The 54,518-nt window shown below is 63.2% G+C and carries 58 protein-coding genes and 1 tRNA gene (2 of these 59 running past the window's edge); 28 read left to right on the forward strand and 31 right to left on the reverse strand.

All coding sequences use genetic code 11. The features are described 5' to 3' along the window. Window positions 1–443: the 5' portion of a ceramidase domain-containing protein gene (locus tag AC0L3D_RS13090; RefSeq protein WP_473644588.1), read on the reverse strand. The gene continues 253 nt to the left of window position 1, outside the view; only the first 443 of its 696 coding nucleotides appear in the window; its start codon is at window positions 441–443; its stop codon lies beyond the left edge, outside the window. A 179-nt stretch (window positions 444–622) separates the two neighbouring features. Here AC0L3D_RS13090 and AC0L3D_RS13095 point away from each other — a divergent pair, with 179 nt between their 5' ends. Further along, on the forward strand, window positions 623–1,417 hold the full coding sequence (locus tag AC0L3D_RS13095; protein WP_091592176.1) for a DUF1223 domain-containing protein: 795 nt from the start codon (window positions 623–625) through the stop codon (window positions 1,415–1,417). Window positions 1,418–2,007: 590 nt separating this feature from the next. Further along, entirely contained in the window at window positions 2,008–2,394 is a 387-nt protein-coding gene (locus tag AC0L3D_RS13100; protein ID WP_023803338.1) for a DUF2794 domain-containing protein, read from the forward strand. Here AC0L3D_RS13100 and AC0L3D_RS13105 read toward each other — a convergent pair whose 3' ends face one another. The 4 genes from AC0L3D_RS13105 to AC0L3D_RS13120 form a co-directional block, all read right to left on the reverse strand. Next, a complete protein-coding gene (locus tag AC0L3D_RS13105; protein WP_473644590.1) occupies window positions 2,395–2,967 on the reverse strand; it encodes a GNAT family N-acetyltransferase in 573 nt (190 codons plus the stop codon). It abuts the gene before it with no gap. Between the two features lie 117 nt (window positions 2,968–3,084). Next, window positions 3,085–3,864, reverse strand: a complete 780-nt coding sequence (locus AC0L3D_RS13110) for a Bax inhibitor-1/YccA family protein (protein WP_128187253.1) — start codon at window positions 3,862–3,864, stop codon at window positions 3,085–3,087. A gap of 241 nt (window positions 3,865–4,105) precedes the next feature. Then, on the reverse strand, window positions 4,106–6,655 hold the full coding sequence (locus AC0L3D_RS13115; RefSeq protein WP_473644592.1) for an ABC transporter permease: 2,550 nt from the start codon (window positions 6,653–6,655) through the stop codon (window positions 4,106–4,108). Then, complete coding sequence (locus AC0L3D_RS13120) at window positions 6,655–7,365, reverse strand: ABC transporter ATP-binding protein (protein ID WP_473644594.1); 711 nt, start codon at window positions 7,363–7,365, stop codon at window positions 6,655–6,657. The genes AC0L3D_RS13115 and AC0L3D_RS13120 overlap by 1 nt, the downstream gene beginning before the upstream one ends. An 85-nt stretch (window positions 7,366–7,450) precedes the next feature. On the opposite strand from AC0L3D_RS13120, the gene AC0L3D_RS13125 reads away from it, so the two are divergent. Together AC0L3D_RS13125 and thpR are read left to right on the forward strand one after the other, a co-directional pair. Next, window positions 7,451–8,095, forward strand: coding sequence for an arylesterase (locus tag AC0L3D_RS13125; protein WP_473644596.1), 645 nt, complete (start codon window positions 7,451–7,453; stop codon window positions 8,093–8,095). A gap of 139 nt (window positions 8,096–8,234) precedes the next feature. Then, window positions 8,235–8,831 carry an RNA 2',3'-cyclic phosphodiesterase gene (gene thpR, locus AC0L3D_RS13130; RefSeq protein ID WP_473644598.1) on the forward strand — a complete coding sequence of 199 codons (597 nt, stop codon included), beginning with the start codon at window positions 8,235–8,237 and terminating at the stop codon, window positions 8,829–8,831. Here thpR and AC0L3D_RS13135 read toward each other — a convergent pair. Beyond that, window positions 8,735–9,253 (reverse strand): low molecular weight protein-tyrosine-phosphatase, encoded by a 519-nt coding sequence (locus tag AC0L3D_RS13135; RefSeq protein ID WP_473644600.1) that lies wholly within the window; start codon window positions 9,251–9,253, stop codon window positions 8,735–8,737. The two genes, thpR and AC0L3D_RS13135, sit on opposite strands and share 97 nt — an antisense overlap. Window positions 9,254–9,305: 52 nt before the next feature. Here AC0L3D_RS13135 and AC0L3D_RS13140 point away from each other — a divergent pair, with 52 nt between their 5' ends. From AC0L3D_RS13140 to AC0L3D_RS13160, 5 genes are all read left to right on the forward strand, one after another. Then, window positions 9,306–9,626, forward strand: a complete 321-nt coding sequence (locus tag AC0L3D_RS13140) for a 4a-hydroxytetrahydrobiopterin dehydratase (RefSeq protein WP_027153690.1) — start codon at window positions 9,306–9,308, stop codon at window positions 9,624–9,626. Between the two features lie 116 nt (window positions 9,627–9,742). Continuing rightward, window positions 9,743–10,105, forward strand: a complete 363-nt coding sequence (locus AC0L3D_RS13145; protein ID WP_023803329.1) for a YkvA family protein — start codon at window positions 9,743–9,745, stop codon at window positions 10,103–10,105. A gap of 234 nt (window positions 10,106–10,339) precedes the next feature. Then, window positions 10,340–10,843, forward strand: coding sequence for an invasion associated locus B family protein (locus tag AC0L3D_RS13150; RefSeq protein ID WP_091592451.1), 504 nt, complete (start codon window positions 10,340–10,342; stop codon window positions 10,841–10,843). A gap of 179 nt (window positions 10,844–11,022) precedes the next feature. Further along, window positions 11,023–12,258 carry a dual-specificity RNA methyltransferase RlmN gene (gene rlmN, locus AC0L3D_RS13155; RefSeq protein WP_473644602.1) on the forward strand — a complete coding sequence of 412 codons (1,236 nt, stop codon included), beginning with the start codon at window positions 11,023–11,025 and terminating at the stop codon, window positions 12,256–12,258. After that, entirely contained in the window at window positions 12,255–12,734 is a 480-nt protein-coding gene (locus tag AC0L3D_RS13160; protein WP_473644604.1) for a hypothetical protein, read from the forward strand. The genes rlmN and AC0L3D_RS13160 overlap by 4 nt, the downstream gene beginning before the upstream one ends. On the opposite strand, the gene AC0L3D_RS13165 is transcribed toward AC0L3D_RS13160, so the two are convergent. Further along, on the reverse strand, window positions 12,706–13,347 hold the full coding sequence (locus tag AC0L3D_RS13165; protein ID WP_287173053.1) for a LysE family translocator: 642 nt from the start codon (window positions 13,345–13,347) through the stop codon (window positions 12,706–12,708). The two genes, AC0L3D_RS13160 and AC0L3D_RS13165, sit on opposite strands and share 29 nt — an antisense overlap. Before the next feature lie 182 nt (window positions 13,348–13,529). On the opposite strand from AC0L3D_RS13165, the gene AC0L3D_RS13170 reads away from it, so the two are divergent. The 4 genes from AC0L3D_RS13170 to leuB all read left to right on the forward strand — a co-directional run bounded on the left by AC0L3D_RS13170 (window position 13,530) and on the right by leuB (window position 17,075). Beyond that, window positions 13,530–14,753 carry an argininosuccinate synthase gene (locus tag AC0L3D_RS13170; protein ID WP_287307724.1) on the forward strand — a complete coding sequence of 408 codons (1,224 nt, stop codon included), beginning with the start codon at window positions 13,530–13,532 and terminating at the stop codon, window positions 14,751–14,753. 151 nt (window positions 14,754–14,904) lie between these two features. Then, entirely contained in the window at window positions 14,905–15,213 is a 309-nt protein-coding gene (locus AC0L3D_RS13175) for a hypothetical protein (protein WP_473609742.1), read from the forward strand. 150 nt (window positions 15,214–15,363) lie between these two features. Further along, entirely contained in the window at window positions 15,364–15,741 is a 378-nt protein-coding gene (locus AC0L3D_RS13180; RefSeq protein ID WP_287173054.1) for a RidA family protein, read from the forward strand. 230 nt (window positions 15,742–15,971) lie between these two features. After that, window positions 15,972–17,075, forward strand: a complete 1,104-nt coding sequence (gene leuB / locus AC0L3D_RS13185; RefSeq protein ID WP_473629472.1) for a 3-isopropylmalate dehydrogenase — start codon at window positions 15,972–15,974, stop codon at window positions 17,073–17,075. A 60-nt stretch (window positions 17,076–17,135) separates the two neighbouring features. Here leuB and AC0L3D_RS13190 read toward each other — a convergent pair whose 3' ends face one another. Together AC0L3D_RS13190 and AC0L3D_RS13195 are read right to left on the reverse strand one after the other, a co-directional pair. Continuing rightward, window positions 17,136–17,810, reverse strand: a complete 675-nt coding sequence (locus tag AC0L3D_RS13190; RefSeq protein WP_287173057.1) for a DUF805 domain-containing protein — start codon at window positions 17,808–17,810, stop codon at window positions 17,136–17,138. A gap of 377 nt (window positions 17,811–18,187) precedes the next feature. Then, window positions 18,188–20,044, reverse strand: coding sequence for a DEAD/DEAH box helicase (locus AC0L3D_RS13195; protein ID WP_473644605.1), 1,857 nt, complete (start codon window positions 20,042–20,044; stop codon window positions 18,188–18,190). Window positions 20,045–20,243: 199 nt separating this feature from the next. Here AC0L3D_RS13195 and AC0L3D_RS13200 point away from each other — a divergent pair, with 199 nt between their 5' ends. From AC0L3D_RS13200 to AC0L3D_RS13220, 5 genes are all read left to right on the forward strand, one after another. Then, on the forward strand, window positions 20,244–20,393 hold the full coding sequence (locus AC0L3D_RS13200; RefSeq protein ID WP_236378928.1) for a hypothetical protein: 150 nt from the start codon (window positions 20,244–20,246) through the stop codon (window positions 20,391–20,393). Between the two features lie 106 nt (window positions 20,394–20,499). Further along, window positions 20,500–21,534, forward strand: coding sequence for an aspartate-semialdehyde dehydrogenase (locus AC0L3D_RS13205; protein WP_473644607.1), 1,035 nt, complete (start codon window positions 20,500–20,502; stop codon window positions 21,532–21,534). 401 nt (window positions 21,535–21,935) lie between these two features. After that, complete coding sequence (locus AC0L3D_RS13210) at window positions 21,936–22,841, forward strand: bestrophin family protein (RefSeq protein ID WP_473644609.1); 906 nt, start codon at window positions 21,936–21,938, stop codon at window positions 22,839–22,841. Between the two features lie 124 nt (window positions 22,842–22,965). After that, the gene (locus tag AC0L3D_RS13215; protein ID WP_091592141.1) at window positions 22,966–23,376 is read left to right on the forward strand and encodes a DoxX family protein; all 411 of its coding nucleotides are present in this window, start codon (window positions 22,966–22,968) and stop codon (window positions 23,374–23,376) included. A 145-nt stretch (window positions 23,377–23,521) separates the two neighbouring features. Then, complete coding sequence (locus AC0L3D_RS13220; RefSeq protein WP_287173062.1) at window positions 23,522–23,785, forward strand: YMGG-like glycine zipper-containing protein; 264 nt, start codon at window positions 23,522–23,524, stop codon at window positions 23,783–23,785. A 76-nt stretch (window positions 23,786–23,861) separates the two neighbouring features. Here AC0L3D_RS13220 and rpsP read toward each other — a convergent pair whose 3' ends face one another. The 7 genes from rpsP to AC0L3D_RS13255 form a co-directional block, all read right to left on the reverse strand. Further along, on the reverse strand, window positions 23,862–24,263 hold the full coding sequence (gene rpsP, locus AC0L3D_RS13225; protein WP_027153676.1) for a 30S ribosomal protein S16: 402 nt from the start codon (window positions 24,261–24,263) through the stop codon (window positions 23,862–23,864). A gap of 43 nt (window positions 24,264–24,306) precedes the next feature. Further along, complete coding sequence (locus AC0L3D_RS13230; RefSeq protein WP_023803766.1) at window positions 24,307–24,633, reverse strand: chorismate mutase; 327 nt, start codon at window positions 24,631–24,633, stop codon at window positions 24,307–24,309. A 7-nt stretch (window positions 24,634–24,640) separates the two neighbouring features. Then, on the reverse strand, window positions 24,641–26,269 hold the full coding sequence (gene ffh / locus AC0L3D_RS13235; RefSeq protein WP_287173065.1) for a signal recognition particle protein: 1,629 nt from the start codon (window positions 26,267–26,269) through the stop codon (window positions 24,641–24,643). 324 nt (window positions 26,270–26,593) lie between these two features. Next, entirely contained in the window at window positions 26,594–27,556 is a 963-nt protein-coding gene (locus AC0L3D_RS13240) for a lysostaphin resistance A-like protein (protein ID WP_473644611.1), read from the reverse strand. Between the two features lie 251 nt (window positions 27,557–27,807). After that, the gene (locus AC0L3D_RS13245) at window positions 27,808–28,407 is read right to left on the reverse strand and encodes a DUF1236 domain-containing protein (RefSeq protein ID WP_023803769.1); all 600 of its coding nucleotides are present in this window, start codon (window positions 28,405–28,407) and stop codon (window positions 27,808–27,810) included. A 63-nt stretch (window positions 28,408–28,470) separates the two neighbouring features. After that, on the reverse strand, window positions 28,471–29,565 hold the full coding sequence (locus AC0L3D_RS13250) for a zinc-binding metallopeptidase family protein (RefSeq protein WP_023803770.1): 1,095 nt from the start codon (window positions 29,563–29,565) through the stop codon (window positions 28,471–28,473). Between the two features lie 100 nt (window positions 29,566–29,665). Beyond that, on the reverse strand, window positions 29,666–30,913 hold the full coding sequence (locus tag AC0L3D_RS13255) for a flavin monoamine oxidase family protein (protein WP_473644613.1): 1,248 nt from the start codon (window positions 30,911–30,913) through the stop codon (window positions 29,666–29,668). Between the two features lie 266 nt (window positions 30,914–31,179). Here AC0L3D_RS13255 and AC0L3D_RS13260 point away from each other — a divergent pair, with 266 nt between their 5' ends. Next, the gene (locus AC0L3D_RS13260) at window positions 31,180–31,974 is read left to right on the forward strand and encodes a lytic murein transglycosylase (RefSeq protein ID WP_023803772.1); all 795 of its coding nucleotides are present in this window, start codon (window positions 31,180–31,182) and stop codon (window positions 31,972–31,974) included. Between the two features lie 116 nt (window positions 31,975–32,090). Here AC0L3D_RS13260 and AC0L3D_RS13265 read toward each other — a convergent pair whose 3' ends face one another. After that, window positions 32,091–33,020 carry a hypothetical protein gene (locus tag AC0L3D_RS13265; protein ID WP_473629914.1) on the reverse strand — a complete coding sequence of 310 codons (930 nt, stop codon included), beginning with the start codon at window positions 33,018–33,020 and terminating at the stop codon, window positions 32,091–32,093. 61 nt (window positions 33,021–33,081) lie between these two features. Next, entirely contained in the window at window positions 33,082–33,687 is a 606-nt protein-coding gene (leuD, locus tag AC0L3D_RS13270) for a 3-isopropylmalate dehydratase small subunit (RefSeq protein WP_473644615.1), read from the reverse strand. 152 nt (window positions 33,688–33,839) lie between these two features. On the opposite strand from leuD, the gene AC0L3D_RS13275 reads away from it, so the two are divergent. Then, window positions 33,840–34,265 carry a GNAT family N-acetyltransferase gene (locus AC0L3D_RS13275; RefSeq protein ID WP_419695245.1) on the forward strand — a complete coding sequence of 142 codons (426 nt, stop codon included), beginning with the start codon at window positions 33,840–33,842 and terminating at the stop codon, window positions 34,263–34,265. Between the two features lie 65 nt (window positions 34,266–34,330). Here AC0L3D_RS13275 and AC0L3D_RS13280 read toward each other — a convergent pair whose 3' ends face one another. The 4 genes from AC0L3D_RS13280 to AC0L3D_RS13295 all read right to left on the reverse strand — a co-directional run bounded on the left by AC0L3D_RS13280 (window position 34,331) and on the right by AC0L3D_RS13295 (window position 39,375). Further along, window positions 34,331–35,497 carry an NAD(P)/FAD-dependent oxidoreductase gene (locus AC0L3D_RS13280; RefSeq protein ID WP_473629915.1) on the reverse strand — a complete coding sequence of 389 codons (1,167 nt, stop codon included), beginning with the start codon at window positions 35,495–35,497 and terminating at the stop codon, window positions 34,331–34,333. A gap of 66 nt (window positions 35,498–35,563) precedes the next feature. Beyond that, complete coding sequence (locus AC0L3D_RS13285; RefSeq protein WP_473629935.1) at window positions 35,564–37,060, reverse strand: ATP-binding protein; 1,497 nt, start codon at window positions 37,058–37,060, stop codon at window positions 35,564–35,566. Window positions 37,061–37,119: 59 nt separating this feature from the next. Beyond that, entirely contained in the window at window positions 37,120–37,815 is a 696-nt protein-coding gene (locus tag AC0L3D_RS13290; RefSeq protein WP_473629916.1) for a response regulator, read from the reverse strand. A 3-nt stretch (window positions 37,816–37,818) separates the two neighbouring features. Beyond that, window positions 37,819–39,375, reverse strand: coding sequence for a DUF4153 domain-containing protein (locus tag AC0L3D_RS13295; RefSeq protein WP_473629917.1), 1,557 nt, complete (start codon window positions 39,373–39,375; stop codon window positions 37,819–37,821). Between the two features lie 562 nt (window positions 39,376–39,937). Here AC0L3D_RS13295 and AC0L3D_RS13300 point away from each other — a divergent pair. Together AC0L3D_RS13300 and AC0L3D_RS13305 are read left to right on the forward strand one after the other, a co-directional pair. Further along, window positions 39,938–40,822 carry an HpcH/HpaI aldolase/citrate lyase family protein gene (locus AC0L3D_RS13300; RefSeq protein ID WP_473644617.1) on the forward strand — a complete coding sequence of 295 codons (885 nt, stop codon included), beginning with the start codon at window positions 39,938–39,940 and terminating at the stop codon, window positions 40,820–40,822. 25 nt (window positions 40,823–40,847) lie between these two features. Further along, window positions 40,848–41,054, forward strand: coding sequence for a DUF1737 domain-containing protein (locus AC0L3D_RS13305; protein WP_473629919.1), 207 nt, complete (start codon window positions 40,848–40,850; stop codon window positions 41,052–41,054). A gap of 186 nt (window positions 41,055–41,240) precedes the next feature. Here AC0L3D_RS13305 and AC0L3D_RS13310 read toward each other — a convergent pair whose 3' ends face one another. Next, entirely contained in the window at window positions 41,241–41,663 is a 423-nt protein-coding gene (locus tag AC0L3D_RS13310) for a metallopeptidase family protein (RefSeq protein WP_023802719.1), read from the reverse strand. 185 nt (window positions 41,664–41,848) lie between these two features. Between AC0L3D_RS13310 and AC0L3D_RS13315 the strand changes: the two genes are divergently transcribed. The 3 genes from AC0L3D_RS13315 to AC0L3D_RS13325 are packed head-to-tail and all read left to right on the forward strand — an operon-like array spanning window position 41,849 to window position 47,617. Then, complete coding sequence (locus tag AC0L3D_RS13315) at window positions 41,849–42,931, forward strand: ImuA family protein (RefSeq protein ID WP_473629920.1); 1,083 nt, start codon at window positions 41,849–41,851, stop codon at window positions 42,929–42,931. After that, the gene (locus AC0L3D_RS13320; protein ID WP_473629921.1) at window positions 42,873–44,342 is read left to right on the forward strand and encodes a DUF6504 family protein; all 1,470 of its coding nucleotides are present in this window, start codon (window positions 42,873–42,875) and stop codon (window positions 44,340–44,342) included. Before AC0L3D_RS13315 ends, AC0L3D_RS13320 begins: the two co-directional genes overlap by 59 nt. Beyond that, window positions 44,339–47,617: an error-prone DNA polymerase gene (locus AC0L3D_RS13325; protein WP_473629922.1), complete on the forward strand. Its 3,279-nt coding sequence runs from the start codon at window positions 44,339–44,341 to the stop codon at window positions 47,615–47,617. Before AC0L3D_RS13320 ends, AC0L3D_RS13325 begins: the two co-directional genes overlap by 4 nt. A gap of 37 nt (window positions 47,618–47,654) precedes the next feature. On the opposite strand, the gene AC0L3D_RS13330 is transcribed toward AC0L3D_RS13325, so the two are convergent. From AC0L3D_RS13330 to AC0L3D_RS13345, 4 genes are all read right to left on the reverse strand, one after another. Continuing rightward, window positions 47,655–47,894, reverse strand: a complete 240-nt coding sequence (locus AC0L3D_RS13330) for a Trm112 family protein (protein WP_023802715.1) — start codon at window positions 47,892–47,894, stop codon at window positions 47,655–47,657. A gap of 264 nt (window positions 47,895–48,158) precedes the next feature. Further along, window positions 48,159–48,830: an LON peptidase substrate-binding domain-containing protein gene (locus AC0L3D_RS13335; protein ID WP_023802714.1), complete on the reverse strand. Its 672-nt coding sequence runs from the start codon at window positions 48,828–48,830 to the stop codon at window positions 48,159–48,161. Window positions 48,831–48,996: 166 nt separating this feature from the next. Beyond that, entirely contained in the window at window positions 48,997–49,995 is a 999-nt protein-coding gene (gene trxA / locus AC0L3D_RS13340) for a thioredoxin (RefSeq protein WP_128170051.1), read from the reverse strand. A 92-nt stretch (window positions 49,996–50,087) separates the two neighbouring features. After that, window positions 50,088–50,585 (reverse strand): prolyl-tRNA synthetase associated domain-containing protein, encoded by a 498-nt coding sequence (locus AC0L3D_RS13345; protein WP_473629923.1) that lies wholly within the window; start codon window positions 50,583–50,585, stop codon window positions 50,088–50,090. Between the two features lie 248 nt (window positions 50,586–50,833). On the opposite strand from AC0L3D_RS13345, the gene AC0L3D_RS13350 reads away from it, so the two are divergent. Continuing rightward, window positions 50,834–50,908 (forward strand) — tRNA-Gly (locus AC0L3D_RS13350). A gap of 203 nt (window positions 50,909–51,111) precedes the next feature. Here the strand turns inward: AC0L3D_RS13350 and AC0L3D_RS13355 are convergent. From AC0L3D_RS13355 to AC0L3D_RS13370, 4 genes are all read right to left on the reverse strand, one after another. Further along, entirely contained in the window at window positions 51,112–51,723 is a 612-nt protein-coding gene (locus tag AC0L3D_RS13355) for a hypothetical protein (RefSeq protein ID WP_287068137.1), read from the reverse strand. A gap of 251 nt (window positions 51,724–51,974) precedes the next feature. Then, entirely contained in the window at window positions 51,975–52,739 is a 765-nt protein-coding gene (locus tag AC0L3D_RS13360) for an ATP-dependent nuclease (RefSeq protein ID WP_473536352.1), read from the reverse strand. Between the two features lie 11 nt (window positions 52,740–52,750). Next, window positions 52,751–53,206, reverse strand: a complete 456-nt coding sequence (locus tag AC0L3D_RS13365; protein WP_473629924.1) for a hypothetical protein — start codon at window positions 53,204–53,206, stop codon at window positions 52,751–52,753. A gap of 44 nt (window positions 53,207–53,250) precedes the next feature. After that, on the reverse strand, window positions 53,251–53,583 hold the full coding sequence (locus AC0L3D_RS13370) for an AAA family ATPase (protein ID WP_473522984.1): 333 nt from the start codon (window positions 53,581–53,583) through the stop codon (window positions 53,251–53,253). Window positions 53,584–53,703: 120 nt separating this feature from the next. Between AC0L3D_RS13370 and AC0L3D_RS13375 the strand changes: the two genes are divergently transcribed. Continuing rightward, window positions 53,704–54,123, forward strand: coding sequence for a phospholipase D family protein (locus tag AC0L3D_RS13375; RefSeq protein WP_473644619.1), 420 nt, complete (start codon window positions 53,704–53,706; stop codon window positions 54,121–54,123). Beyond that, window positions 54,117–54,518, forward strand: the 5' end (the start) of a protein-coding gene (locus AC0L3D_RS13380) for a phospholipase (RefSeq protein WP_287068142.1). Its footprint extends 579 nt past the window's final position; 402 of the gene's 981 nt are visible here — the first part of the coding sequence; the start codon lies at window positions 54,117–54,119; its stop codon lies beyond the right edge, outside the window. Before AC0L3D_RS13375 ends, AC0L3D_RS13380 begins: the two co-directional genes overlap by 7 nt.

The raw sequence follows: 54,518 nt of genomic DNA on the forward strand, positions 1-54,518 counted from the left end.
AGCGCCAGGAAGGGCGGCAGGTAGCCGGTCGTGCCGTTCGATGCCTGGCGCAGCCAGTCCGGCACGGCCCAGGTCAACAACCCGGTGACGGCATAGAAGGCGAAGAAGATGGCGATCGCCTTGCCCCATTTCATGCCGAGGAAACGGCGCAGGTTGAACAGCGTGTAGGCCAGCGTGAACCCGGCGATCGGCAGCACGTCGGCCCAGACCGTGGCATGGTTGGCAAAGGTGTGGAACAGCGCCGAGCCGATGCCGATCGCCACCACCCACCAGGCCAGCATTTCGGCGAAGATGCCTGTGCCACGCCGGCGCACCTCCCGGACACCCCACAGCCCGGCGACAAGAAAAGCCAGATTGGTCAGTGCGTTGATCGGTTCGGCCCAGAACTGTGGCCCGACCCGCTCGCAGTACAGGTCGACCGGAGTCAGGAGAGTTTGCCACATGCTGATTGTTGCCCGAATCGGTATCTACCCTGAAGTGTAGCCCGTCCTGGAGCGCCCTTGCAGTTGGCTGCAGCGGTAAAATTTTCACCGCAACGTGACTTCCCGTTGACTGCCGCTTCTGCCACATATTTCGCCAACCAGAACAAAGCCGGCCATCACCGGCGGGAGTCGAAACGGCTATGACACCTCGAAGACCATTGCGGCTTGCGGCGTTTGCGCTGGCCCTCTCGGTGCTTGCCGGAGCTGGACTTGCCGCCAATGCGCTTGCCGGCGAGGCCGATCGCTCCCAGACAGATAAATCCCTGGTCGGCCAGCCCTTGGGCGTGGTCGAGCTCTTCACCAGCCAGGGCTGCAGTTCCTGCCTGCCGGCCGATGCGTTTTTCGCCGAGCTTGCCGCCAAGGAGAACATCGTCGCGCTCGCCTATCACGTCGACTACTGGGATTATCTCGGTTGGAAGGACACGCTGAGCCGCAAGGAGAACACCGAGCGGCAGTATGAATATATGCGTGCCTTCGGCAGCCGCTCGGTCTATACGCCGCAGGCCGTCATCAATGGCCGCAGTCATGTCAACGGCGCCCGCCGCGAGGAAGTCGACGGCGCGCTCGCCCGCATGGAAACGTCCGGCGAAGGCATGCAGGTCCCCATCGACGTCAGCCGGACCAGCGACCGCGTCATCATCGACGCCGGCGATGCCGGGAGCGGCCCCAGCGATGCCCATGTCGTCATCGTCTATTTCGACCCGCCGCAGACGATCAAGATCGGCAAGGGCGAGAACACCGGCCGCAGCATGACCTATTGGAACGCCGTCTCCGGCATCCAGACCGCCGGCATGTGGCACGGCAAGGCGCAGCGCTACGAATTGCCGATGAGCGTGATTGCCAAGAAAGGCGGCTGCGCCGTGCTGCTGCAATCGGTGGGCAAGGACGGCATGCCGGGCCCCATCCTGGGCGCCGCCCTGATCCACAAGCCCTGAACGCCCTCTCCTTCTCCCCTTGTGGGGCCCGAAGGGCGGGCGAGGCCCACGACTCGCCCCAGGTGGTGGATCGGCGCGCAGCGTCGAAGGAATGAGGCAGCGGCGATTTCAAGCAAATTGCCAAGCTGCAACACCCCTCATCCGTCGCCTTCGGCGACACCTTCTCCCACAAGGGGAGAAGGGAAGGCCGCGCATTCACTCGGCCAATAAAATAAAAAACCGACGTCAGCTTGCTTCTGACGCCGGTCATTTAGGTTTTGGGATCGTCGCACTCGATTTCTCCAAGAGAGAAACCGAGGTTGGTTCGATCCGACGCAGACCCGTGGGCGGGGGGCTTGGGGTTTACGAGCCAGTGCCGGACCGAACCGTCTCAGGCAACACCCGTAAATTCGTCGGAGATTGGGGCAATAGCGCGGTAAAAATAAGGCAGGATTGTGGCGAAGCATCACCAATTTCAACGGGCGTTTTTATAAACGTGACTGGACACCGCGGAAACGTTGCGCCGCCAGCCTTTGCCCAGCCGGGCTTGCAATTCCATGGCGAAAGCGCCAACTTTGATTAGTGTAAGATTCATTCGAAGGGATCGAGGCATGACTGATCACGGCAGTGGGACGGAGGATGGGGACGCATCCGCAATACTGATCCCGCTGCATGAGGCAAGACGTGAACGCCTCGACCAGCCGGTGCGGTTCGACCGGCGTGAATTGGACCAGATCCTGAGGCTTTACGGGCGCATGGTCGCCGCCAATGAATGGCGCGACTACGCCATCGACCATCTTGCCGACCGCGCCGTCTTTTCCGTCTTCCGTCGCACCAGCGAGGTGCCGCTGTTCCAGATCGTCAAGGATCCGAAGCTGGCGCGCCGGCAAGGCGCTTTCGCCGTCATTGCCGCCGGCGGCCGCATCCTCAAGCGCGGCCAGGAACTTGGTCGCGTGCTTGGCGTGTTCGACCGCACGCTGAAACTGGTCGAGGCCTGACTACTGGTTTTGCTTCCGGAATCTCCGTTCCGGCAGTGAGTTGGGATCGGGCGGAACCTGAGACCCGCCATTGATCGGCAGTTGCATGAACACCGTGTCGAGCCAGCGTCCGAGCTTGTAGCCGGAGCCTTCCAGACGGCCCGAATGGCGAAAGCCGAGCTTTTCATGCAGCCGGACCGAGGCACTGTCCGGCCGACCGTCGCCGATCACTGCGATGATCTGGCGGAAGCCCGCCGCCTCGGCCGCCGCGATCAGCCCTTGCATCAGCTTCAGCCCGATGCCATGGCCCTTGGCCTCGGGCGCGACATAGACAGAATCTTCGACGATGAACCGGTACGCAGGCCGCGCCCGGAAGGGGCCGGCATAGGCATAGCCGAGCACGATGCCGTCTTTTTCCGCCACCAGATAGGGAAAGCCGCCCGCTATCAAACTGTCGAAGCGCTCGCCCATCTCGGCACGATCAGGCGGCTCCAGTTCGTAGCTCGCCGTGCCGTGGGTCACCGCATCGGCATAGATGTCGGTGATCCGGTCGAGATCGGCCGGTGTCGCGCCGCGTATCGTGATGCTGCTCATAATTTATGCAAGCCGTTCATCTGCCTTCTATCACAGCAAAGGCCGGCACAGAAAGAAAGGGCGGCCGTTGGGCCGCCCTTTCCAAATTCGCTGGTCCACAGACTCAAAGGGCCGTTGTTAACGGCGATCGCCCATGAACTGCAGCAGGAACATGAACAGGTTGATGAAGTCGAGATAGAGCCTCAGAGCGCCCATGATCGCCTTGCGGCCGGCGACATCAGTCTCGTCGCCCTCGAAATACATCTCCTTGATGTTCTGCGTGTCGTAGGCGGTCAGCCCTGCGAAGACCAGCACGCCGATCGCCGAAACGGCGAAGGAAAGCGCCGACGACTGCAGGAAGATGTTGATCACACTTGCGATGATCAGACCGACCACGCCCATGATCAGGAACGAACCGAGCCCGGAAAGATCGCGCTTGGTCGTGTAGCCGTAGAGCGACAATCCGCCAAAGGCGGCGGCGGTGGCGAAGAAGGTCTGCGAGATGCTGGCGGTGGTGTAGACCAGGAAGATCGACGACAGCGACAGGCCGACGAGGCCGGCATAGACCCAGAACGTCGTCTGCGCGGCCGAAACGCTCATCGACTGGACGCGAAACGACAGGAACAGCACCGCTGCCAGGGGGGCAAAGATCACCAGCCATTTCAGCGGCGAGCCGAAGATCGCGTAGCCGAAGGATGTCAGCATGTCGCCGTTCGGCAGCGTAGCGACCGCCGAAGCCGGATCGGTGGTGGTGGCCAGCATGATCGTTCCGACCGCGGCGAGGCCGGTGATGAGGAGGCCAAGCCCCATCAGATTGTAGACCTTGATCATATAAGCGCGCAGGCCCTGGTCGATAGCAGCATCGACGCCGACGCCGGGCACGGCACGCGTCTGATAATTGCGAACGGGTTCAGCCATGGAAATCCTCATATTGCTTCTGCCCCGTCCGGTGTCCGGTCGATCTGGACCGAGGCGCCGCTGGCGGGGCTCCAGCATGCCTGCCGCGAAATATGATGGTTATTGGCGTCAAGAACAAGACCGTAACCGGGCGTAATGCTTCGTGAAGTAGCAAAAATCCGGATTTATCGGCCGTCCGAAGCCCAACATTAACAAGATTTAACCAAATCCCGGTCGCGTTGAGCTTGCCGATCCTTGCAGATCAGAGATTGCGCAGCACCGGCGCCGCCTTGTGGCCCAGCACCCGCCAGGTGCCGGCGAGGCCGATGCCGACCGTGACCAGCAAGGCAAAGACGATGGTTGCCACCGCCACGTCGGGCATGAAATGCGACGGCAGTGTCATGACGCGCGCGACAACGAACCACGCCGCAATGCCGCCTGCCGCCAGCGCGAAGATCGCAGTGGCGAGGCCGATCAGCATGTATTCCAGCGAAAAGGCCGCGATCAGCGTCTTCCTGGTCGCGCCAAGCGTTTTCAGCACCACCGCATCGTGGATGCGGGCGCGGTTGCCGGCCGCCAACGCGCCGGCCAGCACCAGCACCGAGGCGATCAGCGCCACGCCGGCCGCGGCCCTGATCGCGGTGCCGAGTTGCGCCACCAGCCGGTTGACGATGTCGAGCGCGTCCTTGACCCTGACTGTCGTCACCGCGGGAAAGGCACGCGTGACGGCGTTGAGAAGACGGGCATCGTCGGCCGGCGACGCGCCCTTTTCGGTCAGCGTCGCCAGCCAGCTGTGCGGCGCGCCGGCAAATGTGCTGGGCGAGAACACCATGACGAAATTGATGCCCATCGTCTCCCACTCGACCTGGCGGAAATTGGCGATCTTCGCCGTCACGTTGCGGCCGAGCACGTTGACGGTGACGGTATCGCCGAGTTTCAGTCCGATCTCTTTGCCTTCCTCGGCCGAAAACGACACCAGCGGCTCGCCGGCATAATTGTCCGGCCACCATGTGCCTTCGGTCAGCGTCGCATTCGCAGGAATTCTGGCCTCGTAGGTCAGCCCGCGATCGCCGCGCAGCACCCAGGCCCCTTCCGCCGGGACCTTGACCTTGTCGACGTCGACGCCGTTCAGCGCCATCACCCGGCCGCGCAGCATCGGCACCTTGACCAGCGTGCCTTGCGGCGCCTCCGTGCCGACCAGCTCCGAGAACGCATCGACATCGCTGCTCTGGATATCGACGAAGAAGAAGTTCGGCGCCCGCTCCGGCAGGCTGCCGGAAATCTGCCGCCTGAGATTGCCGTCGATCAGCGCCAGCGTCACCAGAAGCGTCAGCCCCAGTCCCAGCGACAGCACCACCGACGGCGTCAAGGCGCCCGGCCGATGGATGTTGCCGATGGCGAGCCTGAGCACCGTCGAGCCAACGCGCGGGCTCCTTTTGGCGGCCCACTGCACCAGCGCGCCGACAAGGCGCAGCACCAAGAAAGCAAAAACGGTGGCGCCGACGAAGATCGAGGCGATGTAGCGGTCGCCGGAAAACAGAATGGCCAGCGCCGCCAGCAGCAGCGCGATGCCGAGCGCCGCCGCCGTGTAGAGCGGGCGCGGAAAACCGCGGCCCTCAAAACCCATTTCACGAAACAGCGCCGTCGCCGGCACGTCGCGCGCCCGGCCGAGCGGCAGCAAGGCGAAAGCCAGCGTCACCAGCAGCCCGAACAGCGCCGCCATGCCGAGCGCGCCGGGATAGAATCCGCCTTCCGCCGGCACCGGAATGATCGACTGGAGCGCCGCGCTCGCCGCGAACGGGATCAGCGCGCCAAGCACGACGCCGAGCGTGATGCCAAGCACGGCGATCATCAGGATCTGCACCAGGTAGACGGCAAAGACGAAACCGCCCGAAGCTCCCAGGCTCTTGAAGGTGGCAATGACGCCGCGCTTGCCGTCGAGATAGGCGCGCACCGCATTGGCCACGCCGACCCCGCCGACCACCAGCGCCGTCAGCCCGACCAGCGTCAGGAACTGCGAAAACCGTTCGATATTGGCGGACAACGCCGGTGCTGCATTGCTGCGCGTGCGGATCGACCAGCCGGACTCGGGAAACTCCTCCGCCGCCTGATCCTGAATGGCTTTTATGCGCGTCTCGCCGGTGCCGCCGGGCAGGCGGACCTTGTAGGCGTTCTCGACCAGGCTGCCGGGCTGGATCAAACCGGAAGCGGCAAGCCCGTCCGTCGAGATCATCAGCCGCGGCGCAAAGCCGAAGCCGTCGGATACCGCGTCCGGCTCGTTGACGAGCCGGGCGCGCAGTTCGAAGGTGGCGCTGCCCAGCTTCAGCCGGTCGCCGATCCGAAGGTTCAGCCGCTCGAACAAAAGGTCGGGTGCGGCGGCGCCGAAAACACCGGATTGTTCGCCGAACAATTCCTGCTTCGACAGCACCGGCTCGGTCTGCAGCACGCCATAGAGCGGATAAGCGCCGTCGACCGCCTTGGCTTCGACCAGCGCCTGGTCGGAGCCGTCCTCGAGCCGCGCCATCGAGCGCATGTTGGCGCTGTGCGAGACCGTGCCCAGCCCGTCAAGGAAGACCTGCTCGGCTTGCGTCGCGGCGCGCTGATTGAGCTGAAAACGAAGATCGCCGCCGAGCAGCGACTGGCCTTCGTTGGCGACACCGGCGGTAATCGCCCGGGCCACCGAATTGACACCGCCGATCGCCGCGACGCCAAGCGCAATGCAGGCAAGGAAGATCAGGAAGCCGGACAGCCCGCCGCGCATCTCGCGCAGCGAGAAGCGGAAGGCGAGCTTCAGCGTGCGCGACAGCGGCATCAGGCCGGCACCTTGCCAGACTTTGGAACCGGTTCTTGCGCATCCTCGATCCGGCCCGACCGCATCGACACCTGCCGGGAGCAGCGTGCGGCGAGCGCCGGATCGTGGGTGACCAGCACCAGCGTCATGCCGCGCTCGGCCGCTTTGGCGAACAGCAGATCGGCGACCTGCCGTCCCGTCGCCTGGTCCAGATTGCCGGTCGGCTCGTCGGCGATCAGGATGCGCGGCGAAGGCGCCAGTGCCCGGGCGATCGCCACACGCTGCTGTTCGCCGCCGGACAATTCGCCGGGATAGTGAGTGACGCGATCGCTCAAGCCCACCGCCTCGAGCTCCCGCGCCGCCACCCCGAACGGATCGGCATGGCCGGCTAGTTCCAGCGGCACTGCGACATTTTCGAGCGCTGTCATATTGGGAATGAGGTGGAAGGACTGGAAGACGATGCCAATGTTTCGCCCACGAAACGATGCGATCTGATCTTCGCTCTTGCCGTTCAGCAATTCGCCGGCGATTCGTACCGTACCCGAATCGACCCTTTCCAAACCGGCCAAAACCATCAGCAGCGTCGACTTTCCCGAGCCCGACGGCCCGACGATGCCGGTCGCCTCGCCATTTGCCACGTCGAGGCTGACGCCTTTCAGGACATGGACGGAAGACGCTCCTTCGCCGAGCGTCAGCGATACGTTTTTCAGCGCGATGACGGCTTCTGTCAAAATAAAATCGTCCTATATGGGAAAGGGAGGGCAGAATTCCGCCTACCGCCAGTATAATGTTCTCGGTCATATGGGGCCCTGCCGCATGGCTTTCAAACACCGACTTGCCGCAGCCTTCGTCCTTTTCCTCGGAATTTGCGGCGCCATTTCTTCGGCGCGCGCCGAGCCGTTCAAGATCGTCGGCTTCGGCGACAGCCTGATGGCAGGCTATGGCCTCGGACCGGACGAAGGCTTCACCCGGAAACTTGAGGCAGCACTCCGCGCCAAGGGCCACGATGTGACCGTCGCCAATGCCGGCGTATCCGGCGATACGTCGAGTGGCGGCCTGTCGCGGCTCGACTGGTCGGTGCCGGACGGCACGCAGCTTGTCATTCTCGAACTCGGTGCCAACGACATGCTGCGCGGCGTTTCTCCCGATATCACCAAAAAAAATCTCGACGCCATGCTGGCGAAGCTGAAGCAGCGCAACATCGCCGTGCTTCTGGCCGGCATGCGCGCCGCCCCCAATCTCGGCGCCGACTACCAGAACGGCTTTGACGCTATCTTCCCGAAACTGGCGGAAAAATACGGCGTCCCGCTCTATCGATTCTTTCTCGACGGCGTCGCCGGCGAACCAGCTATGCAACTTGAGGACGGCCTGCACCCGAATGCCAAGGGCATCGACCGCATGGTCGAGCGCATACTGCCGGATGTCGAGAAAGCCATTGCCGTGGTTAAGGGAAACTCTTGAAGGGACCGGATTTCGATGAGGCTACGCATTCCCCGCACGATTTGATTTTAGGCCAGGTGCAACCAACAAACCGCTTGCCCCGCTCGATTTTCGATGATTCGCTAGGGGCAAAGTTCGATTCGAGGACAGGAGGCTTGCCATGCCGCGTCTTTTCACCGCCCTCGAAATACCGCGTGGTGCCGCCCTTTCGCTGTCCCTGCTCCGGGGCGGCCTGCCCGGGGCCCGTTGGATCGACGTCGAGAACTACCATATGACGCTGCGCTTCATTGGCGATGTCGAGGGCCATGTCGCCGACGAGATCGCCAACGCGCTCGACCGTGTCCACCGCCCATCCTTCGCGCTGACACTGTCCGGCGTCGGCGCCTTCGGCCAGAAAAAACCGCACGCGGTGTGGGCCGGCGTCTCCTTCTCGCCCGATCTTGCGGCGCTGCAAGCCGAGATCGAGCGCATCTGCCAGCGCCTCGGCATCCCCGCCGACCCGCGCAAATTCATGCCGCATGTGACGCTGGCCAGGTTGCGCAATTCGAGCCCGCTCGACGTCGCCCAGTATCTCTCGGCGCGCGGCAATTTTTCGACGCTGCCCTTCCGTGTCGGCCGCTTCGTCCTGATGTCGTCGCGCGATTCGGTCGGCGGCGGACCCTACATCGTCGAGGAGGCCTGGCCGCTGTCGGGCGCCGACAGCCGTGCCTCGAGCCGCGTCGCCAGCGCCTCCGACGCTTCGCGGATCATGCGGTAGACCGAGGCAAACGCCTCCGGCCCCTGATGATAGGGGTCCGGCACGTCGACCACCTTTCCCTCGGCGAACTCGAGGAACAGATGGACACGGTCGCGCATGGCGGCAGGCACCAGCGCTTTAAGATCCCGGAGATTCGATCGGTCCATGGCGAGAATGAGGTCGAAACGCGAAAAATCGTCCGGCGCCAGCTTGCGCGCCGTTTGTCCGGAAATATCGACGCCGTGCCGCTTGGCGATCGAGATCGAGCGCGGGTCGGGTGCCGAACCGGCTTCCCAGTCGCTGGTCCCGGCCGAATCGAGCAGGATATCCCGGTCGAGGCCGCGCTCTGCCAGGACGGCGCGCAACACGCCCTCCGCCAGTGGCGAGCGGCAGATATTGCCGAGACAGACAAAGAGAATGGATTTTATCGGCTTGGCGCTCATCGATCCGGCACTATGCTGAAGACTGCAAATCCAGATAGCACGGGAAGCGACCATGGCGAGAGAGAAACTGGGCAGGGAGGCGGTCGCCGAGGCGCTGGCCGGGCTCGACGGCTGGTCGCTGGCCGAGGATGGCGGCTCGATCGCGCGCAGCTTCACCTTCAGCGATTTTTCCGAAGCCTTCGCCTTCATGACCCGCGTCGCCCTGGCGGCGGAGAAGATCGACCATCACCCCGACTGGTCGAACGTCTACAACACGGTGAACGTGACGCTGAACACCCATGATGCCGGCGGCCTGACCGCGCTCGACTTCGAACTGGCCAGGACGATGGACCGCTATTTCGGTCAGGTCGTTGGAGATCTGTCGACGCCGTAGCCCCGATTTTCAGGCCGGGGAGCGGCCGAGCTCTTGTAGTGGGCTGGAGCTTTCACCACATTTTCCGCTGGCAGGCGCGCGTGGAACGCCATGCGCAGCCTCGTTAGGAGAGACTGATGGCGCAAAAATCAGGTTTTGATTTCTTCGGCTTTGGCGGCAAGCCGGGCGACGAGAGCGAAGTGCGCGAGAAATTCTGGCGCACGGCCAAGCGGGCTGCCCGGCAGATCCCGTTCATGGAGGAACTGGTCGCCGCCTATTACTGCGCCATGGACAAGAACACGCCGCTGCGCGCCAAGGGCATCCTGGTGGCGGCGCTCGGCTATTTCGTGCTGCCGGCTGACGTCATCCCCGACTTCGTCCTCGGCCTGGGCTTTACCGACGACATCGCCGTGCTGACCGCCGCGATCACCACCGTCAAAGCCCACATCACATCAGCGCATCGGCTCGCCGCCAAACAGGCGATTGCCGACAACGGCTGAGCCGGCGATAAGGCAGAAAAGTCAAACTCTTGCCGCTTTCGTGGCATCCAAGTCGCGAAAGGGACGTTGCAACTGCCGCTTTCGAGCGACGGGCGCAAGGATGGCGGCGGTTTCCTGGGGTGGATGTCCTTTTCCTGAGGGAACTTCACCGTTTGGTAACCCAGATTAAATCAAAATGAAGCGACGGGCAGGACGCCGAGCCGGCCTGCCTCCGCACCATATATGGGAAAAGCGATGCGCGGATTGATTGCTACAATTTCGAGCCTGGCACTGGTGGCCATGACAGCGCCGGCTCTGGCGCAGTCGGCGACCAAGATCGGCCAGCACAATGCCTGGGGCACCTACAGTTACCAGGCGTCGGGCGGCAAGGTTTGCTATGTGTTGACCGTGCCGACCGACAAGCAGCCGCCGACGCTTGACCATGGCGACATGTTCTTCTTCGTCAGCCAGCGGCCTGGACAGCAAGTGTCCTACGAGCCGCAATTCATCGCCGGCTACAATTTCCAGGAAAACTCCAAGGCCACCGTCACCATCGACGGCAAGAGCTTTTCGATGTTCACCCGCGGCAAGTCGGCCTGGGTCGAAAACGCCGCCGAGGAGCCGGTGCTGATCGCCGCGATGAAAACCGGCAGCGACATGAAGGTGCAGGCGAAGTCCGGCCGCGGCAACACCACCACCTATGTCTTTTCGCTGAAAGGCATTTCGGCGGCGCTGTCGTCCATCGCCAGGTGCAAATAGCCAAAGCCGGGTTTGAATGAGCGGCCGGGCCGGGCCGGGCGCGGCTCTCCCTTCCCCTCTTGTGGGAAGAAGGTAAAGATCGCCCCTGCATGACTCCGCCGTCAAGCTGTGCTATGCGCCGCGCTTCATTTCGGGCACGATGCTGTAATCGGCCGTAAATCGCTTATATTGGCGCAACAATGACCCTTTCATTCGACCTTGCCACTGAGGGCGCCCGTGATGCGTTGCGCGCGCGCGCCACGCCGGCGGAAAAACCGTCGCTGATCGGCCTGACCCGGGCCGAGCTTGGCGCTGCGCTCGTTGCATCAGGCATCGTGCCGGAGCGCCAGGCCAGGATGCGCGCCCAGCAGCTCTGGCACTGGATGTATGTGCGCGGCGTCTCCGACTTTGCCGGTATGTTCAACATCTCCAAGGATCTGCGCGCCGAGCTCGACAAGCATTTTACCGTCGCCAGGCCCGAGATCGTCGAGGAGCAGATTTCCTCCGACGGCACGCGCAAATGGCTGTTTCGCTTTCCGCCGCGCGGCGCCGGCCGGCCGGTCGAGATCGAGACCGTCTACATTCCCGAAGAAGGCCGCGGCACGCTCTGCATCTCCTCACAGGTCGGTTGCACGCTGACCTGCTCCTTTTGCCACACCGGCACGCAGAAGCTGGTGCGCAACCTGACCGCGGAGGAAATCCTCGCCCAGCTTCTGACCGCCCGCGACCGGCTCGGCGATTTCCCCGACCGCGACACGCCCGATGGCGCCGTCGTTCCGGCCGAGGGCCGGAAAGTGTCCAACATCGTCATGATGGGCATGGGCGAGCCGCTCTACAATTTCGAGGCGGTGAAGAAGGCGCTGCTGATCGCGTCCGACGGCGACGGGCTTTCCCTGTCGAAGAGACGCATCACGCTGTCGACTTCCGGCGTCGTGCCGGAGATCTTCCGCACCGGCGAGGAGATCGGTGTCATGCTGGCGATCTCGCTGCACGCCACCAATGACGATCTGCGCGACCTTTTGGTGCCGATCAACAAGAAATATCCGCTGAAAGAGCTGATCGCCGCCTGCCGCGCCTATCCCGGCCTGTCGAACGCCCGCCGCATCACCTTCGAATATGTGATGCTGAAGGACGTCAACGATTCGATCGAGGACGCCAAGGGGCTGATCAAGCTGCTCAAGGGCATTCCGGCCAAGATCAATCTGATCCCGTTCAACCCGTGGCCGGGCACCAACTACCAGTGCTCGGACTGGGAGACGATCGAGAAATTCGCCGACTACATCAACAATGCCGGCTATGCCTCGCCGATCCGCACGCCGCGCGGCCGCGATATCCTAGCCGCCTGCGGCCAGCTCAAGTCGGAGTCCGAGCGCATGCGCAAGGTCGATCGGCTCGCGCTGGAAGCAATGATGATCGCGGGGCACGGCGAGGCGTGACCCGCCTTGTCGCCTACTTCATCCGCTTCGCCATCATCCTGATCGGTTATGGCGTTGCCGCGCTGGCGGCCAGCGCTTTCCTCAACGCCATGTTCCTGGCGTCGCTGGGCTATACGCCGGAGCATGTGCAGCCGGCGGCGACGGCCTCGCTGTTTTTTTCAATCCCCTTCGTTGCGCTGTTCGTCGCCTATTTCGCCTTTATGCCGGCAGCGGTGGCGATTCTCGTTTCGGAAATCCTCGGACGGCGCGACTGGCTGTTCTATGCGCTGGCGGGCGCGGTGGTCGCGGCGGTCTTCCTCGGCTTCGCCCACCAGACCGCCGACGCCAACTTCGAGATCACCGACCCGCGCGTCGTCGCTGCCGTGATCGGCAGCGGCATGGTCGGCGGCATTTTCTACTGGCTGAGCGCCGGGCGCTCGGCCGGAAGCTGGCGCCAAGCCGGAAGGTCTACTTCGCCTGGGCGGTCAGGATCTTGAGCGCAAAGGCCGAAAACACCCCGGCGAACAGATAGTCGACGGCGCGCGTCACCCGCGGGCTTGCTTTCATCGCGGCCGAGAATTTTTCTGCCGCAAAGACCATCGGCGCTGTTACCGGGATCGACAAAACGACGAACATCGCGCCGAGGAAGAACAGTTTTCCGGGCGCGTTCGGATCATGGGCCGAGACGAACTGCGGCAGGAAGGTCATGAAGAACAATATGATCTTCGGGTTGAGCAGATTGACGCCGAGCCCTGCCGCCCACGCACGGAACAGTGAAATCTCCGGCCCGCTCTTCTTCTCGGGTGAAAAGGCCGATCCCTTGGTGATCGCTTGCCAGGCCAGGAAGACGAGATAGGCAGCGCCGAGAATCTTCAGGACAAAAAAGGCCGCTGGCGAGGCGACGATCAACGCCGAGATGCCGACCACCACAAGCGTGGTGTGGATCAGCGTGCCGAACAGCGCGCCGGCCATCGAGGCAAAGCCGGTGGCGCGGCCATGGCTCAGCGTGCGCGACACGAACAGCGTCATGTCGGGGCCCGGCGTGATCGCCAGGATCACGGTGGCGATGGCGAACTGGATCAGCGTGGTGGTGTCGGGAATGAAGGACATCTGCGGGCCCCTGGATAAAGAAAGCGCAGCCTATAGCGCAAGCGTCTTCTCCGCACCAGCGACTGGCCGGCACAAGGGCTGATCCAGTATGCCAGCAGCGACCGAGGGACCGTTCGTCTCTTGCGCAGCCCGGAAAGGCCGTGATACCTCGCCCGCAAAGAACCCTGTCGCGGAACAGCCAAATGTCGAAAGCAAAAGCCGTCAAGAAGGTCGTGCTCGCCTATTCCGGCGGCCTCGACACCTCCATCATCCTGAAATGGCTGCAAACCGAGCTTGGCGCCGAGGTGGTCACCTTCACCGCCGATCTCGGCCAGGGCGGCGAGCTGGAGCCGGCGCGGCGCAAGGCCGAGATGATGGGCATCAAGGATATCCGCATCGTCGACGTGCGCGAGGAGTTCGTCTCCGACTTCGTCTTCCCGATGTTCCGCGCCAACGCCGTCTATGAAGGCACCTATTTGCTCGGCACCTCGATCGCCCGGCCGCTGATCTCCAAGCACCTGGTCGAGATCGCAAAAGAAACCGGCGCCGATGCGATTGCGCATGGCGCCACCGGCAAGGGCAACGATCAGGTCCGTTTCGAGCTTTCGGCCTATGCGCTCAATCCCGACATCAAGGTCATCGCGCCATGGCGCGACTGGTCGTTCAAGTCGCGCACCGACCTGATCAACTTCGCCGAGCAGCACCAGATCCCGGTGCCGAAGGACAAGAAGGGCGACGCGCCGTTTTCGGTCGACGCCAATCTTCTGCATTCGTCCTCCGAAGGCAAAGTGCTGGAAGACCCGTGGAGCGAGCCGCCGGAATTCGTCCACCAGCGCACCATCTCACCGATGGACGCGCCGGACAAGGTCACCGAGATCGAAATCGAATTCCTGAAGGGCGATCCGATCGCGCTCGACGGCAAAAAACTGTCGCCGGCGACGATGCTGGCGGCGCTCAACGATCTCGGCCGCGACAACGGCATCGGCCGGCTCGACCTGGTCGAGAACCGTTTCGTCGGCATGAAATCGCGCGGCGTCTACGAGACCCCCGGCGGCACCATCCTGATATCAGCCCACCGGGCGATCGAATCGATCACGCTCGATCGTGGCGCCGCCCACCTCAAGGACGAGTTCATGCCGCGCTACGCCGAGCTGATCTACAACGGCTTCTGGTTCGCGCCCGAGCGCCTGATGCTGCAGGCGATGATCGACAAGAGCCAGGAAGATGTCGAAGGCACGGTGCGGCTGAAACTCTACAAGGGCAACGTCATCGTCACCGGCCGCAAGTCGAAGAAGACGCTCTATTCCGACGCGCTGGTCACCTTCGAGGACGACCGCGGCGCCTACGACCAGAAGGACGCCGAAGGTTTTATCCGCCTCAACGCGCTGAGGCTGAGGACGCTGGCGGCGCGCAGTCGAAAGAGCTAATCAGAATAGGACATGTAGAACCCGGTGAAAGCCGGGTTCCTTATTTGTATCCCCTAATATACCGACATCAAAAGACTAGACCAGACGCTTTCTCGCTTGACCTCTCGGCGATCTTGTCCAACTGCTTTCGCAATGGGCAGGGGAATTTGCTATGAGATTGGGGTTTTTGATTTTGCCGGCGATGGTCGGCGCGCTGGCAGGTTGCCAGACTGGGCAGGACACCGCGAAGAAGAATCCCGAGGCTGGGTACAACCGCTGCATCGCCGCTGTCGCTGTATGGAGCATTACGCTCAAACATGAGACCTCCGCCTTCATGGGTGTGTCCCAGGAACGCATGCCAAGCCTCTTCTGTCAGCGCCTGCGCGATGCGGTGCTCAGTGGCCGAATTACCGCGTCCGACATCAACAGCCTCCAGCTCAATCAACCGACCGAGATTTGGAAGGTCATTAAGGGGAAGTGACGGGTCAGGCGCTGGCTACGCGCATTGCGCTCGATGTCTCTACCGTCGTTTCACATCAAAGGTTTTTTGCCCCGTCGATCCGCCCTGCCTGGCCTATGGCGGGAAGGCACTTCTTCGGCTCAACCTTCCTAAGGAAAATGCGAGGGAACCATGCGAAAACTGATCTCCACCGGCTCGCCCTTCGAGAAGGCCGCCGGTTATTCACGCGCCGTGGTACAGGGCGACTGGTGTTTCGTTTCCGGAACGACCGGCTACGACTATGCGACCATGACAATGCCGGAGACGGTCGAGGCGCAGACGCGCAATTGCCTGGCGACGATTGCCAAGGCGTTGCAGGACGGCGGTTTTGAGATTGCCGATGTGGTGCGGGCGCATTACTACATCACCGACGCGGCTTTCGTCGACATCGTCTTTCCGCTCCTGGGCGAGGTGTTTGGCGACATCAGGCCGGCGGCAACGATGATCGTCTGTCAGCTCAACAAGCCGGAAATGAAGATCGAGATCGAAGTGACGGCACTCAAGCGCTGAGTTCGACGGCGGTGCAGGAGCTTGCGCGACCTTGTCGAGGCGCGTTCATCGACAAACATGCTCTGAACCAAACGCTTGCGCGTGAGCCTCTTGGCGTTTAGCAAGGCCGCGGCTCACGACAGCGCCGCGCATCCTTTAGACGCGCAAAGGACGCTGTAGAATTTTGTTTCTGCGCATGATGCTTTGCGAAATCGATTCCGATTTCATGCGCCACAATTAGGACGGTCCGGATGGCTTCGAAAAATCTTCTTCTGCTCGCTGGCGACGGCATCGGCCCCGAGGCGATGGCCGAAGTGAAGAAGCTGATCGCCGCCATGAACGTCAAGCTCGACAGCGGTTTTGTCACCGATGAGGGGCTGGTCGGCGGCTGCGCCTATGACGCGCATGGCGCGGCGATTTCCGATGCCGACATGGCCAAGGCGATGGCCGCCGACGCGGTGCTGTTCGGCGCCGTCGGTGGGCCGAAATGGGATGCGGTGCCGTATGAGGTGCGCCCGGAAGCCGGACTGCTGCGGCTGCGCAAGGACATGGAGCTGTTCGCCAATCTCAGGCCGGCCATCTGCTATCCGGCGCTGGCGGCATCCTCCTCGCTCAAGCAGGAGGTGGTCGAAGGGCTCGACATTCTGATCGTTCGCGAGCTCACCGGCGGCGTCTATTTCGGCGAGCCGAAGCAGATCATCGATCTCGGCAACGGCCAGAAGCGCGGCATCGACACCCAGGTCTACGACACGTTCGAGATCGAGCGCATCTCGGGCGTTGCCTTCGAATTGGCGCGCACGCGCAAGAACCACGTCACCTCGATGGAAAAGCGCAATGTGATGAAATCCGGCGTGCTGTGGAACGAGGTCGTCACGCAGACGCACAAGGCCAGATATGGCGACGTCAAGCTCGACCACATGCTGGCCGATGCCGGCGGCATGCAGCTGGTGCGCTGGCCGAAACAATTCGACGTCATCGTCACCGACAATCTGTTCGGCGATATGCTGTCCGACATCGCCGCCATGCTCACCGGCTCGATCGGCATGCTGCCCTCGGCGTCGCTCGGCGCGCCGGATGCCAAGACTAAAAAGCGCAAGGCGCTCTACGAGCCGGTGCACGGTTCGGCGCCCGACATCGCGGGCAAGGGCATCGCCAACCCGATCGCCATGATCGCCTCCTTCGCCGTGTCCATGCGCTATTCCTTCGGCATGGTGGCTGAGGCCGATCGCCTGGAAAGCGCCATCGCCGCCGTGCTCGACCAGGGCTTGCGCACTAGGGATATTCTTTCCCCTGGCATGACCGAGGTCGGCACCGCTGAGATGGGCGACGCGATCATCGCCAGGTTCCTGGGCTAAGCCTGCTGGCGATCGACGTCCGCCTGGCTTCCAGCCCCTCAAAATCGCTGTGTCGACCAGCTAGGCCCTGACCCCCGCCGGCACCGGGCCCCACTGATTTTCACGGGCCTGCGTCGGGATCAGCGCGAAGACCAGGATGATCAGCCAGCCGATGGTCGGGATGAGCACCGCCAGAAAAAGCCAGCCGGTCAGGCCGATGTCGTGCAGGCGACGCACGTTCAGTCCGATCCAAGGCGGGATTGTCGCCAGCACAAACGCGCCGCAAAGACCGACCGTCACTGCCGGCAAATCGTCAAGATGGCCCATGACGTCGTCGATGAAGAGGCCGACGCCGACGACCAAGATCAGCGCGATCGTCCAGAACAGGCAATAGCCCCAATATTCCTTGCGGCGGGCACGGCCGGAGAAATTGAAGTAATTTTCAGTCAGGCCCCGCCGGAAGTAGCTCCAAAGGTCGGTGGCGGGAGCATTGTCAGCGAAACGGCCGAACTGTTGCGGCGCCCCGGGCGCATTGCCGGTTTGAGCGGTTGCGGCAGGCGGACTGGCAGCCTGGGCACGGATCGAAAAAACCTCGCGTGCCCGTCCGCCGGCCGGCTGGAACTCGATGGCTGTGCCCCTGCCTATCGTCGCCTCACGGCGCAGATCCTCGCGCGAAAACGTGTAGCGGTTGCCGTCGGCTCCGGTGATGAAGCCAAAACCCTGGTCCTCGTCATAGTGAAGCACTTCGCCGCGCATGTCCTGCCCCTCGTCCCGCTGGCCAGACTGTTCAAAGTTGCGGCAGACCGCAAGGGGTGCGTGCGCGGGAGCATCGCTCCAGACAAAAGATAGGGCGCCACTCGTGTTGGAGACGACCAATCGTCGAAGTCTGCGCCGCCCCTCATCGCCCTGCCGGGCACTCCCCGTATAGTGACGGGGAGAAGGACGCTGTCATCGCCGGTTTCGCCAATCGCGGGCATCGCGGAAAGAACGCCGAGGCTGCGGCCAGCGGGCTTCTCCCCGTTACGGGGAGAAGGTGCCGGCAGGCGGATGAGGGGCGGCGCAGACCTGAATCGATTGCCTTGGCGAGGGCCAGCCCTTGCAGGCCATGATAAGCCAACGATGCCAGCAAATCGCTAAGCCGGCCGCTTCTTCGCTTTCTTGCTCTTGGCGGGTCCGGCCTTGTCGAATTTCGGCTTGCCTGCCTTCCCGGCCCAGGGTTTTGCCTCGAATGCGGCGGGGCGCTGATCGGCTGACGGTGCGCGCTTCTCGAATTTGGGCGCGTTCTGGTCGAACGTCCGCTTGCCGCGGTGCGGCTTCTTGTCCGGCCGTGGCTCCTGATAGCCGGCCCGCGACAGGTCGGGCGTGCCGTCCAGCCGCTTCACCGCGATGTTGTTCTGCAGCTTGCGGTCCGGGCCGATCGCCTGGAGGAACCGATCGGCCCAATCCGCCGCGATCTGCACGAAAGTTTCCTCCGGCTGCATCTTGATGGCGCCGATCTCGCGCTTGGAGATGCCGCCGGTCCGGCACAGCATCGGGATCAGCCAGCGCGGCTCGGCATTCTGCCTGCGTCCCACCGACAGCGAGAACCAGACGCTGTCGCCGAAATCGTCGCGGCGGCTTGGCGCCTCGTCGCGACGGGCAAATCTGTCGCCAGAGGGCCTGTCGCCCGATGGCGTGAACGGAGCGACGTCTAGGAGATCCTCGGGCGCCGAGCGGCTGGAGCGGCACAGACGCACGAAGGCGGCGGCCACCTGATCGGGGCCGTGCTGCTCAAGAAGCGCATTGATGAAGCCGCGTTCATCATCCGTCACAGGCTCGCTGAAAACCGGGTCGGCGAGGATGCGCTCGTCGTCGCGGCGCAGGACGTCGTCGGCCGAAGGCGGGCTTGCCCAGGTCGCCGCAAGGCCAGCGCTTTGCAGCAGCCGTTCGGTGCGCCTGCGGGCATTGTTGGGCACGATCAGCGCGCTGACACCCTTGCGTCCCGCCCGTCCCGTCCGCCCGCTTCGGTGCAGAAGCGTCTCCGGATTGGTCGGCAGGTCGGCGTGGATCACCAGTTCGAGGTTGGGCAGGTCGATGCCGCGCGCCGCCACGTCGGTGGCGATGCAGACTTTGGCACGGCCGTCGCGCATCGCCTGCAGCGCGTGGCTGCGCTCGTTCTGGCTCAGCTCGCCCGAAAGCGCCACGACGGAAAAGTTTCGGTTGTTGAAGCGCGCGGTCAGGTGATTGACGGCAGCGCGCGTGTTGCAGAACACCAGTGCGTTCTTCGCCTCGTAATAGCGCAGCACGTTGATGATGGCATTTTCCCGGTCGGCCTGGGCTACGCTCAGCGCCCGGTATTCGATGTCGAGATGCTGCTTTTCCTCGCCGGCGGCCGAGATGCGCACCGCATCGCGCTGGTAGCCCTTGGCCAGCGTGGCGATGGAGCGCGGCACGGTGGCCGAAAACATCAAGGTGCGGCGCTCGGCCGGCGCGGCGTCGAGGATGAATTCCAGATCCTCGCGAAAGCCGAGATCGAGCATCTCGTCGGCCTCGTCGAGCACCACTGCCTTCAGCTCGGACATGTCGAGCGAATTGCGGGTGATGTGGTCGCGCAGCCGGCCGGGCGTGCCGACAACGATATGGGCGCCACGCTCCAGCGTGCGGCGCTCGGTGCGCATGTCCATGCCGCCGACGCAGGACGCTATCGCTGCGCCGGTCAGTTCGTAGAGCCATTCGAGCTCGCGCGTCACCTGCAAAGCGAGCTCCCGCGTCGGTGCCACGGCCAGCGCCAGCGGTGCGGCGGGATGGGAAAAGCGCTCGGCGCCGTCGAGAAGGGTCGGCGCCAGAGCCAGCCCGAAGGCGACGGTCTTGCCGGAGCCGGTCTGGGCGGAAACCAGCGCATCGGCCTGCCCGAGCTCGAGTACCGCCTTCTGCACCGGCGTCAGCTCGACATAGCCGCGTTTTTCCAGCGCCTTTGCCAGCGCGGGGACAAGTGCTTCGAAATTGGACATTTCACTCTTTCGGAATTCGGATTCTTTTATGCCCGGCAATGGGTCATCCGTCGGCGAGCGCCAGGAGCGCCACGAGCCAAACGATCCAATCGTTCGTACTTCGCGCCGCCGCCATTGTACAGGGCAAGCCGCCTGGCTGCGTCGCGATTGACTCTTTACGCAAACCGCGTAAAAGCCGGCACCGAATGGGGTAGTTTCGATGCGCGGCCTTTTGATGGCGCTTCTTGCCTTCGACTTCCCGGGCCGCAATGCGAACCATTGGGCCGGGCGTTTCGGCGCGTCTGCTCGTTCCAGCAAAACCACGTTCTTGGCCAAAAAAACCGGTAAAACGACCACTAAAACGGTCTGATTCCCTTGGCCTAACCACCCTCTCCCGGGTCCGGCCCGGGGGTTGAAACCCGCATCGGCCGGCGGGTTTTCTCCAAAAAACCGAGCGGAGAGGACAGGAGATTTCGATGAGTTTCAAGGTTGCAATCGTCGGCGCCACGGGCAATGTGGGTCGGGAAATGCTCAACATACTGGAAGAGCGCGGCTTTCCGGTGAGCGAGGTGGTGGCGCTGGCCTCGCGGCGCAGCCAGGGCACGGAAGTGTCGTTCGGCGATCGCACGCTGAAGGTCAGGGCGCTCGACCAATATGATTTTTCCGATACCGACATCTGCATCATGTCGGCCGGCGGCAACGTTTCGAAGGAATGGTCGCCGAAGATCGGCAAGCAGGGCTGCGTCGTCATCGATAATTCGTCGGCCTTCCGCTATGACCAGGACGTGCCGCTGATCGTGCCGGAAGTGAACCCGGACGCGATTTCGCTGTTCACGCGCAAGAACATCATCGCCAACCCGAACTGCTCGACGGCGCAGCTGGTCGTGGCGCTGAAGCCGCTGCATGACCTCGCCACCATCAAGCGTGTCGTGGTCGCCACCTATCAATCGGTATCCGGCGCCGGCAAGGAAGGCATGGACGAACTGTTCACGCAGACCCGCGCGGTGTTCGTCGCCGACCAGGTCGACGTCAAGAAGTTCACCAAGCGCATCGCCTTCAACGTCATCCCGCACATCGACGTCTTCTTCGACGACGGCTTCACCAAGGAAGAGTGGAAGATGGTCGCCGAGACCAAGAAGATGCTCGACCCCAAGATCAAGCTGACGGCGACCTGCGTGCGCGTGCCGGTGTTCATCGGCCATTCGGAAGCGGTCAATATCGAGTTCGAAAAGCCGATCACCGCCGAGGAAGCACGTGAGATCCTGCGCGAAGCGCCGGGCTGCCAGGTTCTCGACAAGCGCGAGGACGGCGGCTACATCACGCCGCTGGACTCGGCCGGCGAGGACGCGACCTTCATCTCGCGCATCCGCGAGGATTCGACCGTCGACAACGGCCTGTCGATGTGGATCGTCTCCGACAATCTTCGCAAGGGCGCGGCACTCAACGCAGTGCAGATCGCCGAATTGCTGATCGAGCGCGGGCTGATCCAACCGAAGAAGAAGGCGGCGTAGTTTTCGCTCACGGGCCGTATCGCCGCTGCCGCGGCGGGCCCCCCGCGGGGGCGCCGGACGACCGGCGGCCCGCAGTCGCGGGCTCGGCCTTCGGCCGGTTAGCTCCCTTCTCCCCGTTCACGGGGTGAGAAGTGGTCCGCGAAGCGGACGGAAAGCCAATTGCTTGGCTTTCCGAACGACGAACGCCCGTAGCGATAGCGAAGGGCCGGGATGCCGGCAGGCGGATGAGGGGCGGCACCGGCGCCTCAGTTAGGTCGCGTCGGGCCGGCATCACCTGGCCCTGCTCTGCCCTCAAACCGGCAAGACGACATCGCCATGTCGCTGGCGGCTGGGCTTGTGCGTGTATTGCGTCGCACAATGGAACCGACCAGGATCATTGCCGGTCCGTGAAAGGGGTTTCGATGATCGTTCGCCCGCACCCGGGATTTTTGCATCTGTTCTTCATCATGCGCGGCTCGGTGGTGCCGCGCATCCTGCCGCAGATCTTTGGCTTCGGCATTTATGGCGCACTGGTGGTGCTGGCGGTCAGGGCCCTGCAGCTTGACCTCGGCAATGCCGGGCCCGCGCCGCTCGCCTTGCTCGGTGTGGCGCTGTCGATCTATCTCGGCTTCCGTAACAATGCCGCCTATGACCGCTGGTGGGAGGCGCGCAAGCTGTGGGGCCAGCTTGTGTTCGACATTCGCAATCTGGCGCGCGCCAGCACCGGGTTGATCGAGGATCGGGTCGAACTGCGCGGGCTGCTGATGGAGGCGATCGCCTTCTGTCACTTCCTGCGCGGCCTGCTTCGGCGGGTCGATGCCACGACCGAAGCACGCGCGTTCATCGATGAAGCGGCCGAAAGTGCTGCCAAGCTGGCCAACCCGCCGGACGCCATGCTGCGGCGGATGGGCGAGCGAGCCGCCGCGTTGTACAGGGCCGGCGCAATCGATGTCATGGGCTACCGCATTCTCGACGAGCGCCTGTCGCAAATCGCCGCAGCGCAGGCCGGCTGCGAGCGCATCATGGGAACACCGCTTCCGTTTGCCTACACGCTGCTGTTGCAGCGCACCGCCTATATCTTCTGCCTGCTGCTTCCGTTTGGGCTGGCCTCGACTGCCGGTTGGGCGACGCCGCTGTTCACGGCGCTGATCGCTTACACCTTTTTCGGCCTCGACGCGCTTTCGGAGGAACTCGAGGACCCGTTCGGCACCGAGGCCAACGATCTCGCCCTCGACGGTCTGTGCCGCGTCTGTGAAATCTCGGTGTTCGAGGCGCTCGGCGAAGCGCCGCCAAAAATGATCTCCGCCAAAAAATACTATTTTTCCTAGGGTTTGTTCCCGCGCTCACCGAAGCACCGTGCGCTGGAAAAATCATAAGCGTGTCGGATCGCCGCCTCACGCCGCGTCCTTGGTTCGACCCTCGCCAAGAGGGCTCGAAACAACCGGAGGACCAATGACTATGTCTCAAACAGCATCCGTCACGCCGAGCGCGCTGTGGACCGGCCGCGGGCTCAGCGCCCTCATCGTGCTGTTCATGACCTTCGACGGCGTCATCAAGCTGCCGCCGCTCGATGTCGTCACCCAGACCATGGTGCAACTCGGCTGGCCGGCCGATCCCGATGTCTCGCGCATGCTCGGCATCGTCGGGCTGGTCTCGACCGCGCTCTATGCGGTGCCGCGCACCTCGGTGCTCGGCGCCGTCCTGCTCACCGCCTATCTCGGCGGCGCCATCGCGACCCACGCGCGTCTTGGCAGCCCGCTGTTCTCGCACACATTGTTCGGCGTCTATCTCGGCCTCATTCTGTGGGGCGGCCTTTTCCTGCGCAATCCCGGGGTGCGCTCGCTGATCCCGTTCAGCCGGTAGCGGCGACATCAAAAGCCGTTCGATGGCGGTCGCGCCGCCAGAGAGGGCGCCGCCACCCTTCTTCCTTGTCCGTGGATCAAATCGCCCGGTTGCGAGTTAGACCATGTGGGGCGAGGACGGAAAACCCCATTTGGGAGGAGCGACGATGAAGAAATTGGTGGTCATGATCATATTGGCAACCACGCTCGCAGCCTGTTCCCGGACAGAACAGGGCGCCGCGGTCGGTGGCCTGGGAGGCGCTGCTGTCGGCGCTGCCGTTGCAAATGACCCGGTGGAGGGAGCTGTTGTTGGTGGTGCTGTCGGCGCCGTCGCCGGCGCACTGATCGGTCGTGCGACCGAACCCGGCCGGTGCCGCTATCGCGATCGCTATGGACGCGTCTACATCGCCCGCTGCCCGGCAGGCTATTGATCGGGCCGCGTCATAGCTCCGACGAAATGAAACGGCGGGCAAAGCGCCCGCCGTTCCGTAAGCGATAAAAAGCGGATTATTCGGCGGTCGCGGCTTCCGCCTCGGCCGGCGCGGCTGCCGCAGCGGCAACAGCGGCGGCTGCATCGTCCTGCGCCTTCTTCAGAAGTGCGGCGCGTTCCTGCGCCTTCTTGCCGGGCTCGGCCTTCTTGGGATTGGAGCGGGCCTCGCGCTTGGCGATGCCGGCCTCGTCGAGGAAGCGCAGCACGCGGTCGGTCGGCTGAGCGCCGTGCGAGAGCCAATGCTTGACGCGGTCGGCGTCGACCTTGACCCGCTCGCCGTCCTTGGGCAGCAGCGGGTTCCACGAGCCGAGCGACTCGATGAAACGGCCGTCGCGCGGCGAACGGGCGTCGGCGACGACGACGTGGTAATAGGGACGCTTTTTCGAGCCCGCACGGGCCAGTCGGATTTTCAATGGCATTTCTTTTCTCCTAAAACGCTGATTTCGGGTTTACGGCTGGTCCTCAGCCGGTTTTCGTTCCGCCGTTGGATGCGGCGATATGCTCGTGATGGCGGATCACTTCGCGGACGACGAAGTTCAGGAATTTCTCCGCGAAATCCGGGTCGAGATGGGCGTCCTTCGCCAGTTGGCGAAGGCGGGCGATCTGCTGCTGCTCGCGCGCCGGATCGGCCGGCGGCAGGCCATGCGATGCCTTCAGTTCGCCGACCGCCTTGGTGCAGCGGAAACGCTCGGCCAGCATGTGGATGAGCGCTGCGTCGATGTTGTCGATCGAGGCGCGGTAGTCGACCAGCGCCGCGCGTGCGTCGGCCATGTCCTTCTCTTCGTTCATCGCGCCCTCACTTCTTCTTGCCAGGGGCGTTCTTGCCGAGCATTGGCAGACCGCCGCCGGATCCTGGCAAACCAGGAAGCTTCATGCCGCCGGGCAGCCCAGGCAGACCACCGCCACCTGGGAGGCCACCGGGAAGACCCTTCATGCCGCCGAGACCGGCTGCCTGTGCTTGCTTCTGCAAGGCTTCGAGCTGCTTGGGGTCCATCTTGGACAGGTCCGGCATGCCGCCGCCCATCGTGCCGCCCAGGCCACCCATGCCCCCTGGCATCATGCCGCCGAGTCCCATCTTCTGGGCCAGACCGCCCATCATGCCACGCATCAGGCCACCGCCTTTGCCCTTGCCGCCCATCGCTTTCATCATGTCGGCCATGCCGCGGTGCATCTTCAGGAGCTTGTTGATCTCGGCCGCATCGGTGCCGGAGCCTGCGGCGATGCGCTTCTTGCGCGAGTGCTTCAGAATATCGGGGTTGGCGCGCTCGGCCTTGGTCATGGACGAGATGATGGCGAGCTGGCGGCCGAACATCTTGTCGTCGAGACCGGCGGCAGCCATCTGATCCTTCATCTTGCCCATGCCCGGCATCATGCCCATGATGCCGCCCATGCCGCCCATCTTCGACATCTGCTGAAGCTGGCCGGCAAGATCGTTCAGGTCGAACTTGCCCGACTGCATCTTCTTGGCCATCGCCGCCGCCTGCTCGGCGTCGATGTTTTCGGCAGCCTTTTCGACGAGGCTGATGATGTCGCCCATGCCGAGAATGCGGTCGGCGATGCGCTTGGGATGGAATTCCTCCAGCCCGTCCATTTTCTCGCCGGTGCCGATCAGCTTGATCGGCTTGCCGGTGACGGCGCGCATGGAAAGTGCCGCACCACCACGGCCGTCGCCATCCATACGGGTCAGCGCCAGGCCGGTGATGCCGACGCGCTCATCGAAGCTTTTTGCCAGATTGACGGCATCTTGGCCGGTCAGCGAATCGGCGACCAAAAGGATTTCGTGCGGCGACGAGACCTTCTTGATGTCGGCCATCTCGACCATCAGCGGCTCGTCTATATGGGTGCGGCCGGCGGTGTCGAGGATGACGACGTCATGGCCGCCGAGCTTTGCCGCCTGCACGGCGCGGCGGGCGATGTCGACCGGCGTCTGGCCCTCGACGATCGGCAGCGTGGCGACCTTGACCTGCTCGCCGAGCTGACGGAGCTGCTCCTGCGCGGCGGGACGCCGCGTGTCGAGCGAGGCCATCAGGACCTTCTTGTTCTGACGCTCGGTAAGACGCTTGGCGATCTTGGCCGATGTCGTGGTCTTGCCGGAACCCTGCAGGCCGACCATCATGATGACGACCGGAGCCGGTGCATTGAGGTCGATGGCGACCCCCTCGGCGCCCAGCATCCCGACCAGCTCGTCGTGGACGATCTTGACGACCATCTGCCCGGGCTTGATCGACTTCAGCACGGCGGCGCCGACGGCCTTCTCGCGCACCTTGTCGGTGAAGGAACGCACCACTTCCAGCGCAACGTCGGCCTCAAGCAGCGCACGGCGCACCTCGCGCAGCGCCGCCGAGACATCGGCCTCGGACAGGGCGCCGCGGCCGGTGAGGCCGTTCAGGATCGAACCAAGACGTTCCTGTAGCGATTCAAACATTCTTCTTCCTTTTCCCTGGCACCCGGATGATGCCCGAGAGGTAATGCGTTCGCGCCCAGTATCCAACTCAAGCTGTCCAGGCAAAAGCCCAAAGCCAAAAAGCACCCGGGGGCGCACAGCGCTGCCGGATGTTGGCCTCCAGGATCGATTTACAGCACGTCGCCTCAAACAGGCTTCGGCGTCCCGGTCGGCTTGCTCGGAGGGATACTCGTCGCGGAATTCGCGGGCTGTAGACAGGAAATCGGCCGCGGAGTCAAGGTGCGGGGCCGAATACGCTGAACCGGGCCGATTCGGTTTATGGCAGCACCACCAGCGTGATGCGCATCAGCTTGGGCCGCCGGGGTGCGAAAAATCCGGCTCGACCTTCAGCGGCGAGCGCGGGTGCAGCAGCAGCAGAACGGTCAACAGGCTGCAGACGATGCCGATCGCCGCGATGAGGACGGCATCAAGCGTCGTCCAGCCGGGGCCTTCGAGCGGCTTGGCGTTGAACAGGGCGAAGGAATTGTAGCTTTGCTGGTGCGAAATCAGCAGGAAGCCGGTCAGATTGTTGCCGAGGTGGGCGCCGAAGGCCGCGCCGAGATTGCCCGTGGCATAGACCACAAGCGTCAGGAGCAGCGCAAAAGCGGCGATCGAGGCGAGCACGCAGGCGTTGATGGCGGTCGTCGAGCCTGGGTTCCAATGCATCGCGGTGAACAGAAGTCCTGGCAGCAGCGCCCAGATGAAGGGGTTTTGAAAGCGGTTGGCCAGGCCCCTGAGGAGATAGCCGCGAAACAGCACCTCTTCGGACGAGGTCTGCAGCAGGGTCAGCGCGGCGATCGGGATCAGGAACAGCAGCCAGGACGACAGGGCGATCGCACCGCGCGCAATGTCGGGCTGCAAGAGATAGAGCAGTATCTCGGAGAGCAGCGATGTGACCAGCACCGCGGCCAATCCCCTAAAAAATCCCGAGCGCGAAACGCGGCGGCTGGTGCCGATCAGCGCCATCAGGGGCTCGCGATGGACCCAGCGCATGGCAGCCCACAGGCCGAGCCAGATTCCGGCGAAGGAGGCGAGCGCGGCGAGGATCCCGGCGGGTGAGGCCATGAAATTCTGCATCGCCCCTCCTTCCATCGGGGCGCCGGACGATGCTTGCCAGACGACGAAGAAATAGGCGCCGCCGAACAGCATGGCGACGGTCGTCGCGACCCAGAACAGGACGACGATCGCCGTTCCGAGCAGGAGCCGCGGCAGGGTCGTCTTGGCGTTGGGAGTATGCCGATAGCGCTCGAAAGCGGCAGGGTCTATCACGCGGGCTCACAGGCTGGTGCTTCGGGTCGCATGATCTATTCGATCGGGTCGTGCCGCGCAATCGCTAGCCGCCAGCATTGCAAGGTCACTTCTCCCCGTCACGATACGGGGAGAAGTGCCCGGTCCACCCTCCGCAGCTGCTGCGGAGGACGGGCAGGACGATGAGGGGCGGCGCCAATCTCGACAATTGGTGGTCTCCAACGAGCATGGATTCCGTCATTTGTCTGAGGCGATTGCCCTGTTCGGCACCGTCAGCGCTCGACGTACATGATGCGTCGGGTGCCGGGGTCGACCAGTGCCGGCTGACCGTTCACATAGACATAGCGGTAGTCATAGTCCGGAATCTCGCGCAACTCGACGGTATCGGGCAAGGTCGCGCCGGTAACCACCTCGCCCTCGAGATAAACCGGGTCGACCCGGTTGGTCTCGATGTAGGTGCGGACTTCGGCCGGCGGCCGCCTGATCGGCTCGATCGGCTCGCCAGCGACGATCGCTCCGGTATAGATGTCGGGATCGTCGACATCGGCGGGGGCTTCGACGATGGTAATGTCTGCGTCGGCCGGGCGCCGGGTCAGGACGACCTCGTTGCCGCCGAAATCGGCCGTCACATAGTCGGAATAGATCCAGCCTTGGCCATTGGCCTCGGCTATGGTGCACCATTTGCTGTTTTGGATGCAGCCATCGAGCGTTGCCGACTGGCCGGCGGCGAGCACTCCGATCACCGGGTATTGCGGCCCTGGGCCAGCGCGAATGTTGAGATCGGCGACCGCCGAAACGGCGGTATCGGCCAAGGCTGTGCCGGACATGGCGACAAGCGCTCCGGCGACAGCAGGAAACAGTATGCGCTTCATGGTTTCGCTCCGTGTTGATGGTCCCTCGCGAACGAAAACGAAACAAGACCTCATGCGTTCCGGCTAAAACGCCTCGGCCGGCTCACGTTTTGTTCCGGTTTCTTTCACGACTCCGGTCAGGAGTTCATGGACGAAGGCCAGCTTCTGTGCCGTCAGCTCCGAGATGACGAAGGGATAGAGGTCCGGCAGGCCCATGCAGCGGTTGATCGAGTTGGACGCTTCCGACAGCACCAGCCAGCGGGCCAGGATCTTTTCGAACGGTTCGGGAACGGCGGCAGGTTCCGACGGCGCCGGCTGGAGCTCGCCGCCGGTGTCGCCCCGCGACAGGTCGTTGGCCTCCATGGTTTCCAGCCGGCCGAGCGGGAAATTCAGCGCATGCACCATCTCCAGCGTATCGGTGATGTGCAGATGGTGTGCCCATGTCTCGGCCCAGTCCTCCCAGGGATGGGACGTGGCATAGGCGGAAATGTGGTCCTGCTGCCAGTCGGGCGGCGCGCCATTGGCATGGTAGGCCTTCAGCGCCTGCTCGTAATCGGCGCGCTCGTCGCCGAACAAGGTGCGGAAGGCGGCAAGCCGTTGCGGGTCGTCGCGGATCAAGCGGTCCCAGTAATAGTGGCCGAGCTCATGGCGGAAATGGCCGAGCAAAGTGCGATAGTTCTCGCCCATCTCGACGCGCCGTCTTTCGCGCTCGGCCGAATCCGCCTCGGCGACATTGAGTGTGATCAGGCCGTTGTCATGGCCGGTCAGGATGCGCGCGCCACCCGGACCGCCGATCGGATCGGCGAGAAAGTCGAAGGCGAGGCCGGCCTCGTCGCCGGCGTTCCGCTTGGGCGCGACCGGCAGTCCGGCGGCGAGCAGCGAATAGATGGCCCGCTTCTTTGCCGCTTCGACGCGGATCCAGCGACGGCGGTTGCCATCGACCGAAAGGTCCGGGATCAGCTGGTTCAGCGCGCAGGCGCCGCAGAAGGCATGGCCAGGTTCCGCCATCCAGTTGCAGGCGCACTCGTCGGCATTGGTGCACTGGAAAACGCCGCCGGCGCCAGACAGCACGAAGCGCGCATGCCCGGGATCGTAGAGCACGGAGCTGGCGCAGTTCAGGCACTGGGCGTTCTCGAAATAGAGGCGGTGGCCGCAATGCGGGCAATCGAAGAGCTTCATCCCAATCTCGAATCACCAGGTCTCAAATTATGTGGCCCGGATATAGTGCGCAGCGGCATATCGCCCAAACGCCTGTCGGCGGCCGGCGTTCCTGCTGTTGCTATTTTGCCGCAAGCTGGGCGGCGACCGTTCTCGCCACCGCCTCGCCCGATAGCCTGGCGCCGCCGCAGGTCTGCATCAGCGGACCGGCCAGATGCTCGCCGGCGAAGAAGATTTTTTCCGCCACCGGCTGCATCAGCGTGGCGCGCGCCTGCGAACGGCCGGGTCGGGCCGCCGCATAGGCGCCGCGCACGAACCGCTCGCCGCCCCAATTGGTCATCATGGCGCGCCCGACATGTTTTCTGACGTCGCCGCCGAAGATGGCGCACAGCCGATCGACGACGAAGTCGACGCCTGCCGCCTCGCCCGCCGCCGACATCTCCCAAGCGAAATCGCCGCCGACGAAGCCGACCATCAGGTCGAGGTCGAAGGGAAAGCAAAGGAAGTAGATGTCGTGCCTGGCCAGCCGCTCGATCAGCAGGTCGTCGAACGGCGCCAGCCCGAGCCTTGTGCCCCTGATCTCAACTGGCAGCTTGGTCAGCATGCCCATCGGCAGGTCGAAGAAGGCAGCGACATGCCTGTCTGGCAGCGCCGGCGCGAATTCGATCTCCTCGAAGGCGAGCACCGCCGGCGAGGCGGTGACGATGACCGCCTTGGCGCGGATGATGCCGCGATCGGTGACGCAGGCGACGCCGGGCACGTCCCAGAGGATTTTCCGCACCGGCGTCGACAGCTCGACCGGCACGTCGGCGCCGAAACGGGCGACCAGCGCGCCGAACCCCTCCTTGGTGAAATAGTTCGGATCGAGATCGGCGGCAGCCCGAAAGTCGCGGATCGATATCTCGTCCTCGTCGGCGCCGAAGTCCATCGGCCCGGCAAAGGTGGCGGCGGCGCGCGGCGCATGGCCTTTAGCGAGCAGGGCCGAAAGACGGTCGTCGTCACCAACCTTGACCTCATGCGCCGCCAGCAGCTCGAACAGCCTGATATCGGCCGCCTTCATCGCGGCCTCTTCGTCCTCGCTCGCCTTTCGGTTGCGATAGTAGAGATGATCGACATTCATGTCGTGATGATGGAGCGTCCAGCGAGCGGCTTGCGCCTCGGGAAAGTAGGGATTGCGGTCGGCCGCGTGCAGCCAGGCGCAGCCGATGTCGAAAGGAACACCGAAATGCTGGTCGCTGGTCCAGGCGCGGCCGCCGATACGGTTCATCACTTCGACCAGCTTGAAGGAAAGGCCGGCCGCACGCAGGGTCCTGGCGGCGGAAAGTCCCGCCGAACCGGCGCCGATGACCACGACGTCAACGTCTTCCATGAATATTCTAGCCCCCCGCCACAATAATTACTTGATCGTAAGCAAGTTGTCCGGCATTCGCCCGCGCTGCGGCGAGGATGCGTAAACGAGTTCTTAGCGCATCGGCTCGAAAATCGGTGCCGATTTTCGGAAAGCACGATGCGCAGATTGTAAAGTGTTGGAGCGTACTGCGTCCAAGTGGGCGCAAATCGCTCCAACGGTGACAAGCGGGCGTTTCGCTGGCAAATTCGTATTTGGGACAAGATCCAGGCAACCAGGAGAGCAACATGGCATTTTTTGCCAAGGCAAAGATTTTAGCGGCGGCGGCATCGATGATGCTTGCGGCGGCAACAGCGGCACAGGCCGCCCAATGCGGCAAAACGGGCGCGGGCTTCGAAGCGTGGAAGGCGGAGTTCGCGCAGGAAGCAAGGGCCAGCGGTGTAGGCTCGAAGGGTCTGGCCGCTCTGGCTAGTGCGACCTACGCAAAAAGGACGATCGCCGCCGACCGCGCTATCCACAAGGCTTTCGGTGGCTCGGTGGATGCTTTCATGAAGCGCCGTGGCGCGTCCACGATCATATCCAAGGGCCGTTCACTGAAGAAGTCGAACGCGGCGCTGTTCGACAAGATCGAACGGACCTACGGCGTGACGCCGGGTGTGTTGCTCGCCATCTGGGGGATGGAGACCGGCTTCGGTTCCTTCTTGGGCAAGCAGAATACGGTCTCTGCCATTGTAACGCTCGCCTATGATTGCCGCCGCCCGGAGTTCTTCTACCCGCATGCTGTTGCAGCCCTGAAACTGGTTGATCGCGGCGCGTTGAGCGCCTCGTCGGTCGGCGCCATGCATGGCGAGATTGGCCATACACAGTTCCTGCCCGGAAATGTCTTGAAATACGGGGTCGGCAGCGGAAATCTGCGCGACAAGGCCACTGCGTTGGCTTCCACCGCCAACTTCCTCAAGGCTCATGGTTGGCAGGCGGGTGCCAGCGCACAGGCGAATCTCGGTGCAATTGCCGGCTGGAATGACGCGAGCAACTATCAACAGGCCATCGCCCGCATCGCCACGGCGATCGATGGCGAGTGATACAAGTCTCTATTCGACGGAAAGCCCGGCCATGCGCCGGGCTTTTTTGTCGATGGTCTGAGTACGACTGCCGCCGCTCGGCCCCGCCTTGGGAACGAAGGCATGAAGCAGAGAAGCTAATTCGGCGAACCGAGCGCCTTGTCCATCGCTTCCCTGACCTCGGCCGGCCACGTGTTCACCGCCGGCCACGCATCCGGCTCGGGCTTGTCGCCGCGGCGGGCGAAATAGAGCTTGTGGTTGGCCGGATCGATCGCCATGAAGCCGTCGTCGCCGCCGCAATCATGCGGGATGCAGCCGCTGGCGTGGAAGACGCCCGAGGTGGTTTTCTCGGTGCCGCCGCCGACCAGCAGGCTGGTCGCCATGTCGGGCATCTCCTTGCCGAGCAGCGACGCGGCTTGCCTGTAGACGGCCTCGTTATGGAAGGCATCGACGATTCTGTCGTATTTCTCCGGGTCGACATCTTTCCAGCCTGTACCCGGCTCCGGCATGTAGGCGAGGTTGCCCGAGGTCGACAACCCGCCGGTCGGCGACCATTGCAGCGCCGGCTTCGATTCGCCCGGCAAGAGATTGGGCACGAAATAGATGGCGCCGTCGGATAGCGCGGCCGGCGGTGCGCCGCATTCGTCCTGCTCGACGGTGGTCGTCTGGATCGTGCCGCCTTCCGGCTTCCACACGATCACCTTGGCCGGACCGCATTGATTGCCGCCGTCGCCGACATCGACCAGCGCCACCGTGACGCCGCCGACCTCGACAATCCTGTCGAAGAAGACATCGTAATTGCGCGCCAGCTGCTTGCCGTCATAGGCCAGCACCCTCTCGCCATAGTCTTCCTGCTGGGTGATGGTCAGCTGCCCATTCTCGAACGGGACCGGTGCTTGGCCGTCATCCTCGGCCAGGGCCGCATTGCTCGACGCGCCCAGGTCGGCGGCCCCGCCGGACGCATCGTCAGCCGGCACGAGCACCGTGTCGGTCTGTGCATGCGCGCCAGCCACCGGCATCAGAATCCACGCCAGCGCCCAGGCGCCGGCAAGCAGCGAACGTGTCATGCCTGTCCCTCCGTTCAGCCGCCACGAACCCGGCCTGTCGCGGCCGGGGTCATCCTACCGTTCAGGCCCAGGGCCGCAGCTCGGCGTTCTTCTTCTCGAACGAGGCGATGGCGTCGGCCTTCTCCATGGTCAGGCCGATATCATCGAGCCCGTTTAAGAGGCAGTGCCGCTTGAAGTCGTCGAGGTCGAACTTGACCACGCCGCCGTCCGGTCCGCGGATTTCCTTGGCTTCGAGGTCGATCGACAGCGTTGCGTTGGAGCCGCGCGAGGCGTCGTCCATCAGCTTGTCCAGATCCTCCGGGCTGACGGTGATCGGCAGGATGCCGTTCTTGAAGCAGTTGTTGTAGAAAATGTCGGCGAACGAGGTCGAGATGACGCAGCGTATGCCGAAGTCGAGCAGCGCCCACGGCGCATGCTCGCGCGACGAGCCGCAGCCGAAATTGTCGCCGGCGACCAAGATCTGCGCCTTGCGGTAGGCCGGCTTGTTGAGCACGAAGTCGGGGTTTTCCGAGCCGTCGTCCGTGTAGCGCATTTCGGCAAACAGTCCGCTGCCGAGCCCGGTGCGCTTGATCGTCTTGAGATAATCCTTGGGAATGATCATGTCGGTGTCGACATTGACGATCGGCATCGGCGCGGCAACGCCGGTGAACTTGGTGAATTTTTCCATAGGTCTTGCCCGTCTTCTTTTCGCTGCGGGGATGTATTGGCGCCCGGTTTACACAAAGCTGCAGGCAAATAAAAGGCGGCTGTTTTCGCAAGCTTTGGTCCTAGAGCACGGACCGCTTCAAAGTTGCCGCCCTATGGTGCACCTTGGCCGGCATGACAACACGTCCCAAAGTACTCTACGCCAGCGAACCGAACCTCGACGCAGCCGAGTTCCGCCGCGTGCTGGTGGAATCCGGCCTCGGCGTCACTCGGCCCATCGATGACGACGTCCGTCTGAAGGCGATGCTTGCCAATGCAGATCTGGTGTTGACGGCGCGCCTCGATGCGCCTGGCAAGCCGCTGATTGGCCTCGCCCGAGGCATCACCGACTTCTCGTGGGTGTGCTATATTTCCGAGCTCGCCGTCTGCAAATCGGCGCAAGGGCTCGGCATCGGCAAGGGCCTGCTCGACGAAGCGCGGCGGCAGCTCGGGCCATCCGTCGCCATGTCACTGATCTCCGTGCCCGACGCCGTCGGCTTCTACGAACGGATCGGCATGACGCGGATGGCGGACGCGTTCTGGTTTGGCCGCGAGCGCTGACGGCTGGCCTTGCGGTGCGGAACCCTTTGGTGACCGAGGGACAGCACCCCCTCTGTCCGCCAGCCTCAGATCACATTCAACTCCCTGAAAGCCCGCCCCTCGGCAACGCGCTCATACCCAAACGCCGAGCAGTCCACCGTGCGGTAGCCGCCATGCACGATCAGCTCGGCCAGCGCCTTGCCGACCGCCGGCGCCTGCTGCAGGCCGTGGCCGGAAAAACCATTGGCGAAGAGAAAATTCTGCACCTGCGGATGCGGGCCGATCACCGCGTTCTGGTCGAGCGTGTTGTAATCGTAATGGCCGGCCCAGGCGCGCGTCGGCTTGATCGCCTCGAAGGCCGGAATGCGGGTCGCCAGCACTGGCCAGATTACCTCTTCGAACAGCGGCCAGTCGGGCTCGAAATCGTTGGGATCGGCGGGGCCGTCGCCGTCTTCCGGTTCGGCCCCGCCGGTGATGTAGACCGAGCCTTCCGGCCGGACATAGATGCCTGAGGGATCGACCAGCAGCGGCATGTCGTCATATTTCTCGCGCGCCTCGAAGATGAAGACATTGCGCTTGCGCGGTTCCACCGGCAGCACCAGTCCGGCCATTGCCGAGACTTTTCCGGCATTCGGCCCGGCGGCGTTGACGACGATGCCGGCGTCGAGCCTTTCGCCATTGTCGAGGCTGACGCCGGTGACACGGTCGCCCTGCCGTTCGATGCCGGTCACGTCGGCGGTGATGAAATCGATCTTTTTGTCGCGCAACGCCTTGCGGAACAGCATCAGCATGGCATGCGCGTCGAACCAGCCCTCGCCGCTGCGGCCATAGGCGCCGGCGGTGATGCCCTCGGCCGACAGCCATGCAAACCGGCGGACGAGCGCCTCCGCATCCTCAAGCACGATGTCGGCGCCCTCGGCCAACTGCGTCTGGTGGTTGGCCTCAAGGATCGGCAACCCGTTCTCGCCGGCAAGGATGAGGTAGCCGCCTTCGCGAAAACCGATATCGGCGTCGGCCCCGAACTCTTCCGTCAGCCGCCGGAACAGTTTCAGCGTGAACTGCGACAGCCGGATGTTTTGCGGAATCGAAAACTGCTGGCGGATCGAAGCGCAGGACAGCGTCGTCGCCGCATGGGCAAACTGCGGGTCGCGCTCGACCAGCGCGATCGAGCCCGAAAACCCTTCCGCGCGCAAATAATAGGCGATCGAGGAGCCGACGATGGCTCCGCCGATGATGACGACGTCGTAGCGCACTTTTTCGCTTCTCCAGTTCTGAAGCATGATCCCGAAGCCGGTTTTCTGAAACGATCATGCTGCAATTCATACAGCCGGCAAGATGATCTCGAAGCGCGTGCCGCGCTCGGAGTCAACCAGGCGGATCGTGCCATCATGCGCTTTCAGCAGGGCCAGAACGATGCCGAGGCCCATGCCGGTGCCGCCGCAATCGCGGCGTGTGGTGAAGAATGGCTCGAAAATACGCGCGCGGTTGCTCGGCGAAATGCCGGCGCCGTCGTCGCTCACCTGGATCGTCGCCTTGCCGCCTGCGCTCGCCGCCGTGATCGAAACCAGCGTCGCGCCATGCCTTGCCGAATTGTCGATGAGATTGGCGAGCACGATCGCTGCGTTCTCGGCCGAGATGCGCAGGCCGGTCTCGCCGCCCGCCTCGACCCGAAGCGCCAGCCTGTCCCCGGTCGGCAACAGCGCCAGGGCCGCACTGAGCGACGTGCTTTCGCCGCTGGGCGCAAGATTTTCGGCGCGCGCCAGGTCGAGCAGACGACGCACCAGCAGATTGAGCCGCCCGGCATCGGTGACGATATTGTCTGAAAACCGCCGCCGCTCGGCCTCGTCCATTGCGCTACCTGAATCGCGCAGCAGTTCGGCCGCCCCCTGGATCGCCGTCAGCGGCGATTTGAGCTCGTGCGAGACATGGGTGGCGAAGGTCTGGATGCTGTCGGAGCGCGCATGCAGCTTTTCGGCCATCTCGAGGAAAGCGTCGGACAGCGCTGCCATCTCGCGCGTGCCATGATGGTCGAGCGGCCTGATCGCTGCTCGATCACCGGCGGCGATCCGCTTTGTCCGCTCCATCAGCGCGTAGATCGGCCGGCTGACGGTGCGCAGGAAGATCAGGCCGATGAGCAGCGTGCCGCCGAGGATGGCGATCGCCGCCAGCACCACCTTGCCGCGCTCGCCATAAAGATGCTTGACGATGTTGTTCGGCGTCCGCGACAGATAGACGACGCCGGCGACCTTGCCGTCGACGGCGACCGGCATGGCGACGAAGACGCGGACCCTCGTGCCGCGGCTGACCGAATAGAGCGAAGGTGAAGGCTGGTTCGGAACCCTCTGCCGGAGCGCGCTGGCATAGCGGCCGGCAAGTGCTGCGCGAACCTCGCCGACGGCGCCGAGCGACAGGCCGATCTCCTCGCGTCCGGCGATGACGACGCCTTTTGGGTCGAGCAGCCGAAAGCCGGCAAGCGTGGTTTTCTGCGTCTCGGCAAGAATACCCGACAGCCGCGCGCCGATCGCCGTGAAGGCGGGATCGACGGTGGCGACCGTCGCCGCAGGCCGTGTCGCCAGAACCCTGTCGGAGGCGAGATCGAGACGCGGCTCGATCGGCCGGTAGGGAGAGTCCGGATTGTCGCTGTCGGCAGGCACGGCCGCGCCGAGCTTTTCAGCCGCGATGCCGGCGTCGCGGACCTCTTGCGCATGGATGGCGGCAAGGGCGGCACCTTGCGCAATCAGCTCGGCCTCGGTCTGGCGGATCAGCTGGTTCTCGTAGAGCCTGAAGAAGAACAGGCCGACCAGCGGCAGCGCCATCACCATGATCAGGATGGCGACAACGATGGTGGCGAGGCGCGGCCGCCATTTATGCGCGGTCACGCGCCGCACCGGCCGAGCCGGAAGCCGACGCCATGCACGGTCTCGATCGCATCCGTGCAGCCGGCCGCCGCCAGCTTGGCGCGGATGTTGCGGATATGGCTGTCGACGGTGCGGTCGGCGACATGGATGTTGCCGGCATAGGCATTGGCCATCACCATGTCGCGCCCAAGCACATGCGCCGGGCGCGCCAGAAACCCTTTCAGGATGGCGAATTCGATCGAGGTCAGCACTAGCGGCCTGCCGTCGAAGCTGGCGGCGTGGCTGGCCGGCAGCAAAGCCAGACGGCCGTGCAAGAATTGCCTGTCGTCGGCCTGTTCGGCTTTTGCCGGGCGGGCGCGCCGCAGGATGACGTTGACGCGGGCGACCAGCTCGCGCGGGCTGAACGGCTTGGTGACATAGTCGTCGCCACCCATTTCGAGCCCGAGGATGCGATCGATTTCTTCATCACGCGCGGACAGGAACAGCACCGGCACATCGGATGTGTGCCGCAGCCGCCGGCAGACCTCCAGCCCGTCCATCTCCGGCATGCCGATGTCGAGCACGACAAGGTCAGGCGCGCGGCGCTCGATCGCCTGCAAGGCGGCGCCGCCGTCGGCTACCGCAACCGTTTTCATGCCGGCCTTTTCAAGTGCGAAACAGATGATCTCGCGGATGTGCGGATCATCGTCGGCGATCAGGATGTGATGCGGCATCGATCAGCGGCCCGGCACGAAGGGTTCGGAGCCCTGAGGAACCACGAACGGGATAGACGTGTCGAGAGTGCGAAGGAGCCGCCAGTCGCGAAAGCTCCAGGCGCGCCAGTTTTCCTGGGCCGCGCGGTAGCGGGCCTCGTCCTGTCCCAGCAAACGGGCGAGTTCGCGGTAGGGGGAAAAGCTGGCCGCATTCGTCCTGGCCTGCTGCTCGAGGAAGCGATCGAGTGCCGGCCGGGCGCTGGGACCGAGCGAACGCAGGTACCAGAAATCGAGCTCGGTTCCGTGGCCGGTCATTTCGAATGAGTGCTCGACATTGTAGTTGGCGATCAGGGCGGCAAAATTGATGAACGAGCAGGCATAAAGCGTCGCCGATAGCGTCAGAAGATTGGCGGAAAGCAGCCATTCATTGGATTTTCCGAGCGCGATGCGGGCGATGATCAGGGCAAGGCCCGCCGCCACCAGCCCCATCCAGACGAAGGCGGCGACGCGCCAGTAGGTCAGCGCATAGATGCCGACATAGAGTTCAAGCCGCAGGATCGACGAGATGACCAGCACGATGTTCTGCGCCACCCAGACATAGACCAGCCGGCGGATGAACGGATCGCTGGAAGTGGCACTTCCCGGCCTGAGCGCCGCCAGCACGAAACCGGCGGCGAGCAGCGCCGTGACGATCAGCGGATAGGCGCCGCGATGCGCATAGGCGGCGTAGGTCAGCCCGTCGGGCAGGGCGATGCCGCCCCACAGATAGGTGGCGTCGAGCGCGGTCTGCATCGCGAACAGGATGTTGAAGATGACCAGCGCACGAAGGATGGCGGCCATGCCGAAGATGATGTCCTCGATCGCCCTGGCGGGGTTTGTCGTCGTCGTCACCGCGCTGACAGGGACAGGTGTCACCCGACGCGCAATGCGGCGCAAGAAGCGCGGCAGGCGCGGGCGCAAAAAAGCCCAGACGCCGGCAAGCACGACCAGCCAGAAGGCCAGCCGCGGCAGCTGGATGAGGTCGAGCAGTGCGTGGAGATCGATCAGCGACAGCCAGTATTCGATAACCGGATTGGCGGCGCCGAACAGCGCCAGAAACACTGCGCCCAGGGTCAGCGGCATGATCCAGACGGCGATCGCCGCGAAGCCGATGCGCCGCCGGCCAAGCCGCCGCGCCGCCTTGCGCCAGCGGACGAAATCGTGGACGAACCGAAACGGCGCTGCGAGCAGGAACAGCGCGACCTGGCCGGCAATGCGGGCAAATCCGCGCCGCAGCCGCCCGACCAGCGAAAGCGTAAAGACGGCCAGCGCCGCAAGCCCGATCGCGACGGACAGCGCGCTGACATTTTCAAGGAACGGCAGTAGCCCGACAAGCAGGGCAACGGGTTTGAACCAGGCCCGGCCGGCGCCGAGCGCCGACGGCTGGAGCGCCACGGCCGCGGCGGCCAGCGTCATGCCGAACAGGAAGAGCGTGATGCCGACCGGCTGTCCATAGAAGAAGAAATCGGCCAGCGCGGCAAGCAGGACGGCAACGCCGAAGCGCGCGCAAGTGCCCGGCGCGGCGGTAAGCAGCGACGTCATGATCGGGTTTTCTCAGCGGCTTTGATCCGGCCGGGGGGCGGAGATTTGCGGATGAAGGGAAAGAGAGTCGCCGAACGCGGCGGATCGATGAGCCAGCAAACGTCATCGCGGAGGGGTAGGGACCAACGGGGCTTTTCGCGCTCTTGCATGCGCCCTTTTCGCCGGCCGAGATGCAGGCAGCGAGGCGGGTCCGAGGAGATTTTCCGCAATGTTGTGCAGTTTTTGTGCAGGGTCAGGAATCACTTCAGCTTTGAATCCGCCCCGTCACCCCTTTCCGGGCGCTTGCGCTGCCCCTCACCTGCCTGCCGGCATCCTCTCCCCGTATAGTGACGGGGAGAGGGTGCTCTCATCGCCGGTTTCGCCAATCACCAGCGTTGCAAGAATGGCGTCGAGGCTGCGCCAACCACTTCTCCCCGTCACTATACGGGGAGAAGTGCCCGGCAGGGCGATGAGGGGCGGCGCCAACTTCGATGATTGGCTTGCATCCAATGCAAGCTATGACTGCCCGAAGCGATTGCCCTGTGTGCTTGCTTCGATCGCCTCCAGGCGGCATAGATCAGGCATGACTGAAACCTGCCGCCCGCGCCGCTCGGTGCTTTACGTCCCGGCCTCGAACGACAAGGCGCTGGCCAAGATCTCGTCGCTGGCCTGCGATGCCGTCATCATCGATCTCGAAGATGCCGTCGCCCCGGCCGACAAGGTTTTTGCGCGCGAAAAACTGGCCGGCATCTTCGCCAACCGCCCCGGCCTACGCTGCGAGATGATCGTGCGCATCAACCCGCTCTCCAGCGAATGGGGCGCCAAGGACTTGCTGGCGGCGGCAAGCTGCGAGCCCGACGCCATCCTGCTGCCCAAGGTCGACACGCCGCGCGACGTCCTGGAAGCCGGCGACGTCCTCGACGACTATTTTTCACCCGACGCGGTGAAGCTGTGGGCGATGATCGAGACGCCCAAGGCGCTGCTCAACATCGGCCCGATTGCCGAGCTTGGCCGCGATCCGGCCTCGCGGCTGGTCTGTTTCGTTGCCGGAACGAACGACCTGGTCAAGGACACCGGCATTCTCGCTACGCCCGACCGGCGCTATCTCACGCCATGGCTGATGCAGATGGTGCTCGCAGCACGCGCCGGTGGCCTCGACCTGCTTGACGGTGTCTTCAACGATTTTCGTGATCTGGACGCTTTTGCGCGCGAATGCACGGAAGCAGCCGCCATGGGGTTCGACGGCAAATCGCTGATCCACCCGGCCCAGATCGATGCCGCAAACCGCGCCTTTGCACCATCTGCCGAAGCCGTGGCCGAGGCGCGTGCGGTCAAGGAGGCCTTCGCGCTTGCCGAAAATGCCGGCAGGCAAGTCATTGCGCTGAACGGAAAAATGCTCGAGCGGCTGCATCTGGCGCAGGCCGAGAAACTGCTGGCGAAGGCGGCCGCCAGCGCCAGCGGGACATGATCGCAACCCACCACAGGAATGAAAAATGAAACTCTACCGCTTTCTGTCCGGCCCGGACGATTCCAGCTTCTGCCACAAGGTGACGGCAGCGCTGAACAAGGGCTGGCACCTGTTCGGCTCGCCGACCTATTCCTACGACAAGCAGACCAAGGTCATGCGCTGCGGCCAGGCCGTAGTGAAGGATGTCGAGGGCCAGGAATACGGGCCCGACACCAAGCTCAGCGATTGGTAGATTTGCAAAGCTCGACGCAGGGTGTGTTGAGATTCAGGTCAGGCCGCGCCGGAGTCGAAGACGGGCGCGAAGCGACCAGACTGGGTAGTTTCCGAGAACCGGAGCGGAGCGTACTTTTGGGTGTGAGCACCGGAAGCGCAGGGAACTGCCGTTCGCAGGCCGGCATCACCTTAATATCAGCACAGCCTACTCGGCCGCCTCTTCGATCCGCTCCATATCGTCGTCCGACAGGCCGAAATGGTGGCCGATCTCGTGGATCAGCACATGGGTGACGATGTCGCCCAGCGTCTCCTCGTTCTCGGCCCAGTAATCGAGGATGGCGCGGCGGTAGAGCGTGACGCGGTTCGGCCCCTCGCCGGTCTGCGGATTCCAGCGCTCGGCGATGCCGCGCCCCTCGAACAGGCCGAGCAGGTCGAAAGGCGTTTCCAGCGACAGGTCGTCCATGATTTCGTCGGTCGGGAATTCGGCGATCTGGATGACGATCTCGCCGGTCAGCTTGCGAAACTCCTCCGGCAGATGGGCGTAAGCTTCTAGCGCCAGGAACTCCATTTCCTCCATCGACGGCGAAAGCTCGTCGTGCCAGGTACGGGTTTTGTAGATGCGGGCCATGCTTTGTCCTTCTGATCCCGGCATATAGGCTTTCGCGCCGGACTCGGCAATTGGCCGGGTTGCCGTCCACGCGCGGCAGGAATAAATTCCCCATGACTGCGCCCATGACTCCGCTTGACTCTTCGGCCGCCCTCTGGAATCTATTAGAACATAACAGGAACAATTGTGAGTGGAAGCTGACCGTCATGGCGACAAGCGCCGTGGCGCGGGAGACTGTTTTTGCCCTGCGCCGCCAGATCGCGAAGATCGAGGGAACGCTGCCCGAGCGCCTGCAGGCGCCGGCCGCAGCCCCCGTTGATGCGCCCCGGAATCCAACAGCTGATGTCACTCCCGGGGATCCAACAGCTGATGTCACGCCCAAAAAAATCACGCCCAAAAATCTGACAATCGTCCGCCGCGGCCTCGCCGTGGCGCCGCCCGATGCGTTTCTGCGCACCGGCGCCGAAGATCTCGATACTGCGCTCGGCGGCGGCCTGCCGAAGGCGGCGCTGAGCGAGATCCATGGCGCCGCGACCCGCGATGCCGGGGCCGTCGCCGGCTTCGCCCTGTCGCTCGTCAGCCTGATCCTCAAACAGGGGCCGCGACTGCCGGTCCTGTGGATCGGCACCGCGGAAATCTTCCGCGAGGCCGGCTTCCCCTATGCCACAGGACTTCATCGCCTTTTCGGCATCGAGCCGGAGCAATTGCTGTTTTCCGAGGCGCCAAGGCTCCTCGATGCGCTGTGGACCGCCGAGGAGGCCGCCCGGATGACGGCGCTCGCCGCCGTCATCCTCGAAATCCGCGGCAGTCCGCAGCGGCTGGACCTCACCGCGACGCGGCGGCTGCACGCCCGGGCACAGAGCGCCGGCCGGCCGGTGTTTTTGCTGCGCCAGGCCGGCGAACCCGAGCCGACGGCGGCACCCGTCCGCCTCGTCCTGTCGGCGGCGCCGTCGGCACCACGCCAGACGATCGCCGGGCCGCTCGCCGGCTCGATCGGCCGTCCCGCCTTCACCGTCAGCATCGGCAAGAGCCGCACCGCCTTGCCAGGACAATTCACACTGGAGTGGAACCCCGATGAACGCAGTTTCGAGGAAAGAAGGGCCGGGGAAAGACGGCAAGAACGGGCAGCGAATCCTGTCCCTGTGGTTTCCGCATCTCGCCGCGGAAAGGATCCTGCGCCAGCGTCTGGGGCGGTCCTGGCGTTCGCGGCCGTCGGATCACCTGCCGCTGGTGATCAGCCATCGCCAGGCGAACGCGCAGCGCATCGCCGCCCTCGACGAGCGGGCTGAGGCGCTTCATCTGAAGCGCGGCATGGGCATAGCCGACGCGCGCGCCATGCATCCGTCGATCGACGTCGTGGAAGCCGATCCCGAGGCCGACCGCCGCCTGCTCGAAAGCCTCGCCGACTGGTGCGACCGCTACACTCCGCTGGTGGCGATCGACGCAGCCGATGGCCTGTTCCTCGACGTCACCGGCTGCACCCATCTTTTCGGCGGCGAACGGGCGATGCTGGACGACATCCTGTCGCGCTTTTTCCATCAGGGTTTCGATGTCCGCGCCGGCCTTGCCGCCACACCAGGTGCAGCCTGGGCGGCAGCGCGGTTTTCTGGTGATCGCATCGTCCCCGGTGGCGAGGAGGAAGCGCTTCTCGCGCCCTTGCCGCTGGCGGCGCTGCGCATCGAGCCTGACATCCGCGCCAGCCTGGAAAGCGTCGGCCTGCGCACGGCGGGCGCCGTCATGGCAGCACCGCGCGCGCCGCTCGCCCGCCGCTTCGGCAGATCGCTGCTTTTGCGTCTCGACCAGGCGCTCGGCCGCCTCGACGAGGCGGTGTCGCCGCGCCTGCCGGTGGCGCCGCTTTCGGTCGAACGCCATCTCGCCGAACCGATCATGCTGACCGACGAAATAGAGCGGCTGGTGAAAATGCTGGCGACGACATTGAAGGCGGACCTCGAGCGCCGCGGCGAGGGCGCAAGAAGGCTGGCGCTGCTGCTTTTCCGCGTCGACGGCGCCGTCAGCCGCATCGCCGTCGGCACCTCGCGGCCGTTGCGCGAGCCGTTGCTGATCCAGAAATTGTTCCACGAGAGGCTTGCCGCGCTCGAACAGGACATCGATGCCGGCTATGGCTTCGATCTCGTGCGCCTCTCGGTGCTGTCGGCCGCGGCCTTCGACATGCAGCAGGCGGATCTGACCGGCGAGACGCGCGATGACGGCGCCGACATCGCCCTTTTCGCCGACCGCATCCGCGCCCGGCTCGGCGACAGCGCGGTTTTGAAACCGGTTGCCGTCGAGAGTCATCTGCCCGAGCGCGCCGTCGCCACGCATCCCTATGCGGAGGCGCCGCAAAGGGTCTCTGCGCCGAAGCAGCCGGGCAAGATGAAAGACACTAGGCCTGTCTTTCCGCCGGAACGGCCGATCCGGCTGTTCCGTTCGCCCGAACCGATCGAGGTGCCGGCCACCGAAATGCCTGAGGGACCGCCGATGAATTTCCGCTGGCGGCGGGCTCTCTACCGGGTGGCGCGCGCCGAAGGGCCGGAACGCATCGCCGCGGAATGGTGGCGGGAGGCAGCGGGGCAGGAAGCGACCCGGGATTATTTCCGCATCGAGGATAGCGACGGTCGCCGTTACTGGCTTTATCGCCAGGGTCTCTACGGCGCCTCGCAGGCGGCGCCGCGCTGGTTCATGCATGGGGTCTTCGCATGAATGCGCTGGCGGTCGTCCCCTATGCCGAATTCGGCATCCAGTCGAATTTCTCGTTCCTGCGCGGCGCCTCGAAACCGGAGGAGCTGGTGGTCGCGGCAAAGTTTTTGGGCTTTTCGTCGATCGGGCTTGCCGACCGCAACACGGTGGCTGGCGTCGTGCGCGCCTGGCAGCAGGCCAAGGTGGAAGGTCTTTCCTGTCATCCCGGCTGCCGCCTGGTGTTTTGCGATGGCACGCCCGACGTTCTCGCCTATCCGCAGGACCGCAAGGGCTGGGGCCATCTGTGCCGCATGCTGACGCAGGCCAATATGCGCGACGACAGCGAAAAGGGCGCACCGCTGCTCTATCGCGACGACCTTTTCGAATGGGGCGATCGCATGTCGCTGGCGATCCTGCCCGATCTGTCGACGCCGGCCGAGGATCACCTCAGGCTGATCAGCCGCCTGAAAGATCGCTTCGGCAAGACCCTGCGGCTTGCCGTTTCGCCGGATTATCACGGCAACGACCGCTACCGTGTTGAGCAGGCGGCTGCCATGGCCGAGGCATCAGGCATTCGGCTGATGGCGACCAACGACGTTCTTTACCATACGTCCGAACGGCGCCGGTTGCAGGACGTGCTAACGGCGATCCGCCTCAACCTGCCTGTTGCCGAAGCCGGGCTGGAACTGGCGGCCAATGCCGAGCGCCATTTGAAACCGCCAATGGAGATGGCGCGGCTGTTCCGGCGGCATCCGCAGGCACTGGCGCAAACGCAGCACTTTGCCGGCGAATTGAGCTTCTCTCTCAGTGACCTCCAATATAACTATCCCGACGAACCGACGGAATCGGGCCTCGGGCCCCAGGCCGAACTGGAAAGGCTGGCTCTGGAGGGAGCCGCGATACGCTACCCCTCGGGCGTTCCCGCCGATGTGACCAGGCGCATCCGCGAAGAACTCGCTTTGATCGAGCGCCTGAATTACGCGCGCTATTTCCTGACAGTCTACGACATCGTCAAATTTGCCCGCAGCCAGGGCATACTCTGCCAGGGACGTGGCTCCGCGGCCAACTCGGTGGTCTGCTATTGCATCGGCATCACCGAAGTGGGGCCTGAGCGGATCGATTCGCTTTTCGAGCGTTTCATTTCCGAGGAAAGAAACGAGCCGCCCGACATCGATGTCGACTTCGAGCATGAAAGGCGCGAGGAGGTCATCCAGTATATCTACTCGAAATACAGCGCCAAGCGCACCGCGCTTGCCGCGGCCGTCGTCAGCTACCGGGGCCGGTCGGCGATGCGCGAAGTGGCCAAGGCGATGGGCCTGTCGGACGATGTCAGGAGCGCGCTGTCCAGCTCGATCTGGGGCTGGTCGACCTCGGAGCTCGGCGAAAAGGAGACCAGGGCCGGCGGCCTCGATCAGACCGATCCGTCGACAAGGCAGGTGATCGAATGCGCCAACGAGATCATGGGCTTTCCCCGTCATCTGTCGCAGCATGTCGGCGGCTTCGTCATCACCAGGGACCGGCTCGACGAGATCGTGCCCATCATCAAGACGGCGATGGACGAACGCAAGATGGTCGAGTGGGACAAGGACGATCTCGACGCGGTGAAAATCCTGAAAGTCGACGTGCTGGCGCTCGGCATGCTGACCTGCCTGCAGCGCGCCTTCACGCTGCTTGAGGATCATTATCCCGATGCGCGGGATGATTTTGGCCGGCCCTATGTGCTGGCCACCCTCCCTGCCGAGGACAAACATGTCTACGACATGATCTGCCGCGCCGACACGATCGGCGTCTTCCAGATCGAATCGCGCGCCCAGATGTCGATGCTGCCGCGGCTCAGGCCGAAAACATTCTATGACCTCGTCATCGAGGTGGCGATCGTGCGGCCCGGCCCGATCCAGGGCGACATGGTCCACCCCTATCTGCGCCGCCGGCAAGGCAAGGAAAAGCCCGAATATCCCAAGCCGGAACTGGAAGAGATACTCGGCAGGACGCTGGGCGTGCCGCTGTTCCAGGAACAGGCGATGAAGATCGCCATCGTCGCCGGCGGCTTCAGGCCGGGCGAGGCCGATGAACTGCGCCGCGCCATGGCCACCTTCAAGCGCACCGGCACGATCGGCAATTATCGCAGGCGGATGGTCGACGGCATGATTTTGCGGGGTTACGAAAAGGACTTCGCCGAGCGCTGCTTCAAGCAGATCGAGGGTTTTGGCGAATATGGCTTTCCCGAAAGCCATGCCGCCTCCTTCGCCCTGCTGGTCTATGCCTCCTGCTGGTTCAAGACCTTCTATCCCGACGTGTTCTGCGCCGCGATCCTGAATTCCCAGCCGATGGGATTTTATCAGCCGGCTCAGCTTGTCCGCGACGCGCGCGACCATGGCGTTGAAATCCGCGAGGTCGACGTCAATTTTTCCGGTTGGGATTGCGCGCTGGAAGAAGTGCCTTTCGATCCAACCCGCATTCTCGACCGCCATGCCCAGATGCGCGGCGTCATCCGGACCAATCATGCCGTCCGGCTGGGTTTTCGCCAGGTCAAGGGCCTGTCGAAGGAGCGCATGGAGGTGTTTGTCGCCAGACGCGGCGACCGCTACGCATCCGTTCGCGATGTCTGGCTGCGCTCGGGCCTCTACGTCGACGAGATCGAGAAGCTGGCGCAAGCCGACGCTTTCCGTTCGCTCGGCCTCGACCGCCGCGACGCCCTGTGGGCGGTCCGCGCGCTCGACGGCAGGAGTGCCACGGAGACCCTGCCGCTGTTCGACCGACCTGAGATCCGCTTGCGCGATCTCGAGCCCGAGACCAGGCTGCCGACAATGCCGCTCGGCGAGCACGTCGTCCACGACTACCGCTCGCTCGGCCTGTCGCTGAAGGCGCATCCGCTTGCCTTTCTGCGCCAGCGGCTCGACCGTTCCGGCGTCACCCCCAATGCGCGCCTCGGCCAGGTTCGGGACGGCAAGCGCGTTTCGGTCGCCGGCCTTGTCCTGGTGCGGCAGCGGCCGGGTAACGCCAAAGCGATTTTCCTGACGCTGGAAGACGAGCAGGCGGTCGCCAACGTCATTTTTTGGGAAAGAACCTTCAACCGCTACCGGCCCATTGTCATGGGCGCGCGGCTGGTCCGCGTCACCGGCAAACTGCAGTCGGAATCGGACGTCATCCACATCGTCGCCGAGAAGGTCGAGGACCTGACACCCTGGCTGTCCGTGCTTTTGCAGGAGAAGCCCGATGTCCCTGTCGTGCAAAACGACCGGCAGGACATCGCGGGGAAGACAGAAAGGGTCATGCCCAAGGGGCGCAATTTTCAATAGGGGATGTGTCGGCGGGACAGCGAAGGATCACCACGCTTCAGGACGGCCCACCCAACCGCGGCGGCGGCAATCCGTCGTCGAAGGGGAGCGAGCGTGCCTCCGAAGGCAGCATGATCGGAATGCCGTCACGCACCGGATAGGCAAGCCGCGCGACCCTCGAGATGAGCTCGCCGCGCTCCGGATCCCAGCTAAGCGGACCCTTGGTCAGCGGGCAGGCCAGCAATTCCAGCAGCTTGGGATCGACATTGACCTTCTTTCCCTCACGCCCGTCCACCATTTTTGCAGTCCTCTCGTTCGTCCTCAGTCTTCGTGCGTTGACGCTGCCCCTCACCTGCCTGCCGGCATCCTCTCCCCGTATAGTGACGGGGAGAGGGACGCTCTCATCGATGGTTTCGCCAATCACCCGCGTTGCAGAACGTCCGCCAAGGCTGCCGAAAGCCCCTTCTCCCCGTCCCTATACGGGGAGAAGTGCCCGGCAGGGCGATGAGGGGCGGCGCCGACTTCCGCAATTGGCTTAGTCCCAGCGTTCCTTTTACTTTGCCTACTGCAAACTCGAGCCGAAATCCTCGTTTTCGCGTGCCAGCGCCATTTCGGTGATGGCGATCAGCGTTTCGGCGCGTGTCTTCAGGTCCGCCGCTTCGAGCAGCGCCTGTTTCTCGGCCGGCCCGTAGGGAGCCATCATCGACAGCGCATTGACCAGCATGGCGTTTTCGGCGCGGCTGACGCTTTCCCAGTCGGCTTCAAGATCGTTGGCCTGCAAATAGGCGCGAAATGCCTTGAGCAGCGCCGGCCGGTCGATCTCGGCCTCCGCCTGATCTTCGTCGAGATCGGTGAGAAAGGGCGCAAACCGGCACTGGCGGAAGGGCGTCTTGACCGCAAGCTCCTGCACGATGCGGAACCGGCACACACCTTGCAGCGAAATCAGGTAGCGGCCGTCGCCGCTCTCGGAAAGCGCGATGATGCGTCCGGCGCAGCCGACATTGCAAAGCGCCGGCTCGCCGTCGGCACGCCGCGCGCCGTCGAGGCTGGGCTGTATGACGCCGATCAGCCGCGGTCCGGCGATCGCCTCGTCCACCATCTCCAGATAGCGCGGCTCGAAAATGTTGAGCGGCATGCGGCCGCCCGGCAGCAGCAAGGCGCCTTCAAGCGGGAAGATCGGCACCGTCGGCGGGAAATCCGTATCGAGCCGGTAATGCGCGTTTCCCGCCTGCACGTCAAACCTCCGCTCGCTCCCTCAAGAAGCGCATCAAGCCCGCCCATCCCTTAGCAACCTGGCGCAAAATCGTCACCAGGCGAAGAACGGATCGGTCAGGCCTCCTAATCTGGCGCAGCCGTCGCCGACCGCAAGACCGTCACGCAAAAACAGCTTGAGGCTGCGCTCAGGAAAACAGCAGCGACGACAATTTGCGCCGCGCCGCCAGCGTTGCCTCGTCGGTCATGCCCCATGCCTCGAAGAACTGCAGCAACTGCGTCTTGGCGCCGTCGTCGTTCCACGAGCGATCGGCCTTGACGATCGCCAGCAGATTGTCGGCTGCGGCCATGCGCTCGCCGTTGGCGTTCTGGATCATGGCAAGCTCGAAACGTGCCTGATGATCCCCGGGGTTCTCAGCCAGGCGTCGCTCGAGCTCGGCCGGATTGCCAAGTGCTTGTGCCTGCACGGCGAGCGCCATCTTGGCGCGCACCGCGGCGAGCGGCGGCGCATCCTTTTTTGCTTCCGGCGCCCGCGCCAGCACGGCTTCGGCGCCCTCGGCATCGCCGGCCTCGAACAGCAGATCGCCCAGCCCGGCAATCGCTTCGATCGTCTCCGGCGCCTGTTCCAGGATCGCGTCGAAAATGTCCGCCGCGGTATGCACATCGCCGGCGGCGCGCGCCTCCGCGGCCGCGGCAAGCGCCTCGGCCACCTGCGGCGCACCATTGCCCTTGCCGCCGACCTTCTGGATGAAGGCGGCGATCTGGCTCTCGGGAATGGCCCCCATAAAACCGTCGACCGGCTGGCCGTCCTTGAATGCGATGACTGCCGGTATCGACTGGATGCCGAGCTGTCCGGCGATCGAAGGATGGTCGTCGATGTTCATCTTGACCAGCTTGACCTTGCCGCCGGCGGCGGTGACCGCCTTTTCCAGCAGCGGCGTCAGTTGCTTGCAGGGCCCGCACCATGGCGCCCAGAAATCGACGAGCACCGGCTGACGGCGCGATTCCTGGATGACGTCGGCGGCAAATGTGGCGGTCGTCGTCTCCTTGATGACGTCGGCAGCGACAGGCGGGTCGCCAAGCGCCACTTTCGCGGGGGTGGCGTCAGTGCCGCCATACTGCACAGTGGTGGCATACTGTCCGGCATTGCTGCCAAACGGGCCGCCAAATTGATTGTTGTCGCTCATCTCGTGCCCTTTCGGTCGCCGCCCGGCCGCCAGCCCGGCGCAACATCCTTAATTCTCACTCAGAAGCCGGTTTATCGTCATCCATGTGGCGATCATGCCGTGACTTTCAAGATAACAGCATCATGCCCGGTTGCCTCGACGAATTTGACCAGGTCGGCGGCGGCGATCGATGTCGTTGCCTCGTTGGTCAGCGGATGGGCGTTGATGGCGGCATGGCGCATCAACTCCTGGTCGAGAACGACCTTGACCCGCAACTGCGTATCATTGATCAAGCCGAACACGGTGACCGCACCCGGTACGACGCCGAGAAGCTCCATCAGCATCTCCGGCTTGCCGAAGGAAACGCGCCCGGCGGCGCCGATGATTTGGTGGATCTGCTTGAGATCGACCACCGCCTCCTCAGCGACGCTGACCAGGAAGAAATTGTCCTTCCTGTCCTTGAGGAACAGATTCTTGGTATGCCCGCCGGCGATTTCCCCGCGCAGCGCCTGCGAATCGGCGACCGTGAACAGCGGCGGATGGCGGAGCGTCGAGACCTCGATCCCGAGATCGGCGAGAAAGGCGAAAAGCTCGGCTTCGGTTTTCGGCATGTCGTTTCTTGTCGGACTTTCTTGTTGTTGCGGTTTGGCTTGTTGTCGTGGTTGGATCATGCCGTTTACGGCCAATGACGCGGCCGAGACAAGACCATTGCGCAGCAAGGCTGCCGATTGCATTCCCATCCGCGCCGGGAAGGCTCGTTTACGTCGCCGGGTGCGGCCAAAAAACCTGCGACTTCCCTGTTGCAATCGCCGCGCCCTTCAGCCATATAGGCTCGGCTTGCGGCCCAAACGCCGCGCGAGCGGGTGTAGCTCAGGGGTAGAGCACAACCTTGCCAAGGTTGGGGTCGAGCGTTCGAATCGCTTCACCCGCTCCAGTTTCCCCAAGGGGAATCAAGCCATCGAAAAGCCGCGGTTCGCCGCGGCTTTTTCGTTTTCGGGGTTGTCGAAATCGCAGTTGGCTTAGGCAGCTCAGAAGGCCATGGTTACCGCGCGGTTACGAGTTCGCGAAGTTAAGAAGTCGTATGGGATCGCGGCGTCACCAGGTCTCCCTGAAGTGCGCCTTTGCCACAGATTGCGCCTATCTCTCTCCAAATTTTTCCCTTTCATTTTCGGCGATTGCATAGGGATTGCTGAGATCGAAATCATCTTCTGGCGGTCCAATTCGCATTGTTTTGGCGATATGATCCAGCGTCGGCTTAACGCCATCGATCGCCTTTATTGCCGGCTCCAGGACGGTAAGCGGACTGTAGCTGAACTTGCGATCATCACTTTCTACCAGCTGGGGAAGCCAGCCGCGTGCGAGTTCAACATTGCCATGGAAGTCGGTAATTGCCAGAACCACCTCCGGGGCAAGCAGGCCCAATTTGTTTGCGAGCGCCTTGTAGAGCAACGGCTCTTGAAGTCGGGTCAACTCGAGGAAGTGTTTGTCGAACGTACCACCTCTCATTTCAGTCTTCGCCACGATGTTGGCCGTTCGTGCTAATTCCTTCCTAATGAGGACGATCTCGCCGTATAGGGCCGCAGCGACCGAGTCGGCTTCCTCACCACGAAGCAGGGCATCCCTTCTGCGGTTTAGCCGAAAATTGACGAGTGCGCCGACGACAAGCGCGCAGATACCGAACAAAAAGCCGGCAAACGAGCCTAGCAAGCTCGCTTGCGCACCCTGTAGTTCTGACAGCCATTGCCACATCCCTAACCCCTCTCAAGGCTACGCCAACTTTCGCAAACAATGGCTGCCTAGCACATTGGATTTCTTGACAGCCTCGACTTTGCGCACTCTTGTGTCCGAACCTTTTGCCGGCAGCCTGGACCTGAGCCTGCGCAGAAGGGCAACTATCCGCGGCTGCCTCAGCTACACCCTTATCTCAGGATCGACCCAGGTCGCGATCTCAGACAGTGTCGCTTTGAACTTTGGGAAGTCCGTCGTCCATCCAGGTAGGTTCAGCTTCTCGAAGATATTCGAGAGTTTGCTCCGCCTTTGAGTATCCCCAGGCTAGTTTCAAGATCGACTTTCCACATGACCTGCGCGTCAGAGGATGTGCGGTGCTTCTCAATATTCGCGCGCTGCCGCACCATCTGCGGCTTAACGGTTTGGTCGGGCAGCCGGTCCTCGTCAGTCAAGGCACACCAGCGAATCCCCAGCGCGGACGCGATGTAGGCGAACGAGGGAATGGCGGTGCAGCTGCCACAAAAGGTGATGCTTACCGCATGGCCATCAAGATCAAAGCCCAGCTTTTCCATTCCGTATTTCAAGCTGAAGGTATCGGATGGACCTTCGCAGAACACTGCTGCCGTTCCAAAAAGGAAGTCGTGGGAGCCATTGTCGTCAAGCTTGGACTGAAGTTTGGCCGGCGCTTCAATCTTGTCCGTGTAGACGGTCCTCATCGACACGCTACCTTTGGTGCGGACGAGGCGGGTTATAGCCATCTTGTCCTCGAATGACACAAGCTCGGAAGAGTGCGTAGTGTAGATAATGGTCCATCCCTTCGTCGCCAGGTCGCCGAGGGTTTTCCGTATTTTTCGACGAAGGTGCGGATGCAGGTGCGTCTCTGGCTCTTCGAGCAAAAGAACTACTCGCTCTCGGATCAGCTCGGGGTAAAGAGTTAAGGCTTCCAGGGCAGCGAGACGGATAACACTCTGCCAACCGTCGCCCATACTTCGCAATGGCGTTGGAGCGCTCTCCGGATCCGTTGCCATCGAGATCATTAGCTGCTGCGCTAGCCAATCCTTGATCGACTGAGTGCTGGTCTTAGGATCAATGCGGGCTGCCCCCCGACGTAGCCGCTGAAGACCCTCTCCAGATCCGGTTTCATGACATCCTTCCAGAAGGGAAATGCCTCAACAATTTGCTGGAAGAACCGATACCCATTCTCCAATGTAGCTGGCATCTCCCGCTTATCACCGTTCACGGTCTCCATCTCCCAACTGTCGCTCATGAACCGCTCTGCCAAATGCCTCGACAGCTTCGCGAGCAGGCCGGTCTTCCAGATGTAAAGGGAAGCCTCTATGTCCTCCGGCTTGAAGAACCAGGTTTCCGGCAGATGGTCGCGGACTTCGTCTATCTTCGCGTTCACTGTTTTCCAGCCGACATTTTGATCGACCAGGGCCTTCTTATCGGCCTCAGATTGCTTTGTTCGAAGATTGAGCGTGATGGACTTACCGTCCTTTCCCAACAGCGTTCGAGTATGGCTGAAAATGCCGTCCCTGCTGGTCTTACCTACGACTTGGACTCCGTGAACGAACGTTGCATCACCGATTGTCCGGACGGCAGGCAGCGCCAGTTCACCGCCAGCTTGAAAATGGACTTGAACCAAAAATTCTTTTGACCGGCTGCCCGTCGAATCGCAGAGTAGTCAGTTTCGGCGGGCGACCAATTGTAGAACTCGGCTTGGTGAAACGCCAAAGCAATGGCGTTAAGCACTGTAGTTTTACCGGCGTTGTTAGTTCCGATTAGGACAGTTGGAAACCCTGGTTGCAGTTCGAGCTCAAAATAATCGATTCCGCGAAAATTTTTGATTACGACTTTCGACAATCTGTAATCGACAGGCATCGTATCGCACCCTCGAAGTTGAACATACCCGCCTCGGCGATCAGCCGCTGTCCGACTTATGTCGGTCGCATGGGCGGACCATTAACTTATACTTGTAAAGGTTAGCGTCCTACGAAAGCGATGGCGGGGGACGACAAATTGAAGATGGTTTTAAACGGGCTCAACGGGAGCTACCTGCGAAACATTCTTGAAAGCGCGGCGGCCGAACTGAAAAACGGCTCCAATCTGACCGAACGGGTGGACGCGGCCGTAGCGTATGTTTCAGACCAAGATCTTCTTTTTGAGTGGTGTTGGAAGCGAGATATTCCTCTTCGGTTTTGGGGGCGCTTTGATGAGGGCGTCCCGATCAGTCCACACATCCTTAAACGTTTCCTTGATCGCAAATCCCCAAACTACGTTTGCAGACTCGTCAGACAGTTTCATCCAAAGGTGATTTGGTGGAGAGGATTTGGAGTCTACATCGGTTCTGCTAATCTAAGCCAGTCTGCTTGGTGGAAGAATGTCGAAGTCGGTGTTTTCCTCACGGCGACGAGTTGGTAGGCGACAACAAGGCTCTGGAACTTGAATTGTTTTTCCAAGCTGTTCATGCCCACTCGTCTCCACTTACCGACGAGCTTTACGCTTTGATCGAGCAACGATCTGCCGCCTTGGACAAACAGGCCGCAATTGATCGCGAAGCTGCAAAGAAATTTTGGAACACCGACTACGTGCAGCCATGGGAGGGGCTTGGGAACGTTTCAGGCAAAGCCGCCCTCGACCTCAGGAGAGATGCGTTTCTGAATGAGTGGATGCAGACGCTTCAACTCCTCCGCGATCTGGCCGCAAAAGTTTCCGCCGATGAGAATAGACCAAGTTGGGTCGCCAAGGATGCACCTTGGGGCGCTCAGGCTGACCAGTTTCTCCATGCGCACTACTATCAAAATACGTTCGATGGT

This window comes from Mesorhizobium sp. WSM4837 (assembly GCF_055811435.1).

What these genes read in the sequence shown, in the direction of transcription:
- AC0L3D_RS13175 (WP_473609742.1), top strand. Translation starts at nt 14,905, where the DNA reads ATGAGATTGGGGTTTTTGATTTTGCCGGCGATGGTCGGCGCGCTGGCA.
- AC0L3D_RS13165 (WP_287173053.1), bottom strand. Translation starts at nt 13,347, where the DNA reads ATGTCCTTCATTCCCGACACCACCACGCTGATCCAGTTCGCCATCGCC.
- AC0L3D_RS13290 (WP_473629916.1), bottom strand. Translation starts at nt 37,815, where the DNA reads ATGCCGCATCACATCCTGATCGCCGACGATGATCCGCACATCCGCGAG.
- AC0L3D_RS13295 (WP_473629917.1), bottom strand. Translation starts at nt 39,375, where the DNA reads ATGACGTCGCTGCTTACCGCCGCGCCGGGCACTTGCGCGCGCTTCGGC.
- AC0L3D_RS13375 (WP_473644619.1), top strand. Translation starts at nt 53,704, where the DNA reads ATGGCGGGGGACGACAAATTGAAGATGGTTTTAAACGGGCTCAACGGG.
- AC0L3D_RS13105 (WP_473644590.1), bottom strand. Translation starts at nt 2,967, where the DNA reads ATGAGCAGCATCACGATACGCGGCGCGACACCGGCCGATCTCGACCGG.
- AC0L3D_RS13370 (WP_473522984.1), bottom strand. Translation starts at nt 53,583, where the DNA reads ATGCCTGTCGATTACAGATTGTCGAAAGTCGTAATCAAAAATTTTCGC.
- AC0L3D_RS13345 (WP_473629923.1), bottom strand. Translation starts at nt 50,585, where the DNA reads ATGCCGAAAACCGAAGCCGAGCTTTTCGCCTTTCTCGCCGATCTCGGG.
- AC0L3D_RS13215 (WP_091592141.1), top strand. Translation starts at nt 22,966, where the DNA reads ATGACTATGTCTCAAACAGCATCCGTCACGCCGAGCGCGCTGTGGACC.
- leuD (WP_473644615.1), bottom strand. Translation starts at nt 33,687, where the DNA reads ATGGAAAAATTCACCAAGTTCACCGGCGTTGCCGCGCCGATGCCGATC.
- AC0L3D_RS13315 (WP_473629920.1), top strand. Translation starts at nt 41,849, where the DNA reads ATGGCGACAAGCGCCGTGGCGCGGGAGACTGTTTTTGCCCTGCGCCGC.
- AC0L3D_RS13245 (WP_023803769.1), bottom strand. Translation starts at nt 28,407, where the DNA reads ATGAAGCGCATACTGTTTCCTGCTGTCGCCGGAGCGCTTGTCGCCATG.
- AC0L3D_RS13145 (WP_023803329.1), top strand. Translation starts at nt 9,743, where the DNA reads ATGGCGCAAAAATCAGGTTTTGATTTCTTCGGCTTTGGCGGCAAGCCG.
- AC0L3D_RS13205 (WP_473644607.1), top strand. Translation starts at nt 20,500, where the DNA reads ATGAGTTTCAAGGTTGCAATCGTCGGCGCCACGGGCAATGTGGGTCGG.
- AC0L3D_RS13285 (WP_473629935.1), bottom strand. Translation starts at nt 37,060, where the DNA reads ATGGCGCTGCCGCTGGTCGGCCTGTTCTTCTTCAGGCTCTACGAGAAC.
- AC0L3D_RS13125 (WP_473644596.1), top strand. Translation starts at nt 7,451, where the DNA reads ATGGCTTTCAAACACCGACTTGCCGCAGCCTTCGTCCTTTTCCTCGGA.
- AC0L3D_RS13110 (WP_128187253.1), bottom strand. Translation starts at nt 3,864, where the DNA reads ATGGCTGAACCCGTTCGCAATTATCAGACGCGTGCCGTGCCCGGCGTC.
- AC0L3D_RS13330 (WP_023802715.1), bottom strand. Translation starts at nt 47,894, where the DNA reads ATGGTGGACGGGCGTGAGGGAAAGAAGGTCAATGTCGATCCCAAGCTG.
- AC0L3D_RS13200 (WP_236378928.1), top strand. Translation starts at nt 20,244, where the DNA reads ATGCGCGGCCTTTTGATGGCGCTTCTTGCCTTCGACTTCCCGGGCCGC.
- AC0L3D_RS13195 (WP_473644605.1), bottom strand. Translation starts at nt 20,044, where the DNA reads ATGTCCAATTTCGAAGCACTTGTCCCCGCGCTGGCAAAGGCGCTGGAA.
- rpsP (WP_027153676.1), bottom strand. Translation starts at nt 24,263, where the DNA reads ATGCCATTGAAAATCCGACTGGCCCGTGCGGGCTCGAAAAAGCGTCCC.
- rlmN (WP_473644602.1), top strand. Translation starts at nt 11,023, where the DNA reads ATGACCCTTTCATTCGACCTTGCCACTGAGGGCGCCCGTGATGCGTTG.
- leuB (WP_473629472.1), top strand. Translation starts at nt 15,972, where the DNA reads ATGGCTTCGAAAAATCTTCTTCTGCTCGCTGGCGACGGCATCGGCCCC.
- AC0L3D_RS13255 (WP_473644613.1), bottom strand. Translation starts at nt 30,913, where the DNA reads ATGGAAGACGTTGACGTCGTGGTCATCGGCGCCGGTTCGGCGGGACTT.
- AC0L3D_RS13150 (WP_091592451.1), top strand. Translation starts at nt 10,340, where the DNA reads ATGCGCGGATTGATTGCTACAATTTCGAGCCTGGCACTGGTGGCCATG.
- AC0L3D_RS13265 (WP_473629914.1), bottom strand. Translation starts at nt 33,020, where the DNA reads ATGACACGTTCGCTGCTTGCCGGCGCCTGGGCGCTGGCGTGGATTCTG.
- AC0L3D_RS13230 (WP_023803766.1), bottom strand. Translation starts at nt 24,633, where the DNA reads ATGAACGAAGAGAAGGACATGGCCGACGCACGCGCGGCGCTGGTCGAC.
- AC0L3D_RS13355 (WP_287068137.1), bottom strand. Translation starts at nt 51,723, where the DNA reads ATGTGGCAATGGCTGTCAGAACTACAGGGTGCGCAAGCGAGCTTGCTA.
- AC0L3D_RS13260 (WP_023803772.1), top strand. Translation starts at nt 31,180, where the DNA reads ATGGCATTTTTTGCCAAGGCAAAGATTTTAGCGGCGGCGGCATCGATG.
- AC0L3D_RS13140 (WP_027153690.1), top strand. Translation starts at nt 9,306, where the DNA reads ATGGCGAGAGAGAAACTGGGCAGGGAGGCGGTCGCCGAGGCGCTGGCC.
- thpR (WP_473644598.1), top strand. Translation starts at nt 8,235, where the DNA reads ATGCCGCGTCTTTTCACCGCCCTCGAAATACCGCGTGGTGCCGCCCTT.
- AC0L3D_RS13360 (WP_473536352.1), bottom strand. Translation starts at nt 52,739, where the DNA reads ATGATCTCGATGGCAACGGATCCGGAGAGCGCTCCAACGCCATTGCGA.
- AC0L3D_RS13220 (WP_287173062.1), top strand. Translation starts at nt 23,522, where the DNA reads ATGAAGAAATTGGTGGTCATGATCATATTGGCAACCACGCTCGCAGCC.
- AC0L3D_RS13275 (WP_419695245.1), top strand. Translation starts at nt 33,840, where the DNA reads ATGACAACACGTCCCAAAGTACTCTACGCCAGCGAACCGAACCTCGAC.
- AC0L3D_RS13170 (WP_287307724.1), top strand. Translation starts at nt 13,530, where the DNA reads ATGTCGAAAGCAAAAGCCGTCAAGAAGGTCGTGCTCGCCTATTCCGGC.
- AC0L3D_RS13305 (WP_473629919.1), top strand. Translation starts at nt 40,848, where the DNA reads ATGAAACTCTACCGCTTTCTGTCCGGCCCGGACGATTCCAGCTTCTGC.
- AC0L3D_RS13310 (WP_023802719.1), bottom strand. Translation starts at nt 41,663, where the DNA reads ATGGCCCGCATCTACAAAACCCGTACCTGGCACGACGAGCTTTCGCCG.
- AC0L3D_RS13095 (WP_091592176.1), top strand. Translation starts at nt 623, where the DNA reads ATGACACCTCGAAGACCATTGCGGCTTGCGGCGTTTGCGCTGGCCCTC.
- AC0L3D_RS13180 (WP_287173054.1), top strand. Translation starts at nt 15,364, where the DNA reads ATGCGAAAACTGATCTCCACCGGCTCGCCCTTCGAGAAGGCCGCCGGT.
- AC0L3D_RS13325 (WP_473629922.1), top strand. Translation starts at nt 44,339, where the DNA reads ATGAATGCGCTGGCGGTCGTCCCCTATGCCGAATTCGGCATCCAGTCG.
- AC0L3D_RS13100 (WP_023803338.1), top strand. Translation starts at nt 2,008, where the DNA reads ATGACTGATCACGGCAGTGGGACGGAGGATGGGGACGCATCCGCAATA.
- AC0L3D_RS13115 (WP_473644592.1), bottom strand. Translation starts at nt 6,655, where the DNA reads ATGCCGCTGTCGCGCACGCTGAAGCTCGCCTTCCGCTTCTCGCTGCGC.
- AC0L3D_RS13210 (WP_473644609.1), top strand. Translation starts at nt 21,936, where the DNA reads ATGATCGTTCGCCCGCACCCGGGATTTTTGCATCTGTTCTTCATCATG.
- AC0L3D_RS13300 (WP_473644617.1), top strand. Translation starts at nt 39,938, where the DNA reads ATGACTGAAACCTGCCGCCCGCGCCGCTCGGTGCTTTACGTCCCGGCC.
- trxA (WP_128170051.1), bottom strand. Translation starts at nt 49,995, where the DNA reads ATGAGCGACAACAATCAATTTGGCGGCCCGTTTGGCAGCAATGCCGGA.
- ffh (WP_287173065.1), bottom strand. Translation starts at nt 26,269, where the DNA reads ATGTTTGAATCGCTACAGGAACGTCTTGGTTCGATCCTGAACGGCCTC.
- AC0L3D_RS13250 (WP_023803770.1), bottom strand. Translation starts at nt 29,565, where the DNA reads ATGAAGCTCTTCGATTGCCCGCATTGCGGCCACCGCCTCTATTTCGAG.
- AC0L3D_RS13135 (WP_473644600.1), bottom strand. Translation starts at nt 9,253, where the DNA reads ATGAGCGCCAAGCCGATAAAATCCATTCTCTTTGTCTGTCTCGGCAAT.
- AC0L3D_RS13190 (WP_287173057.1), bottom strand. Translation starts at nt 17,810, where the DNA reads ATGCGCGGCGAAGTGCTTCACTATGACGAGGACCAGGGTTTTGGCTTC.